Source organism: Mycobacterium sp. (assembly GCF_965229265.1).
In the GTDB taxonomy this organism is placed as follows: Bacteria; Actinomycetota; Actinomycetes; order Mycobacteriales; family Mycobacteriaceae; genus Mycobacterium.
In genome coordinates, this window is sequence record NZ_CBDDIY010000012.1 from 565,141 (window position 1) to 621,095 (window position 55,955).

The 55,955-nt window shown below is 69.3% G+C and carries 59 protein-coding genes (2 of these 59 only partly in view); 23 read left to right on the forward strand and 36 right to left on the reverse strand.

Annotated elements, in window-relative coordinates; translation table 11 throughout:
* Positions 1–17, reverse strand: the 5' portion of a protein-coding gene (locus tag ADBZ9K_RS20430; protein ID WP_526623660.1) for an Rv3575c family transcriptional regulator. Its footprint begins 1,084 nt before the window's first position; 17 of the gene's 1,101 nt are visible here — the first part of the coding sequence; it begins with the start codon at positions 15–17; its stop codon lies beyond the left edge, outside the window.
* Positions 18–94: 77 nt separating this feature from the next.
* Here ADBZ9K_RS20430 and ADBZ9K_RS20435 point away from each other — a divergent pair, with 77 nt between their 5' ends.
* The 6 genes from ADBZ9K_RS20435 to ADBZ9K_RS20460 are packed head-to-tail and all read left to right on the forward strand — an operon-like array spanning position 95 to position 5,742.
* Entirely contained in the window at positions 95–1,075 is a 981-nt protein-coding gene (locus tag ADBZ9K_RS20435) for a metal ABC transporter solute-binding protein, Zn/Mn family (protein WP_526623662.1), read from the forward strand.
* A gap of 9 nt (positions 1,076–1,084) precedes the next feature.
* Positions 1,085–1,897 carry a metal ABC transporter ATP-binding protein gene (locus tag ADBZ9K_RS20440; protein WP_526623664.1) on the forward strand — a complete coding sequence of 271 codons (813 nt, stop codon included), beginning with the start codon at positions 1,085–1,087 and terminating at the stop codon, positions 1,895–1,897.
* Positions 1,890–2,756, forward strand: a complete 867-nt coding sequence (locus ADBZ9K_RS20445; RefSeq protein ID WP_526623666.1) for a metal ABC transporter permease — start codon at positions 1,890–1,892, stop codon at positions 2,754–2,756. Before ADBZ9K_RS20440 ends, ADBZ9K_RS20445 begins: the two co-directional genes overlap by 8 nt.
* A 31-nt stretch (positions 2,757–2,787) precedes the next feature.
* A complete protein-coding gene (locus ADBZ9K_RS20450; protein ID WP_526623668.1) occupies positions 2,788–3,546 on the forward strand; it encodes a LamB/YcsF family protein in 759 nt (252 codons plus the stop codon).
* Entirely contained in the window at positions 3,546–4,475 is a 930-nt protein-coding gene (locus tag ADBZ9K_RS20455; RefSeq protein WP_526623670.1) for an MBL fold metallo-hydrolase, read from the forward strand. Before ADBZ9K_RS20450 ends, ADBZ9K_RS20455 begins: the two co-directional genes overlap by 1 nt.
* Positions 4,476–4,503: 28 nt before the next feature.
* Entirely contained in the window at positions 4,504–5,742 is a 1,239-nt protein-coding gene (locus tag ADBZ9K_RS20460; protein ID WP_526623672.1) for an SLC13 family permease, read from the forward strand.
* 1 nt (position 5,743) lies between these two features.
* Here the strand turns inward: ADBZ9K_RS20460 and rlmB are convergent, their stop codons facing one another.
* The 5 genes from rlmB to carD are packed head-to-tail and all read right to left on the reverse strand — an operon-like array spanning position 5,744 to position 9,776.
* Positions 5,744–6,685, reverse strand: coding sequence for a 23S rRNA (guanosine(2251)-2'-O)-methyltransferase RlmB (gene rlmB, locus ADBZ9K_RS20465; RefSeq protein ID WP_526623674.1), 942 nt, complete (start codon positions 6,683–6,685; stop codon positions 5,744–5,746).
* Positions 6,685–8,091 carry a cysteine--tRNA ligase gene (gene cysS / locus ADBZ9K_RS20470; protein ID WP_526623676.1) on the reverse strand — a complete coding sequence of 469 codons (1,407 nt, stop codon included), beginning with the start codon at positions 8,089–8,091 and terminating at the stop codon, positions 6,685–6,687. Before cysS ends, rlmB begins: the two co-directional genes overlap by 1 nt.
* A gap of 19 nt (positions 8,092–8,110) precedes the next feature.
* Positions 8,111–8,611 (reverse strand): 2-C-methyl-D-erythritol 2,4-cyclodiphosphate synthase, encoded by a 501-nt coding sequence (ispF, locus tag ADBZ9K_RS20475; protein WP_526623677.1) that lies wholly within the window; start codon positions 8,609–8,611, stop codon positions 8,111–8,113.
* Positions 8,608–9,270 carry a 2-C-methyl-D-erythritol 4-phosphate cytidylyltransferase gene (gene ispD / locus ADBZ9K_RS20480; RefSeq protein ID WP_526623679.1) on the reverse strand — a complete coding sequence of 221 codons (663 nt, stop codon included), beginning with the start codon at positions 9,268–9,270 and terminating at the stop codon, positions 8,608–8,610. Before ispD ends, ispF begins: the two co-directional genes overlap by 4 nt.
* Before the next feature lie 17 nt (positions 9,271–9,287).
* Positions 9,288–9,776: an RNA polymerase-binding transcription factor CarD gene (carD, locus tag ADBZ9K_RS20485; protein WP_108052422.1), complete on the reverse strand. Its 489-nt coding sequence runs from the start codon at positions 9,774–9,776 to the stop codon at positions 9,288–9,290.
* Positions 9,777–10,057: 281 nt separating this feature from the next.
* On the opposite strand from carD, the gene ADBZ9K_RS20490 reads away from it, so the two are divergent.
* Genes ADBZ9K_RS20490 through disA form a run of 3 tightly spaced genes read left to right on the forward strand, consistent with a single transcriptional unit; the run spans position 10,058 to position 13,219 of the window.
* Positions 10,058–10,612, forward strand: coding sequence for a copper chaperone PCu(A)C domain-containing protein (locus ADBZ9K_RS20490; protein ID WP_526623682.1), 555 nt, complete (start codon positions 10,058–10,060; stop codon positions 10,610–10,612).
* A gap of 55 nt (positions 10,613–10,667) precedes the next feature.
* Positions 10,668–12,113 carry a DNA repair protein RadA gene (gene radA, locus ADBZ9K_RS20495; protein ID WP_526623684.1) on the forward strand — a complete coding sequence of 482 codons (1,446 nt, stop codon included), beginning with the start codon at positions 10,668–10,670 and terminating at the stop codon, positions 12,111–12,113.
* 5 nt (positions 12,114–12,118) lie between these two features.
* On the forward strand, positions 12,119–13,219 hold the full coding sequence (gene disA / locus ADBZ9K_RS20500) for a DNA integrity scanning diadenylate cyclase DisA (RefSeq protein ID WP_526624269.1): 1,101 nt from the start codon (positions 12,119–12,121) through the stop codon (positions 13,217–13,219).
* A gap of 12 nt (positions 13,220–13,231) precedes the next feature.
* Here disA and ADBZ9K_RS20505 read toward each other — a convergent pair whose 3' ends face one another.
* Both ADBZ9K_RS20505 and ADBZ9K_RS20510 read right to left on the reverse strand, forming a co-directional pair.
* On the reverse strand, positions 13,232–14,002 hold the full coding sequence (locus ADBZ9K_RS20505) for a hypothetical protein (protein ID WP_526623686.1): 771 nt from the start codon (positions 14,000–14,002) through the stop codon (positions 13,232–13,234).
* 80 nt (positions 14,003–14,082) lie between these two features.
* Entirely contained in the window at positions 14,083–14,700 is a 618-nt protein-coding gene (locus ADBZ9K_RS20510) for a carbonic anhydrase (protein WP_526623688.1), read from the reverse strand.
* A 37-nt stretch (positions 14,701–14,737) separates the two neighbouring features.
* Here ADBZ9K_RS20510 and ADBZ9K_RS20515 point away from each other — a divergent pair, with 37 nt between their 5' ends.
* Positions 14,738–15,625 (forward strand): iron-sulfur binding domain-containing protein, encoded by an 888-nt coding sequence (locus ADBZ9K_RS20515; protein WP_526623690.1) that lies wholly within the window; start codon positions 14,738–14,740, stop codon positions 15,623–15,625.
* An 11-nt stretch (positions 15,626–15,636) separates the two neighbouring features.
* Here ADBZ9K_RS20515 and ADBZ9K_RS20520 read toward each other — a convergent pair whose 3' ends face one another.
* Positions 15,637–16,596, reverse strand: a complete 960-nt coding sequence (locus tag ADBZ9K_RS20520) for a GlxA family transcriptional regulator (RefSeq protein WP_526623692.1) — start codon at positions 16,594–16,596, stop codon at positions 15,637–15,639.
* A 71-nt stretch (positions 16,597–16,667) separates the two neighbouring features.
* Here ADBZ9K_RS20520 and ADBZ9K_RS20525 point away from each other — a divergent pair, with 71 nt between their 5' ends.
* On the forward strand, positions 16,668–16,946 hold the full coding sequence (locus ADBZ9K_RS20525) for a hypothetical protein (protein WP_526623694.1): 279 nt from the start codon (positions 16,668–16,670) through the stop codon (positions 16,944–16,946).
* Here ADBZ9K_RS20525 and ADBZ9K_RS20530 read toward each other — a convergent pair.
* Entirely contained in the window at positions 16,917–17,627 is a 711-nt protein-coding gene (locus ADBZ9K_RS20530) for an alpha/beta fold hydrolase (protein ID WP_526624270.1), read from the reverse strand. The two genes, ADBZ9K_RS20525 and ADBZ9K_RS20530, sit on opposite strands and share 30 nt — an antisense overlap.
* A 121-nt stretch (positions 17,628–17,748) precedes the next feature.
* On the opposite strand from ADBZ9K_RS20530, the gene mhuD reads away from it, so the two are divergent.
* Together mhuD and ADBZ9K_RS20540 are read left to right on the forward strand one after the other, a co-directional pair.
* Positions 17,749–18,066: a mycobilin-forming heme oxygenase MhuD gene (mhuD, locus tag ADBZ9K_RS20535; RefSeq protein WP_526623696.1), complete on the forward strand. Its 318-nt coding sequence runs from the start codon at positions 17,749–17,751 to the stop codon at positions 18,064–18,066.
* Positions 18,041–19,408: a serine hydrolase gene (locus ADBZ9K_RS20540; RefSeq protein WP_526623698.1), complete on the forward strand. Its 1,368-nt coding sequence runs from the start codon at positions 18,041–18,043 to the stop codon at positions 19,406–19,408. Before mhuD ends, ADBZ9K_RS20540 begins: the two co-directional genes overlap by 26 nt.
* Here the strand turns inward: ADBZ9K_RS20540 and ADBZ9K_RS20545 are convergent.
* Genes ADBZ9K_RS20545 through ADBZ9K_RS20555 form a run of 3 tightly spaced genes read right to left on the reverse strand, consistent with a single transcriptional unit; the run spans position 19,399 to position 20,900 of the window.
* The gene (locus ADBZ9K_RS20545; RefSeq protein WP_526623700.1) at positions 19,399–19,956 is read right to left on the reverse strand and encodes a histidine phosphatase family protein; all 558 of its coding nucleotides are present in this window, start codon (positions 19,954–19,956) and stop codon (positions 19,399–19,401) included. The genes ADBZ9K_RS20540 and ADBZ9K_RS20545 overlap by 10 nt on opposite strands.
* A complete protein-coding gene (locus ADBZ9K_RS20550) occupies positions 19,953–20,687 on the reverse strand; it encodes a CbtA family protein (protein ID WP_526623701.1) in 735 nt (244 codons plus the stop codon). Before ADBZ9K_RS20550 ends, ADBZ9K_RS20545 begins: the two co-directional genes overlap by 4 nt.
* Before the next feature lie 3 nt (positions 20,688–20,690).
* Positions 20,691–20,900: a CbtB domain-containing protein gene (locus ADBZ9K_RS20555; RefSeq protein WP_526623703.1), complete on the reverse strand. Its 210-nt coding sequence runs from the start codon at positions 20,898–20,900 to the stop codon at positions 20,691–20,693.
* A gap of 168 nt (positions 20,901–21,068) precedes the next feature.
* On the opposite strand from ADBZ9K_RS20555, the gene ADBZ9K_RS20560 reads away from it, so the two are divergent.
* Complete coding sequence (locus ADBZ9K_RS20560) at positions 21,069–21,449, forward strand: hypothetical protein (RefSeq protein ID WP_526623705.1); 381 nt, start codon at positions 21,069–21,071, stop codon at positions 21,447–21,449.
* Here the strand turns inward: ADBZ9K_RS20560 and ADBZ9K_RS20565 are convergent.
* The 4 genes from ADBZ9K_RS20565 to lysS all read right to left on the reverse strand — a co-directional run bounded on the left by ADBZ9K_RS20565 (position 21,434) and on the right by lysS (position 26,626).
* The gene (locus ADBZ9K_RS20565) at positions 21,434–21,802 is read right to left on the reverse strand and encodes a YbjQ family protein (protein ID WP_526623707.1); all 369 of its coding nucleotides are present in this window, start codon (positions 21,800–21,802) and stop codon (positions 21,434–21,436) included. The genes ADBZ9K_RS20560 and ADBZ9K_RS20565 overlap by 16 nt on opposite strands.
* Before the next feature lie 72 nt (positions 21,803–21,874).
* Positions 21,875–24,403 carry an ATP-dependent protease ATP-binding subunit ClpC gene (gene clpC1 / locus ADBZ9K_RS20570; RefSeq protein ID WP_526623708.1) on the reverse strand — a complete coding sequence of 843 codons (2,529 nt, stop codon included), beginning with the start codon at positions 24,401–24,403 and terminating at the stop codon, positions 21,875–21,877.
* Positions 24,404–24,636: 233 nt separating this feature from the next.
* Positions 24,637–24,978, reverse strand: a complete 342-nt coding sequence (gene lsr2, locus ADBZ9K_RS20575; protein WP_526623710.1) for a histone-like nucleoid-structuring protein Lsr2 — start codon at positions 24,976–24,978, stop codon at positions 24,637–24,639.
* Positions 24,979–25,093: 115 nt separating this feature from the next.
* Positions 25,094–26,626, reverse strand: a complete 1,533-nt coding sequence (gene lysS, locus ADBZ9K_RS20580) for a lysine--tRNA ligase (protein WP_526623712.1) — start codon at positions 26,624–26,626, stop codon at positions 25,094–25,096.
* A 23-nt stretch (positions 26,627–26,649) separates the two neighbouring features.
* Here lysS and ADBZ9K_RS20585 point away from each other — a divergent pair, with 23 nt between their 5' ends.
* Positions 26,650–27,939 (forward strand): alanine racemase, encoded by a 1,290-nt coding sequence (locus ADBZ9K_RS20585; protein WP_526623714.1) that lies wholly within the window; start codon positions 26,650–26,652, stop codon positions 27,937–27,939.
* Positions 27,940–28,025: 86 nt separating this feature from the next.
* Here the strand turns inward: ADBZ9K_RS20585 and ADBZ9K_RS20590 are convergent, their stop codons facing one another.
* From ADBZ9K_RS20590 to ftsH, 11 genes are all read right to left on the reverse strand, one after another.
* The gene (locus tag ADBZ9K_RS20590; protein WP_526623202.1) at positions 28,026–29,219 is read right to left on the reverse strand and encodes an IS481 family transposase; all 1,194 of its coding nucleotides are present in this window, start codon (positions 29,217–29,219) and stop codon (positions 28,026–28,028) included.
* A 119-nt stretch (positions 29,220–29,338) separates the two neighbouring features.
* A complete protein-coding gene (locus ADBZ9K_RS20595; RefSeq protein WP_526624272.1) occupies positions 29,339–30,151 on the reverse strand; it encodes a type III pantothenate kinase in 813 nt (270 codons plus the stop codon).
* 52 nt (positions 30,152–30,203) lie between these two features.
* Positions 30,204–31,133, reverse strand: a complete 930-nt coding sequence (gene panC / locus ADBZ9K_RS20600) for a pantoate--beta-alanine ligase (protein ID WP_526623715.1) — start codon at positions 31,131–31,133, stop codon at positions 30,204–30,206.
* Positions 31,130–32,068 (reverse strand): Rossmann-like and DUF2520 domain-containing protein, encoded by a 939-nt coding sequence (locus ADBZ9K_RS20605; protein WP_526623717.1) that lies wholly within the window; start codon positions 32,066–32,068, stop codon positions 31,130–31,132. Before ADBZ9K_RS20605 ends, panC begins: the two co-directional genes overlap by 4 nt.
* Positions 32,069–32,178: 110 nt before the next feature.
* Entirely contained in the window at positions 32,179–33,471 is a 1,293-nt protein-coding gene (locus ADBZ9K_RS20610; RefSeq protein ID WP_526623719.1) for a DUF6779 domain-containing protein, read from the reverse strand.
* A gap of 66 nt (positions 33,472–33,537) precedes the next feature.
* On the reverse strand, positions 33,538–34,014 hold the full coding sequence (locus ADBZ9K_RS20615) for a DUF3180 family protein (protein ID WP_526623721.1): 477 nt from the start codon (positions 34,012–34,014) through the stop codon (positions 33,538–33,540).
* A complete protein-coding gene (gene folK / locus ADBZ9K_RS20620) occupies positions 34,014–34,565 on the reverse strand; it encodes a 2-amino-4-hydroxy-6-hydroxymethyldihydropteridine diphosphokinase (RefSeq protein WP_526623722.1) in 552 nt (183 codons plus the stop codon). Before folK ends, ADBZ9K_RS20615 begins: the two co-directional genes overlap by 1 nt.
* A complete protein-coding gene (folB, locus tag ADBZ9K_RS20625) occupies positions 34,562–34,963 on the reverse strand; it encodes a dihydroneopterin aldolase (RefSeq protein WP_526623723.1) in 402 nt (133 codons plus the stop codon). The genes folK and folB overlap by 4 nt, the downstream gene beginning before the upstream one ends.
* Positions 34,956–35,798, reverse strand: coding sequence for a dihydropteroate synthase (folP, locus tag ADBZ9K_RS20630; protein WP_526623725.1), 843 nt, complete (start codon positions 35,796–35,798; stop codon positions 34,956–34,958). Before folP ends, folB begins: the two co-directional genes overlap by 8 nt.
* A complete protein-coding gene (gene folE, locus ADBZ9K_RS20635; protein ID WP_526623726.1) occupies positions 35,795–36,397 on the reverse strand; it encodes a GTP cyclohydrolase I FolE in 603 nt (200 codons plus the stop codon). Before folE ends, folP begins: the two co-directional genes overlap by 4 nt.
* An 18-nt stretch (positions 36,398–36,415) precedes the next feature.
* Complete coding sequence (gene ftsH, locus ADBZ9K_RS20640; protein WP_526623728.1) at positions 36,416–38,728, reverse strand: ATP-dependent zinc metalloprotease FtsH; 2,313 nt, start codon at positions 38,726–38,728, stop codon at positions 36,416–36,418.
* A 172-nt stretch (positions 38,729–38,900) separates the two neighbouring features.
* On the opposite strand from ftsH, the gene ADBZ9K_RS20645 reads away from it, so the two are divergent.
* Both ADBZ9K_RS20645 and ADBZ9K_RS20650 read left to right on the forward strand, forming a co-directional pair.
* On the forward strand, positions 38,901–39,866 hold the full coding sequence (locus ADBZ9K_RS20645) for an alpha/beta fold hydrolase (protein WP_526623730.1): 966 nt from the start codon (positions 38,901–38,903) through the stop codon (positions 39,864–39,866).
* A gap of 2 nt (positions 39,867–39,868) precedes the next feature.
* The gene (locus ADBZ9K_RS20650; RefSeq protein ID WP_526623732.1) at positions 39,869–41,044 is read left to right on the forward strand and encodes an LLM class flavin-dependent oxidoreductase; all 1,176 of its coding nucleotides are present in this window, start codon (positions 39,869–39,871) and stop codon (positions 41,042–41,044) included.
* Here the strand turns inward: ADBZ9K_RS20650 and ADBZ9K_RS20655 are convergent.
* Positions 41,041–41,823 carry an MBL fold metallo-hydrolase gene (locus ADBZ9K_RS20655; protein ID WP_526623734.1) on the reverse strand — a complete coding sequence of 261 codons (783 nt, stop codon included), beginning with the start codon at positions 41,821–41,823 and terminating at the stop codon, positions 41,041–41,043. The genes ADBZ9K_RS20650 and ADBZ9K_RS20655 overlap by 4 nt on opposite strands.
* Before the next feature lie 38 nt (positions 41,824–41,861).
* On the opposite strand from ADBZ9K_RS20655, the gene ADBZ9K_RS20660 reads away from it, so the two are divergent.
* A complete protein-coding gene (locus ADBZ9K_RS20660) occupies positions 41,862–42,587 on the forward strand; it encodes an SIMPL domain-containing protein (protein ID WP_526623735.1) in 726 nt (241 codons plus the stop codon).
* Between the two features lie 12 nt (positions 42,588–42,599).
* Here ADBZ9K_RS20660 and ADBZ9K_RS20665 read toward each other — a convergent pair whose 3' ends face one another.
* From ADBZ9K_RS20665 to dacB, 5 genes are all read right to left on the reverse strand, one after another.
* Positions 42,600–42,971: an MmpS family transport accessory protein gene (locus ADBZ9K_RS20665; protein WP_526623737.1), complete on the reverse strand. Its 372-nt coding sequence runs from the start codon at positions 42,969–42,971 to the stop codon at positions 42,600–42,602.
* Positions 42,972–43,104: 133 nt separating this feature from the next.
* Positions 43,105–43,710: a hypoxanthine phosphoribosyltransferase gene (gene hpt, locus ADBZ9K_RS20670; protein ID WP_526623739.1), complete on the reverse strand. Its 606-nt coding sequence runs from the start codon at positions 43,708–43,710 to the stop codon at positions 43,105–43,107.
* On the reverse strand, positions 43,711–44,673 hold the full coding sequence (gene tilS, locus ADBZ9K_RS20675) for a tRNA lysidine(34) synthetase TilS (protein WP_526623741.1): 963 nt from the start codon (positions 44,671–44,673) through the stop codon (positions 43,711–43,713).
* Positions 44,652–45,725: an Rv3626c family coenzyme F420 biosynthesis-associated protein gene (locus ADBZ9K_RS20680; RefSeq protein ID WP_526623742.1), complete on the reverse strand. Its 1,074-nt coding sequence runs from the start codon at positions 45,723–45,725 to the stop codon at positions 44,652–44,654. Before ADBZ9K_RS20680 ends, tilS begins: the two co-directional genes overlap by 22 nt.
* Positions 45,722–47,110: a D-alanyl-D-alanine carboxypeptidase/D-alanyl-D-alanine endopeptidase gene (dacB, locus tag ADBZ9K_RS20685; protein WP_526623744.1), complete on the reverse strand. Its 1,389-nt coding sequence runs from the start codon at positions 47,108–47,110 to the stop codon at positions 45,722–45,724. Before dacB ends, ADBZ9K_RS20680 begins: the two co-directional genes overlap by 4 nt.
* 120 nt (positions 47,111–47,230) lie before the next feature.
* On the opposite strand from dacB, the gene ADBZ9K_RS20690 reads away from it, so the two are divergent.
* From ADBZ9K_RS20690 to ADBZ9K_RS20705, 4 genes are read left to right on the forward strand one after another with little or no spacing between them, the layout of a single operon-like run.
* A complete protein-coding gene (locus ADBZ9K_RS20690) occupies positions 47,231–47,719 on the forward strand; it encodes an inorganic diphosphatase (RefSeq protein ID WP_526623746.1) in 489 nt (162 codons plus the stop codon).
* Positions 47,720–47,779: 60 nt separating this feature from the next.
* The gene (locus tag ADBZ9K_RS20695; RefSeq protein WP_526623748.1) at positions 47,780–48,358 is read left to right on the forward strand and encodes a 2-oxo-4-hydroxy-4-carboxy-5-ureidoimidazoline decarboxylase; all 579 of its coding nucleotides are present in this window, start codon (positions 47,780–47,782) and stop codon (positions 48,356–48,358) included.
* Positions 48,359–48,403: 45 nt separating this feature from the next.
* Entirely contained in the window at positions 48,404–49,441 is a 1,038-nt protein-coding gene (alc, locus tag ADBZ9K_RS20700) for an allantoicase (RefSeq protein WP_526623750.1), read from the forward strand.
* An 11-nt stretch (positions 49,442–49,452) separates the two neighbouring features.
* Positions 49,453–50,418 (forward strand): alpha/beta hydrolase, encoded by a 966-nt coding sequence (locus ADBZ9K_RS20705; RefSeq protein ID WP_526623752.1) that lies wholly within the window; start codon positions 49,453–49,455, stop codon positions 50,416–50,418.
* A 105-nt stretch (positions 50,419–50,523) separates the two neighbouring features.
* Here the strand turns inward: ADBZ9K_RS20705 and ADBZ9K_RS20710 are convergent, their stop codons facing one another.
* A complete protein-coding gene (locus ADBZ9K_RS20710; protein WP_526623754.1) occupies positions 50,524–50,949 on the reverse strand; it encodes a hypothetical protein in 426 nt (141 codons plus the stop codon).
* Between the two features lie 72 nt (positions 50,950–51,021).
* Positions 51,022–51,990: a TerC family protein gene (locus tag ADBZ9K_RS20715; protein WP_526623756.1), complete on the reverse strand. Its 969-nt coding sequence runs from the start codon at positions 51,988–51,990 to the stop codon at positions 51,022–51,024.
* 240 nt (positions 51,991–52,230) lie between these two features.
* Between ADBZ9K_RS20715 and ADBZ9K_RS20720 the strand changes: the two genes are divergently transcribed.
* Positions 52,231–55,955, forward strand: the 5' portion of a protein-coding gene (locus ADBZ9K_RS20720) for a Pls/PosA family non-ribosomal peptide synthetase (protein WP_526623757.1). Its footprint extends 181 nt past the window's final position; the window shows 3,725 of its 3,906 coding nt (coding positions 1–3,725); it begins with the start codon at positions 52,231–52,233; its stop codon lies off the right edge, out of view.

The following is a 55,955-nucleotide window of genomic DNA, read 5'->3' on the forward strand; positions in this document are numbered from 1 at the left end:
GCGGGACTTCTGGACATGCTCCGTGAGGCTAGCGCATCGACTTGCGTTCACCGGGGCCTGATGGCATAGATTCTATTGGAAACGGTTTTCATTTATGGGAATTGGTGAATCGAGAGGAGCGATCGTGCGCGTTGCCGCGATCCGAATTGCCGCCGCCGCCTCGACGCTGGCGCTGGCAGCCGGGCTGAGCGCGTGCAGCAGTGGCGACACCTCGCCTGCCAACACCTCGGCCGGTAACACCTCGCCCGGCACCGCGACAGGCGCGACGCCGACCGTCGTCGCCTCAACCGACGTGTGGGGCAGCGTCGCTCAGGCCGTCGCCGGCGATCACGCCACGGTGACGTCGATCATCACCAGCGCCTCCGCCGATCCGCACTCCTTCGAGGCCAGCCCCGCGAACGCGGCCGCCATCGCCGACGCCTCGCTGGTGGTCTACAACGGCGGCGGCTACGACCACTGGGTCGATGACGTGCTGTCCAGTCATCCCGGCGTGGCTTCGATCGACGCCTACTCGCTGCTGCAGGCTCCCCCGGGTGAACCCCAGCCGGCCAACGAACACGTCTTCTACGACCTGGACACGGCCAAGGCGGTAGCCGCCAAGATCGCCGACCGGCTCGCCCAGGACGATCCCACCCACGCCGCCGACTACCAGGCCAACGCCGCGGCCTTCGACCGCAGTGTGGACGGCATCGCCCAGACCGAGCGGGCCATCGGCACCGCCCACCCGGGTGCGGCGGTCGCCGCGACCGAACCCGGCGCGCACTACCTGCTGGTCGCCGCCGGGCTGACCGACAAGACACCCGAAGGCTTCACCGCCGCCGTCGAGCAGGACACCGACCCCGCACCCGTCGACGTGGCCGCCATGCTGGACCTGATCAGCCATCGCGAGGTCGCCGCCGTGGTGTTCAACGACCAGACCATCACCGAGGTGACCAAGCAGGTTCGGGCCGCGGCGCAGAGCGCGGGAGTGCCCGTCGTCACCGTGACCGAGACACTGCCCGCGGGCAGTGATTACCTCACCTGGCAGCGCGATACCGCCAACCGGTTGAGCACCGCATTGCAGCAGAACCGATAATCACTGCTTGTGGCTGACCAGATCGTCTGCTTGTCGGGTGCGCGGTTGGCCTTCGGCGACCGAGTGCTGTGGGATCACCTCGACCTGGAGGTGGCCGCCGGCGAGTTCATCGCCATCCTCGGACCCAACGGCACCGGGAAGACGTCACTGTTCCGGGTCCTGCTGGGGCAGCTGCCACTGAGCGCAGGCACGGCCACGATCCAGGGCCGCCCGATCGAGGCGGGCAGCGAGCGGATCGGCTACGTGCCGCAGCACCGGTCGGTCGACCGCGGTCTGAGCCTGCGCGGTCGCGACCTGGTCCGCCTCGGGGTGGACGGTCATCGCTGGGGCGTCGGGGCGCTCAACCCGCGCGAGCGAACCCACCGGCGCGAGGTCGTCGAGCGGGCGATGGCCCAGGTACACGCGCTCAAACTGGCGAAGGTTCCGGTCGGCGTGATGTCCGGCGGGGAGCTGCAGCGGGTGCGCATCGCCCAGGCCCTGGCCAGCGACCCGGTGCTGCTGCTGTGCGACGAGCCGCTACTGAACCTCGATCCGGCCAGCGCCCGGCTGGTCGCCAAGCTCATCGACCGCCGCCGCCGTTCGGGCACCGCCGTGATGTTCGTGACCCACGAGGTCAATCCGGTGCTGCCCTACGTCGACCGGGTGCTCTACCTGGTCGACGGCCGCTTCCGGATCGGCACCGTGGCCGAGGTGATGACCTCCGAGACGCTGTCCGAGCTCTACCAGGCCGACATTCAGGTGGTGCAGGTCGGCGACCGCTACGTCGTGGTCGGCGAACACTTCGACCACTCCGGCCACCCCCACGGGCACACCAATGAATGACCGATTCGCTCATCTGCTGAGCAACCTGTTCTCCTTCCACGTCACCGCGGACCTGCTCGGCCGGGACTTCGTACAGCAGGCCCTGATCGCGGCTGCGCTGCTGGCGCTGGTGGCCGGGCTGATCGGGCCGTTCATCGTGATGCGGCAGATGTCGTTCGCCGTGCACGGGTCCAGCGAGCTGTCCCTGACCGGCGCGGCCTTCGCGCTGCTGGCCGGCTTCAACGTCGGGCTTGGCGCACTGGTCGGCAGCGCACTGGCGGCCATCCTGTTCGGCATCCTGGGCCAGCGGGCCCGCGAACGCGACTCGGCGATCGGCGTGGTGCTGGCCTTCGGCCTCGGGATGGCGGTGCTGTTCATCCACCTCTACCCGGGCCGTGCCGGCACCAGCTTCGCACTGCTGACCGGGCAGATCGTCGGCGTCGGATACTCCGGGCTGGCGCTGCTAGTGGGGGTCACGGTGTTGGTGGTGGGTGTGCTGGCGGTGAGCTACCGCCCCCTGCTGTTCGCCACTGCCGACCCGGAAGTGGCTGCCGCGCGCGGTGTTCCGGTGCGGGCGCTGGGCATCGTGTTCGCCGCGCTGGTCGGCGTCGTGGCCGCCCAGGGCGTGCAGATCGTCGGCGCGCTGCTGGTGATGTCGCTGCTGATCACACCGGCGGCCGCGGCCGCCCGGGTATTCAGTTCACCGGCCGCGGTGATCGCGGCGTCGGTGGTGTTCGCCGAACTGTCCGCGGTGGCCGGCATCGTCTTGTCACTGGCCCCCGGCGTCCCGGTGTCGGTGTTCGTCACCACGATCTCGTTCGTCATCTACCTGGTGTGCTGGGCGGTCAGCCGCCGCCACCACGACCCCGCGGCGGCCTGATCCCACGGTCATCGACTACTACGCTGGCGTGGTGGCGTCGGTCGACCTGAACGCGGATCTGGGCGAGGGCTTCGGGGTATGGGAGCTCGGCGACGACGCCGCCATGCTCGACATCGTCACCAGCGCCAACCTGGCCTGCGGTTTCCACGCCGGAAACCCCTTCGGGCTGGCGCAAACCACCCGGGCGGCCGCCCAGCGCGGCGTGCGCATCGGAGCGCAGGTGAGCTACCTCGACCTCGCCGGGTTCGGGCGACGCTTCATCGACGTGGCGCCACCCGAGCTGACCGCCGAGGTGATCTACCAGATCGGCGCGCTCCAGGCGCTGGCCCGCGTCGCCGGATCCGATGTCGGCTACGTAAAACCCCACGGCGCGCTGTACAACGCCATCGCCACCCACCGCGAGCAAGCCCGCGCCGTCGCCGAGGCGGTGCACGCCGTCGACCCGGGCCTGCCCGTTCTGGGCCTGGCCGGGTCGGTGTTCTTCGAGGAAGCGCAGCGCCTGGGGCTGCGCACCGTGGCCGAGGCGTTCGCCGACCGCGCCTACCGTCCGGACGGCCAGCTGGTGTCCCGCCGCGACGAAGGCGCCGTCCTGCACGATCCCGGGCAGATCGCCGAGCGGGTGATCCGGATGGTGGAGTCCGGACGGGTGCTCGCCGTTGACGGATCGACGATCGATGTGCGCGTGGAATCGGTGTGCGTGCACGGTGATTCACCGGGTGCCGTTCAGATCGCAACGGCGGTTCGCGAGCGCCTGCTGGCCAATGGCGTGCACTTGGCGGCGTTCATCTGATGCGGCTCAAACTCGGCAGACCCGACATCGCCGACTACCGCGAGCGCTTCGACATGCCCGATGCCGACCCGGACGCCGCGCTGGCGGTCACCTGGCTCGGGGTGTCGACCCTGCTCGTCGACGACGGCACCACGGCGGTGCTGACCGACGGGTTCTTCTCCCGCCCGTCACTGCTCGACGTCGGCCTGCGCCGGCTGAGCCCCTCGGTGGCTCGAATCGACTATTGCCTGAACCGGGCCAACGTCAACCGGTTGGCCGCGGTGCTGCCCGTGCACAGCCACTACGACCATGCCATGGACGCCGCGGTCGTGGCCGCGCGCACCGGGGCGCGGCTGATCGGCGGCGAGTCGACCGCCAATATCGCTCGTGGACAAGGTCTTTCGTCCGACCGCATCGTGGTGGCGACTCCGGGTGAGGCGCTGGACCTCGGACCGTTCAGGGTGACGTTGATCGAATCGCACCACTGCCCGCCGGATCGCTTCCCCGGCCCGATCACCAAGCCCGTGGTCCCGCCGGCCAAAGCCTCGGCGTACCGCTGCGGCGAGACCTGGTCCACCCTGATCGAACACACCCCCAGCGCCCGGCACCTGCTGATCCAGGGCAGCGCGGGGTTCCTGCCCAACGCACTGACCGGGCGTCGCGCCGAGGTCACCTATCTGGGTGTTGGCCAACTCGGTCTGCAACCGGAGGACTACCTGGTGGACTACTGGGAGCACACCGTGCTTGCCGTCGGCGCCCGGCGGGTCACGCTGATCCACTGGGACGACTTCTTCCGCCCGCTCACCGAGCCGATACTGGCCATTCCGTACGCCGGCGACGACCTGCACACCACCATGCGGGTGCTCTCCCGACTGGCCCAGCGCGACGGTGTGGCGCTGCACCTGCCGACGGTGTGGCAGCGCACCGACCCGTGGGCCGACCCCGCGTGAACCTGCCCGCTGCAGCCGAGGCAACTCTATGTTGATCGTCGCCCTGCTGGCGCTGCTGGTGGTGCTTGTCTTCGCCATTGCACGACCGGCCGGCCTGTCGGAGGCGGTGGTGGCCGTCCCGGCCGCTGTCCTGGTCATCGTCATCGGTGCGGTGTCGACCGCCGATGCCGCCGCCGAGGTCGCCCGGATGCTGCCGGTGGTCGGATTCCTGGCCGCCGTGCTGGTGCTGGCCAGCTTGTGCGACGACGAGGGTTTGTTCCAGGCCGCCGGTGCGTGGATGGCGCGCACCAGCAACGGCCGGCCGCGCCGGCTGCTCGGGCAGGTGTTCCTGATCGCGGCCGCCACCACCGCGGTCCTGAGTCTGGACGCCACGGTGGTTCTGCTGACCCCGGTGGTGCTGGCCACCGTGCGGGCAATGCGGGTGCCGGCCCGCGCGCACCTCTACGCCACCGCGCACCTGTCCAACACCGCCTCGCTGCTGCTGCCGGTGTCCAACCTGACCAACCTGCTCGCGTTCAGCGCCGCCGGGCTGTCATTCACCCGGTTCAGCGTGCTGATGGCCGCGCCGTGGCTGGCGGCGGTGGCCGTCGAGTACGCGGTGCTGCGCTGGGTGTTTCGTCGCGACCTGTCCGACGGACAGCCCGAAACGCCCCCACCCCGCGCGGATAACCCGGTGTTCGTGCTCGTCGTTCTGGCCTTGACGCTGGCCGGTTTCGCGGTGACATCCTTGCTGGGTCTGTCACCGGCGTGGGCCGCGTTGGTCGGTGCTGTGGTGCTGGGTGTGCGGTCACTGGCCCAGCGGCGCAGCACCGTCGGTGGCATCGCGCGGTCGGCCAACGTGGGATTCCTGGTGTTCGTGCTCGCACTGGCCGTGGTGGTCAAGGCGGTGATGGTCAACGGGCTCGATACCGCGGCCCGTGACCTGCTGCCCGCGGGCAGCGGGCTGGTGGCACTGCTGGGCATCGCCGCCTTCGCCGCGGTGCTGGCAGGCGTCGTCAACAACCTGCCCGCCGTTCTGGTGTTGCTGCCGCTGGTGACCGGCAGCGGACCGGCCGCGGTGCTGGCGGTGTTGATCGGGGTGAACATCGGGCCGAACCTGACCTATGTCGGGTCGCTGGCCAACTTGCTGTGGCGCCGCGTGCTGCACCAGCAGGGTGAGCCGACCAGCGTGCGCGAGTTCACCTGGCTGGGCGCGCTGACCGTCCCGGCCTGCGTGGTGGTCGCCGTGGTTGCCTTGTGGGCCGGGGTGCGCCTGATCGGCGTGTGACTCAGTGGCGGCGCTGGCGAGCGATCTCGGCCAACACCACGCCGGCGGCAACCGAGGCGTTCAACGACTCGGTCGGCCCGGCCATCGGGATCGACACCACCGCATCGCAGTTCTGCCGAACCAGGCGTGACAGGCCCTTGCCCTCCGAGCCGACGACGATCACCAGCGGCCCGGACCCGTCGAACTCGTCAATGGTCGTGTCACCGTCCGCGTCGAGCCCGACCACCTGTACGCCGGCGTCGGCCCATTCCTTGAGGGTCCGGGTCAGGTTGGTCGCACGCGCGACCGGGACGCGCGCGGCCGCCCCGGCGCTGGTGCGCCACGCGACCGCCGAGACCGAGGCCGAGCGGCGTTGCGGGATGAGCACGCCGTCGCCGGCGAACGCGGCCACCGAGCGCACGATCGCACCGAGGTTGCGCGGATCGGAGATGTTGTCCAACGCCACCAGCAGCGCCGGTTCGGTGCCGGAGGTCGCCGAAGCCAGCAGGTCGTCGGGGTGGGCGTAGGCGTACGGCGGCACCTGCAGCGCAATGCCCTGGTGCAGCCCGTTGGCGCTCATCCGGTCGAGGTCGGTGCGGGGCACCTCGAGGATCGGGATGCCGCGGTCGGCGGCCAGGGTGACCGATTCGGTCAGCCGCTCGTCGGCCTCGGCACCGAGTGCGACGAACAACGCCGAGGCGGGGGCGTTCGCGCGCAGGCACTCCACGACCGGATTGCGGCCGAGCACCATCTCGGTCTCGTCGGTCGGCTTGGCCGGCCTGGACTGCGCTCTGGCGGGCTTGGCGGCACGTTTGGCTGCCGGGTGGCCGGTCCGCATATGGGCCGGCGGCGTGGCGCCCCGCCCTTCGAGGCCACGCCTGCGCTGACCGCCGGAGCCGACCGTCGGGCCCTTCTTCGTGCCTTCCTTGCGCACCGCACCGCGACGCCGTGAATTTCCCGCCATTATTTGCTGCCTTCGTCTCGAAGGGCCCATTGCGGACCGTCGGCGGTGTCGGTCACTTCGATACCGGCTTCCTTGAGCCGGTCGCGGATCTCGTCGGCCAGGGCCCAGTCCCTGGTCTGGCGAGCCTGGTCGCGGCGGATGAGCTCGGCGCGCACCAGCACGTCGACCGCCGCAAGGGCCGACGACGTCTCGTCGCGCGTCTCCCACCGCTCATCAAGCGGATCGCAGCCGAGAATGCCCATCATGGACCGGATTTCGCCGGCCTTGGCCAGCGCGGTCTCGTGATCACCGGACTCCAGTGCGCGGTTGCCGTCGGCGCGTGCGGCGTGCACCTCGGCCAGCGCCGCGGGCACCGCGAGGTCGTCGTCGAGTGCGGCACCGAATTTCTCGGTCCAGGTGCCCGGCACCACCACACCGACGCGGGTGCGCACCCGGTGCAGGAACTCTTCGATGCCGGTGTAGGCCTTCACCGCGTCCTGCAGTGCGGTCTCGGAGAACTCCAGCATCGAGCGGTAGTGCGCGCTGCCCAGGTAGTAGCGCAACTCGGCGGCCCGAACCCGTTGCAGCACAGCCGGTATCGCCAGGACATTGCCCAGCGACTTGCTCATCTTCTCCCCGCCCATGGTGACCCAGCCGTTGTGCAACCAGTACTGGGCGAACCCATCGCCGGCGGCACGCGCCTGGGCGATCTCGTTCTCGTGATGCGGGAAGACCAAATCCATTCCACCGCAATGGATATCGAACTCGGCACCGAGGTACTCGTGGGCCATGGCCACGCATTCGGAGTGCCAGCCCGGCCGACCCCGCCCCCACGGCGTGGGCCAGGACGGCTCACCGGGCTTGGCGCCCTTCCACAGCGTGAAGTCGCGCTGGTCACGCTTGCCGACACCGGCACCCTCGCCCTGGTGCACGTCGTCGACCTTGTGCCCGGAGAGGTTGCCGTACTCCGGGAAGCTCATGACGTCGAAGTAGACGTCACCGGAACCGGTGTAGGCGTGGCCGGTGTCGACCAGGCGCGCGATGAGGTCGACGATCTGGGTGATGTGCCCGGTTGCGCGGGGCTCGGCCGACGGCGGCAGGACGCCGAGGGCGTCGTAGGCCGCGGTGAACGCCCGCTCGTGGGTGGCCGCCCACTCCCACCACGGCCGGCCGGCGTCGGCGGCCTTGATGAGGATCTTGTCGTCGATATCGGTGACATTGCGGATGAAGGCGACGTCATAGCCCTTGGCCATCAACCAGCGCCGCAGCACGTCGAAGGCCACACCGGAGCGGACGTGGCCGATATGCGGCAGGCCCTGCACGGTGGCGCCGCACAGATAGATCGAGGCATGACCCGGACGCAGCGGCACAAAATCGCGCACGGCACCGGTGTAGGTGTCGTGGAGCCGCAGGCCGGTTGAGGTCACGACGCGCCAGCTTACCGGCCTATTCGGGGTTCTTTGGCACCGAGGCGGAACCTGGTACTACCAAAGCGGTGGCGACGGCCGCCATCCCCTCACCACGGCCGGTCAGACCGAGGCCGTCGGTCGTGGTCGCCGACACCGATACCGGGGCTCCCAGCAGATCGGACAGCACCTGCTGAGCCTCCAGCCGACGCGGCCCGACCCGCGGCCGGTTGGCGATCACCTGGACCACCGCGTTTCCGACGGTGAAACCTCCCGCGTCGAGCAGCGCACGAACGTGGGACAGCATCTGTGCGCCGGTGACTCCGCGCCACTGCGGCTGGTCGACCCCGAACACCGAACCAAGATCCCCCAAACCGGCGGCCGAGAGCAGCGCGTCGCACAGCGCATGGATCGCGACATCGCCATCGGAGTGGCCCGAGCAGCCGTCGGCGCTGTCGAACAACAGACCCAGCAGCCAGCATGGCCGGCCGGCCTCGATGGGATGAACGTCGGTGCCCAGCCCGACCCGGGGAAGCGTCACGGGCTCAGCAGGGCGCGGGCCAGCCGCAGATCCAGCGGCGTGGTGATCTTGAAGGCCATGGTGTCACCTTCGACGGTGTGCACCGGGGTGCCCAGGTACTCCACCAGGGAGGCGTCATCGGTGACGACCGCGCCGGCAGCCCGCTGGTAGGCGTGGCGCAGCAGCGCTGTCTCGAAGCCCTGCGGGGTCTGCACGGCCCGTAGCCCGGACCGCTCGGGGGTGCCCAGCACCACTCCATTGGCGTCGACGGCCTTGATGGTGTCGGTGACCGGCAGGACCGGGATGACGGCACGCAGTCCGTCCCGCAACGCGGTAACCACCCGCTTGATCTGCGCCACCGGCGTCAAGGGGCGGGCGGCGTCGTGGACCAGCACGAATTCGGGATATCCGATCGCGTCGAGGGCCCGGCGGACGGTTTCGGGACGTTCCGGTCCGCCCGCAACGACGGTGGCGCGACCGTCGAGCAGCGATGCGGCTTCGTCGACCCGCTCGGCCGGCGCTGCGACGATCACTCGATCGACAACGCCGGCGGCGAGCAGTCCGTCGACAGCACGTTCCAACATGGTTAGGCCGCCGAGGTCAACGAAGGCTTTCGGGATTCCCGCGCCCAACCGCTCACCGGAACCAGCGGCCGTGACGACGGCGACCGTTTCTGACACTTATCCCCTCAGGGCAGTCAGGAGGCGGCGGCCAGCACCTCGTCGAGAATGATCTCGGCCTTGGCGTCATCGGTGTTCTCGGCCAGAGCCAGCTCGCCGACCAGGATCTGGCGGGCCTTAGCCAGCATCCGCTTCTCGCCCGCGGAAAGACCGCGTTCCTGATCCCGGCGCCACAGGTCACGGACGACCTCGGCGACTTTGTTCACGTCACCGGAGGCCAGCTTCTCGAGATTGGCCTTGTAGCGGCGCGACCAGTTGGTGGGCTCCTCGGTGTGCGGAGCGCGCAGAACCTGGAAGACCTTGTCCAAGCCCTCCTGCCCGACAACGTCACGGACACCCACGTATTCGGCGTTCTCCGCCGGAACTCGAACGGTCAGGTCTCCCTGGGCGACCTTCAAGACGAGGTATTCCTTCTGTTCGCCTTTGATGGTCCGGGTTTCGATCGCTTCGATCAATGCAGCACCGTGGTGTGGATAGACAACGGTGTCTCCGACCTTAAAAATCATCAGTTTCGAGCCCCTTTCACAACCCAATACTAGCACGGTGGCCGATAGCGCGCGGAACAACAATGCAGGTCAGGGGCACCGTGGGTGAAGAGTGGGGGTTGACAGGGTGACGAAAGCGTGCAACGTGGGGCCCTCCGGACGCCGCCCGGAGGCCCCCATTCTGACCTCGGCCGCCCGGTCGGGCAACCCTCAGCTACCGCCCGGCCCGGCTACCTACTACTCTGCATAGTCGAACCGCGGCGGTGATCGCGCCGACCGCAAGGGCCAAGCAGGAGGCTGCTGTGAACCGCTTGACGAATCGCCTCGTGGCCGCATCCGCCGGCCTGGCCGCCTGTGGGCTGGTCCTGACCGGCTGCGGTTCGGGCCAGATCTCCCAGACCGCTGACCAGGAGTCGGCCGTCAACGGTTCCACGGCGAATATCCAGAACATCGCCCTGCGCAACGTGCACCTGCAGGCCGTGCAGACCGGCGATTACCTGCAGCCGGGGCGGACCGTCGAGCTGATCTTCGTGGCGGCCAACACCTCCGCCGACATCAACGACAAGCTGGTCAGCATCAGCTCCGACATCGGTTCGGTTGCGGTGACCGGCGATACCGCCATCCCGGCCGGTACCTCACTGATCGTCGGCAGCGCCGACGGGCAGGCCGATGCGACCCCGCTGGGCAGCGCGCAGCCGACCAAGGCCGAGGTGACCCTGAGCCAGCCGATCACCAACGGGCTGACTTACACCTTTACGTTCGACTTCGACAAGGCCGGTCAGGCCAGCGTCGCCGTGCCGATCTCGGCCGGCGGGGCGCCGCGGCAGGACGGCGATCCGGCCGGCGGCCATTCGTAGCACTGACACGGGGTCGATACCCGTAGCTGTCATACCCACCCGCTAGCGTCACGGGGTGGCCAAGGCACGCTCGCAGTACCGCTGTTCGGAGTGCCGTCACGTCGCCGCAAAGTGGGTTGGTCGCTGTCCTGAGTGCGGCACGTGGGGCACCCTCGACGAGGTGGCCGTGGCCGCCACCGGTGGCGGCTCGTCCCGCACCATCGTGCCGTCCACCCCCGCGGTGCCGATCAGTTCCATCGACCCGGCCCGAACCCGCCACTTCCCCACCGGGGTGAACGAACTCGACCGGGTGCTCGGCGGCGGTGTGGTGCCCGGCTCGGTCACCCTGCTCGCCGGCGATCCCGGCGTGGGCAAGTCGACCCTGCTGCTGGAGGTGGTGCATCGCTGGGCGCAAGCCGGCCGGCGGGCGTTGTACGTCTCCGGCGAGGAATCGGCCGGCCAGATCCGGATGCGCGCCGAACGCACCGGCTGCACCCACGACGAGGTGTTCCTGGCCGCCGAGTCCGACGTGCACACCGTGCTGGGCCACGTCGAGGCGGTGCAGCCCACTCTCGTGGTGGTCGACTCGGTGCAGACGATGACCGCCGGGGACACCGACGGAGTGGTGGGCGGGGTGACGCAGGTGCGGGCGGTGACCTCGGCACTCACCGCAGCCGCCAAGTCCACCGGTGTCGCGCTGGTACTGGTCGGCCACGTCACCAAGGACGGGGCGATCGCCGGACCACGCTCGTTGGAGCATCTGGTCGACGTGGTCCTGCACTTCGAAGGTGACCGCAATTCGGCGCTTCGCATGGTCCGCGGCGTCAAGAACCGGTTCGGCCCCGCCGACGAGGTGGGCTGTTTCCTGTTGCACGACAACGGAATCGAAGGGGTGGCGGATCCGTCCGGGTTGTTCCGCGACGAACGCCCGGCGCCGGTGCCCGGCACCGCGGTCACGGTGACGCTGGACGGCAAGCGGCCGCTGATCGGTGAGGTCCAGGCGCTGCTGTCGGCCGCGACCCACCAGGGATCGCCGCGGCGCGCGGTCAGCGGCGTCGATCATGCCCGTGCGGCGATGATCACCGCCGTGGTGGAGAAGCGGGCCGGGTTGCCGATCAGCGCAATGGACATCTACCTGTCCACCGTCGGCGGAATGCGCCTGACCGACCCGTCGTCGGATCTGGCGGTCGCGATGGCAATGGCCTCGGCGGCCGCGGATCGTCCGATGCCCAACACCACCGTCGTCATCGGGGAGGTCGGGCTGGCCGGCGATCTGCGGCGCGTCACCGGCATGGACCGCCGCCTCGCCGAGGCGGCGCGGCTCGGATTCACCACCGCCCTGGTGCCGGTAGGCAGCGGACCGGCGCCCAAAGGCCTGCGGGCCCTGGAATCCGCCACCATCAACGACGCCCTGCGCACCATGCTGTCGTTGACCGAAACCCGGTTCACCCGGCCCGTCGCGCGGTTCCGCCGGGACGGGTCGAGTAACGACCTGGACGCAATGGACAATAGGGGGCTGTGAGCATCGTGAACCGGACGAACGGCTCCGGCCCGCCGACGACCGCCACGCTGCGCGAAACCATCGGGCGGCTGGCGCCGGGCACCGCCCTGCGCGATGGCCTGGAACGCATCCTGCGCGGCCGCACCGGGGCACTCATCCTGCTGGGCTACGACGAGCGGGTCGAGACGATCTGTGACGGCGGGTTCTCGCTGGATGTGCGTTTCGCGCCGACCCGGCTGCGGGAGCTGTCGAAGATGGACGGCGCGGTCGTGCTGTCCACCGACGGCAGCCGGATCGTCCGCGCCAACGTCCAGCTGGTACCCGACCCGACGATCCCCACCGACGAATCCGGGACGCGGCACCGCTCGGCCGAGCGCACCGCGATCCAAACCGGATACCCGGTGATCTCGGTCAGTCACTCGATGAACATCGTCACCGTCTACGTCGCCGGCGAACGTCACGTCGTCGCCGATTCGGCCACCATCTTGTCGCGGGCCAATCAGGCGATCGCGACCCTGGAGCGCTACAAGGCTCGGCTCGACGAGGTCTCCCGGCAGCTGTCCACCGCCGAGATCGAGGACTTCGTCACGTTGCGCGACGTGATGACCGTGGTGCAACGGCTGGAGATGGTCCGGCGCATCGGCCTTGAAATCGACTACGACGCAGTCGAACTCGGCACCGACGGCCGGCAGTTGCGGCTCCAACTCGAGGAGCTGCTCGGCGGCAACGACACCGCCCGGGAGCTGATCGTGCGCGACTACCACGCCAACCCGGATCCGCCGGCCAAGTCCCAGGTCGCCGCGACGCTGGCCGAACTGGACTCCCTTTCCGACACCGAGCTGCTCGACTTCACCGCGTTGTCGCGGGTGTTTGGCTACCCCTCCACCTCCGAGGCGCAGGATTCGGCGCTCAGCGCCCGGGGCTACCGCGCGATGGCCGGTATTCCGCGCCTGCAGTTCGCCCATGTGGACCTGCTGGTTCGCCGTTTCGGTTCGCTACAGGGCCTGCTGGCGGCCAGCGCCACCGATCTGCAGTCCGTGGAGGGCATCGGCGCCATGTGGGCGCGACACGTGCGGGAAGGCTTGTCGCAGCTGGCCGAGTCGACGATCGCCGACCGGCTGGTCTAGACGGCCGGACGATTATCCGGCCGGGGCTGGGGCCGGCGCCTCGGCCGGTGCCACCGCGGGTGCCTGGTCGGCAGGCGGCACGGCCCCCGGCGGAGGTGCGTCGGCGAGGATGAACGGCACCGGTGCCGAGCGCAGGTTGCCCAGCTGGACGACCAGGTTGTAGGTGCCCGGGCCGATCGGTTGACGCGGCAGTGGGCACTGCGGCGCGGAACCCATGCCGGTCCAGGTCACCTCGGTGGTCACCTGCTCACCGGGGTTGAAGGTCTTCACCAGCGTCTCGTTGGACGGTGCGCAGTCAAGGTTGGACCACAGCCGCTTGTTGTCCAGCGAGTAGACGTAGGCGGCCAGTACCGCCGCCCCGACGTCGCGCTTGCAGGCGACCAAGCCGATGTTGGTGACGACCATGGTGAATTTGGGTTGGTCACCGATGGCGTACTGCGGCGCATTCGTAATGCCCTTGACCGCCAGATTCGAATCCGGGCAGTCGTCGCCCTCCTTGAGCACCGGCGGGGGGACGACGGCCTCGGTCGGAGTCGGCGTGGCCGCCGCCGGGGTGGACGCCGCGGGCGGTGCGACGACGGGTGCGCGGTTCTCCGGTTGGGGGTTCTGCGGCTGTGCGGCGGTGGTCTTGACGCTGCTCTTGGTGTCCGACCCGCCGCTGAAAACGATGAAGGCCACTCCGACGATGATGGCCAGAACGACCGCCGCGATACCTATCGCGAGTCCACGGCGTCGCCAATAGATTTGCGAGGGTAGCGGTCCACGCGGTTCCAGATCCAGCACGATTCAACGGTAAGGCCAGCTCACCAGTAGTTGTCCGACCTAGCTCGGCGTGTCGCCTTGTTCGCTGGCCGGAAAGGTGATTACTCGCCGATATCGCCGAGGTGTTCGCGCAGGGCGACCTTGCCGTCGGCGAGGTGATAGGTGAGCCCGACGATCGCCAGGCTGCCGTCCGCCACCCGCTCTGCGATGGCGGTCGACCTGGCGAGCAGCTGCGTTCCGGTCTCGATCACGTGGCGGGCTTCGAACTCGTCGATGCGGGTCAGGCCTTCCCGGCGGCCCACCAGGATCGAGGGCGTGACCCGCTCGACGACGTCACGGACGTAGCCACCGGGCAGCACCCCGTCGTCGAGGGCGGACAGCGTCGCCTTGACCGCACCACAGCTGTCGTGGCCGAGCACCGCGATCAACGGCACGTTGAGGACGCTGACGGCGTACTCGACCGAGCCGAGCACGGCGGAGTCGATGACGTGGCCCGCGGTGCGAACCACGAACATGTCACCCAGGCCCTGGTCGAAGATGATCTCGGCAGCCACCCGGCTGTCGGCGCACCCGAAGACGACGGCGGTCGGCCGTTGTTCGGCGGCCAGGCTGGCCCGGTATTCGATGCTCTGGCTGGGATGCTCGGGGCGGCCGGCGACGAATCGCTCGTTACCCTCTTTGAGTGCCTTCCAAGCTGTCACGGGGCTGGTGTTCGGCATGGCCCCTATTCTGCCCTGCCGTTCGCCCCGGCACGCAATGACCGTTAATTCCGGTGAGCTTGTCCAGTGGTATTCCCATGCCCGCCGGGACCTGCCGTGGCGCGCGCCGCAGGTGACGGCATGGCAGATCCTGGTCAGCGAATTCATGCTGCAGCAGACCCCGGTGGCCCGGGTGGCGCCCATCTGGCTGGACTGGGTGGATCGGTGGCCGACCCCGTCGGCCACCGCGGCGGCCGGCGCGGCCGACGTGCTTCGGGCCTGGGGCAAGCTGGGCTATCCGCGGCGGGCCAAGCGGTTACACGAGTGCGCGGTCGTGATCGCGACCGAGCACGGCGATATGGTGCCCGACGCGGTCGACACGCTGCTGACCCTGCCCGGCGTCGGCGCCTACACGGCCCGGGCGGTGGCCTGCTTCGCCTACCGGCAGCGGGTGCCGGTGGTCGACACCAATGTGCGCCGGGTGGTGGCCCGAGCCGCGCACGGCCAGGCCGACGCCGGCAACCCGTCGGCGGTTCGCGATCTGGCTGATGTCGCCGCACTGCTCCCCGACGACGAATCTGCGCCGGTGTTCAGCGCCGCGCTGATGGAGCTCGGTGCAACGGTGTGCACGGCGCGGTCGCCGAAATGTGGGAACTGCCCGTTGAGCGCGTGCGCCTGGCGAACGGCGGGGTTTCCCCCGGCGACCGCGGCGCCGCGGCCCGCGCAGCGCTACGCGGGCACCGATCGCCAAGTGCGCGGCCGGCTGCTCGACGTGCTTCGGGGCAGTTCGGCGCCGGTGCTGCGCGCGCAGCTGGACGTGGTGTGGCTGACCGACCCCGGGCAGCGGGACCGGGCGCTGGACTCGCTGTTGGTCGACGGGTTGGTGGAGCAGACCGCAGACGGCCGCTTCGCGCTGGCGGGCGAGGGCGGCGAGGCCCGGCCGTAGCGGCCGGGCTTTCAGGAGGCCTGGGCGAATCGGCGCCGGTAGTCCGAGGGTGTGACGCCAACGATCCGGCGAAAGTGGTGGCGCAGCAGAGTGGCATTGCCGAAGCCGGCCCGTTCGGCGATGCGGTCGACGTCCAGGTCGGTCTCCTCCAGCATCCGCCGCGCGTACAGCACGCGCTGATCGGTAACCCACTGCATGGGCGTGGTGCCGGCTTCGTCGACGAAGCGCCGGGCGAAGGTACGTGCCGACATGTTGGCGCGCCGGGCCAGGCTCGCCACGGTATGCGGCTTGTCCAGGTTCGACAGGATCCAATCTAGTTGCGGCGCAAACCCTTCCGAGCAGCGCGCCGGAATCGGCTGGTCGATGTACTGACGCTGACCGCCGTCACGCTGGGGCGGCACCACCATCCGGCGCGCGATGATGTTGGTCACCGCACTGCCCAGTTCGCGGCGCACCAGGTGCAGGCTGGCGTCGATACCCGCGGCGGTGCCGGCGCTGGTGACCAGGTCGCCGTCGTCGACGAAGAGCACGTTGCGATCAACGATGGCGGTCGGATACCGGTGGGCGAGTTCGGCGGCGTGCATCCAATGCGTCGTACATCGACGCCCGTCGAGCAGGCCCGCCTCACCGGCGACGAACGCTCCCGAACACACCGTCAGGATCGTCGACCCCGCCGCGTGGGCGGCCCGCAGGGCATCCAGCGCCTCGGGCGGGTACGCCTCGATCGGTCCGGTGACCGCGGGCACCGCCACCACGTCGGCGCCCACCAGGCCGTCGAGCCCGTGATCGGGCACGATCTGGGCGCCCACGCTGGCCCGCAGCGGGACACCGGCATCGGGGCCGCAGACCTTGAAATCGAAGTTGGGCACTCCGTCGGCGCTGCGGTCGATGCCGAACACCTCGCAGACGACCCCGAACTCGAACACCGCGACGCCATCGAGAACCAGGGCGGAGACGCTTCTGAGGGGCATGGCAGAATCTTATCCTAAGCGGTCATTACTGCCACTGTTGGCGGGATATGCATCGACAAACAATTACTGCCATGACTGCATTCCTTGTGTTCCTCGTGATCACGATTCTCCTGCTCGCACCGTTCGGCGTGGTCGCCGCGATCGCCTCGGTCGCCCACCGCGACGGCACGCTGCGACTGCACACCAGCCAGTTCCGGGTCAGAGCGCCGCTGGTGGGCCACCTGTTCACCGACGGGGCCGACCGCGACGCCGACGAACGCCGCGTCAACCACGATCTCGACGCGATCCGCACCCGGTTCGAAGAGCATCCGTCGTGGCCGTCACCCGGCGTCCTCGGGGAGCGTCGCTAGGAACGACTCCACCACCCCCCGGTAGGCCTGCGGCGCATCGTCGTGAACGAGATGGCCGGCGCCCGGGATCCGGACGTAGTCCGCCCGCGGCCCGGCCATCTCCCACATCCGGCGCATCTGCCCAGGCGGTGTCACCGAATCGCCGGCCTCGACCAGCAACACCGGCGCCCGGCCCGATTCCCATTGCCGCCAGTAGTCGCGGGTGCCCCACTCCGCCGCGATCTCGATCCACCGCCCCGGCGGGCCGTGCAGGCGCCAGCCCGTCGGGCTGTGGTCGAACGCCTCCAGGAAGTAGCGGCCGGCGATCGGGCCGAACTCGTCGAAAACCTGTTCCGCCGAGGTGAATTCAGCGGGCAGGGCGTGCAGCCAGGGCTCCCAGGCGCCGGTGGTACGGCCGACGAAGTCCGGCGCCATGTCCTCCACGACGAGCGCGCTGACCAGATCGGGGTACGCAGCGGCCAGACACCAGGAGTGCAGGCCCCCCATCGAATGCCCGATCAGCACCGTCGGCCGGCCCAGTTCAGCGACGGCGTCGCCGAGGTCGGCGACGAACCGCTCGGTGCTGATCGGCTCCGGGCCGATGACGTCGCTGCCGCGATGCCACGGCGCGTCGTAGGTGTAGACGGCACCGAAGCGGGCCAGCCACGGCGTCTGCCGCGACCAGGTGCTGCCGCGTCCCATCAGACCGTGCACCAGCACCAGCGGGCGGCCGCTACCGCCCCGATACGTCAGCAGTTCGGATCCCACCGGTTCATCTTGCGCGGCCGGCCACCATGTCCGGCGCGCGCGGTAGCCTTGCGCCATGTCCGTGGTGAAGATCAACGCAATCGAGATCCCGCCGGGTGCCGGCCCCGAACTGGAGAAGCGGTTCGCCAACCGCGCCCACGCCGTCGAGAACCAGCCGGGCTTCCTCGGATTCCAATTGCTGCGTCCGGTCAAGGGCGAGGACCGCTACTTCGTGGTCACCCAGTGGGAGTCCGAGGAGGCCTTCCAGGCCTGGGCCACCGGCCCCGCTATCCACGCCCACGCCGGTGAGCGCGCCAACCCGGTAGCCACCGGTGCCCACCTGCTCGAGTTCGAGGTTGTGTTGGACGTTGCCGGGACCGGCGCCGAGGCGTAGCGCGCGCCGGGTGCGCCGTAAGGCGGTGGCCCTGGCCACCGCGATCACATCCACGGCGGCCCTGGCGACCAGCTGCGCACCTGCCCCCGCTCCGCCGGCCAACGCCGGCGCGGGTGTCCGCATCGAGACCAACACCCCGCAGGGGGTGCGGGCCAAGCAGGTCATGGACATGCTGAATTCCGACTGGCCCATCGGCCCGGTCAGCGTGAAGACACTGGCCGCAGCCGACATGGTGGATCCGATCGCCACCGCGATGGACTCGTTGTGGTGGGACCGCCCCTACACCCTGGCCGGGGTGGACATCGGCGCCAACGTGGCCACCCTGCACCTGCTCACCTCCTATGGCGCGCGTCAGGACATCGAACTGCGTACCGGCAACGACACGTTCGTGCGCCGCTTCGAGGTGACCACGGAGAAGCCGGTGATCAACTCGTGGCGCGACGTCGACGAGGCGCTAAGCCGCACCGGCGCGCGGTATTCGTGGCAGGTGTCCAAGGTCGACGACGGCCGCTGCGAGAAGGTGGCCGGCACCAATACGGCTCAATCCCTGCCTCTCGCTTCGATTTTCAAGACCTATGTGCTGTTCGCGGTGGAGACCGCCGTGACGGCGGGCACCCTGAATTGGGACGACAAGCTGACGATCACCGCGGAGGCGAAGAAACTCGGATCCTCAGGGTTCGACAAGCTGCCGCCCGGCACGCAGATCACCGTGCGCGAGGCGGCCGGCAAGATGATCGCCACCAGCGACAACATGGCCACCGACCTGCTGATCGGCCGCCTCGGCACCCACGCCATCGAAGAGGCCCTGGCGGGCGCCGGACATCACGACCCGGCCAGCATGACGCCGTTCCCCACGATGCGGGAGATCTTCGCGGTCGGCTGGGGCAACCCCGATGTGCGGGAACAATGGAAAGACGCCACCCCGCAGCGCCGCGCTGTCCTGTTGCGGGAAGCCGATTCCCGCCCCTATGACCCGGACCCGCAGCGCACCCACGCCCCCGGCTCGGCATACGGCGCCGAGTGGTACGGCAGCGCCGAGGACATCTGCCGGGTGCATGCCGGCCTGCAGCACAACGCCGTCGGGCGGGCGGCGCCGGTCAAGGACGTCATGTCCGAGATCGCCGGCATCGATCTCGACCGCACCGAATGGCCCTACATCGGCGCCAAGGCCGGCAACCTGCCCGGCGATCTGACGTTCAGCTGGTATGCGGTGGACCGCACCGGGCAGGCCTGGGTGGCCAGCTTCCAGCTCAATTGGCCGCGCTACCACAGCCCGAACGCGGGCGGGTGGGTCATGACGATCATCAAGCAGGTCTTCGGCCTGCTGCCCCGCTACCGCTGATCGAAGCCCGACCGCAGCGTCCAACCGGAACCGCGGAAGTGCAGGGTGGTGCGGCTCGCCGGCGCAATGTCGATGCGCCAGAACGATTTCGGTGGGGCATCCAGTGCCGTCAGCTGGGCCGCGCGGATCACCGCGGGGTGGGTGACCGCCACCGTGCGGCCCGTGGTCGCACTGACACCGGCCAGCCAGTCACGCACCCGGGCGATCACCTCGACGATCGATTCACCACCGTGGGGGTGGCTGTCCGGCTCGCTCAACCACCGGGCCAGCTCGTCCGGCGGCAGCTCGTCGAGCCGGCGGCCACGCCAGCTCCCACAGTCCAGATCGGCCAGCCGCGCCTCGACCACGGGCGCCAGACCCAGCCCTTCGGCCGTCTGGCGGGCCCGGGTCTCCGGCGCGGTCAGCACGACGTCGGGAGTGTCGATGCCGACGGCGTCGATCTGCCTGCGGCCCAACGCGTTCAGGGGTTCGTCGGCGGGAAATCGCCCGGCTGCCACGGCATCGGTCATGGCGTGCGACACCAGGGTCAGCCGGACGACCTCGCTCACGCCGGGATGCTGAACCGTTGCGGCGTACCGATCAGCCGGTGCATCAGAGCGGCGAACACCGCCCCGATCGTCACCCACATGACGACCTGGGTGCCCAACGAGTACAGCCGGAACTCGTAGAGCACATCAGCCGGGAAACCCTCCGGTGTCTCGTCGATCGTCGGCAACACCAGCATGACGACGGCCACTGCCCCGATGTAGGCACCGGCCGCGACCAGCGTCGCGTTCCAACCGCCCAGGCGCGGAACGGACTTCCGGTACACCACGACCGCGCCGACGAACAGCGCCGCCGACACCACGGCCATCAGCAGATACAGCAGCGTGCGCTGCCGGATCGTCTCCTCCAGGCTGGCCGCCGGCGGGTTGGCCGGATACTTCAGCGCCGGAACGAGGTAGAGCGACACCAGCATCCCCGCGGCCAGCAATGCCGCCAGCGGGCGGGGCGCGATATCGCCGACGCGGCCGTAGGCCACGCAGAACACCACCGCCAGCAGTGCCCCCATCGCCACCGCGAAAGCGAGCACCCCGAACCCCATGCCGATGGTGCCCTGCACGCCCCGGCTGAACAGCTCGACACCGTGCTCGTGCTGCCCGTGCATGTGCGCCATCTCGTCCTCGAAACCGATCGCACGATCGATCACGGGCTCAAGGAAAATCCTGGCGAACACGAACGCGAGCACACCTGCAAGCGCGCCGGCCAACAGCCCGCGCGCGATGATTCGCGATTCCATGGATCAGTGGCAGGGGAAACCGAGAAGGTGGCGTGCGTCGTGCACGAATTCGTGCACGTGCATGTCGTCACCGAACACCGACACCGCACCCTGATCCACGCCGACGAAGTACAGAACGAGCAGAGCCAGGAACGCCGTGGCGGTCAGCCATACCACCGCCTTCGCGGCGGAGAGGTCGACGGCACCGACTTTGCGGGCCTCGGGAGCTGTCATGGTTGGTCCTTTCCGGGATGTCGCGTCCCGCTTCAGGGGTGACGAGCTTTGGGTCTGACTGTGGACAGTGGCGCGACCGTTCTGGACTCTCACCAGATTCCTCGGCTCGTCGGTTGCGTCATGAGCCTATGGCCGGCTGTGCAGGACCGTCAACGCTACGGTCGTGCAGTGAGCTCTCGAGGTGCCGCACAGGTGCAATTGACGCCGGCGGTGATCGCCTGGCGGACGGCCCACGGCCTGATCGGCGCCGGCATGTCGACGGCCATCGGGTACGTGTGGTGGTGCGCAGTTCGCGGGCGGCGCGGAAAACTGTTGCCGCTGGCGGTCACTGCGCTCGTCGTCGAGGGCGTGGTGGTGGCTGCCAACCACGGCGACTGCCCCTTGGGACCTATCGGTGCGCGCGTCGGGGACCCAGTCCCGTTGTTCGAACTGGTGCTGCCGCCCCGGGCCGCACGGCTGGCGGTGCCGGTACTCGGTGCGGTGACGCTGGCCGGATTCGCGCTGCTGGCGGCCAGGACGAAGTCGGCGCGAACTCAGCTGGCGCCGTAGCCCAACTGCTGGGCGGTGTACTTGGCTGCCTCGGTGACCGGGATCGCCTGCACGGCGGTTCCGTACGCACACAGTTCGGTCCACACGTCACCGATTTCGGTGGTGTCGAAACGCATCCCGATGATGGCGTTGCCCCCGCGGTTGCGGGCCTCGGCCATCAACCGGTTCATGGCTTCGTTGCGGCTCTCGGCGAGGTTCTTCGTCATGCCCTGCAGCTCGCCGCCGAACATGCTCTTCAACCCGGCACCCATCTGGGAGAACGCATTCCGCGACCGGACGGTCAGGCCGAACACCTCGCCGCACACCCGCTGGATCTCCCAGCCCGGAATGTCATTGGTGGTCACAACAAGCACGGCGAACCCTCCTGTGAACGCAAAACGGGCGACTACCCCGCTAGAGGGTAGCCGCCCGTGCGCTCATTGTCGTTACTCGCTGGCGGTGCCTGCGCTGGCCAGGTCCGGCTCGGCCGTCTCCTCGCGCTTCGGTCCACCGGCGAAGGTGAACTTCGCGTCCTCGCCGGCGCCTTCGCCGTCCCAGTTCTCCACGTCGACCGTCACCAGCTGACCGGGGCCGACCTCCTCGAAGAGGATTTTCTCCGAGAGCGCGTCCTCGATCTCACGCTGGATGGTGCGGCGCAACGGCCGGGCACCCAGGACCGGATCGAAGCCGCGCTTGGCCAACAGCGACTTGGCCTGGTCGGTCAGCTCCATCGTCATGTCCTTGGCCTTCAACTGCTTGGACACCCGGCCCACCATGAGATCGACCATCTGGATGATCTCGTCCTTGGTGAGCTGGTGGAACACGATGATGTCGTCGATGCGGTTGAGGAACTCCGGGCGGAAGTGTTTCTTCAGCTCGTCGTTGACCTTCTGCTTCATCCGCTCGTAGTTGTTCTCGCCGCCGCCCTGGGTGAAGCCCAGTCCGACCGCCTTGGAGATGTCGGAGGTGCCCAGGTTCGAGGTGAAGATCAGCACGGTGTTCTTGAAGTCGACCGTGCGACCCTGGCCGTCGGTGAGACGACCGTCCTCGAGGACCTGCAACAGGGTGTTGTAGATCTCCTGGTGCGCCTTCTCGATCTCGTCGAACAGCACGACCGAGAACGGCTTGCGCCGGACCTTCTCGGTGAGCTGGCCGCCCTCCTCGTAGCCGACGTATCCGGGCGGGGCACCGAAGAGCCGCGACGCGGTGAAGCGGTCGTGGAATTCGCCCATGTCGATCTGGATCAGCGCGTCGTCGTCGCCGAACAGGAACTCCGCCAGCGCCTTTGACAGCTCGGTCTTACCGACACCGGACGGGCCGGCGAAGATGAACGAACCGGACGGGCGCTTGGGATCCTTCAGACCCGCGCGGGTGCGGCGGATGGCCTTCGACACAGCACGGACGGCATCTTCTTGCCCGATGATCCGCTTGTGCAGCTCGTCCTCCATGCGCAGCAGCCGAGTGGTCTCCTCCTCGGTCAGCTTGAACACGGGGATACCGGTCCAGTTGCCCAGCACCTCGGCGATCTGCTCGTCGTCGACCTCGGCCACGACGTCCAGATCACCTGAGCGCCACTGCTTCTCGCGTTCGGCACGCTGGGCGACCAGCTGCTTCTCGCGATCCCGCAGGGATGCCGCCTTCTCGAAGTCCTGCGCATCGATCGCGCTCTCCTTCTCCCGGCGGGCGTCGGCGATCTTCTCGTCGAACTCGCGCAGATCTGGCGGAGCGGTCATCCGGCGGATCCGCATCCGGGCGCCGGCCTCGTCGATCAGGTCGATCGCCTTGTCCGGCAGGAACCGGTCGTTGATGTAACGGTCGGCCAGCGTGGCGGCGGCGACGACCGCGGCGTCGGTGATCGACACCCGATGATGAGCCTCGTAGCGGTCGCGCAGACCCTTGAGGATCTCGATGGTGTGCGCCACGGTCGGCTCGCCGACCTGGACCGGCTGGAACCGGCGCTCCAGAGCGGCGTCCTTCTCGATGTACTTGCGGTACTCATCGAGGGTGGTGGCACCGATCGTCTGCAGCTCACCGCGGGCCAGCTTCGGCTTCAGGATCGAGGCCGCGTCGATCGCGCCCTCGGCGGCACCCGCACCGACGAGCGTGTGCAGCTCGTCGATGAACAGAATGATGTCGCCGCGGGTGTTGATCTCCTTGAGCACCTTCTTCAGGCGCTCCTCGAAATCACCGCGGTAACGGCTGCCTGCCACCAGCGACCCGAGGTCAAGGGTGTAGAGCTGCTTGTCCTTCAGCGTCTCGGGAACCTCGCCGTGCACGATCGCCTGCGCCAGCCCCTCGACGACAGCGGTCTTGCCGACGCCGGGCTCGCCGATCAGCACCGGGTTGTTCTTGGTGCGCCGGCTCAGCACCTGCATGACCCGCTCGATTTCCTTCTCGCGGCCGATGACCGGGTCGAGCTTGCCTTCCATGGCAGCGGCGGTCAGGTTACGGCCGAACTGGTCGAGCACCAGCGAGGTGGACGGGTTACCGGACTCGCCGCCGCGGCCGCCGGTGCCGGCCTCCGCGGTCTCCTTGCCCTGGTAGCCGCTCAGCAACTGGATGACCTGCTGGCGAACCCGGGTCAGTTCGGCACCGAGCTTGACCAGCACCTGGGCCGCGACACCCTCGCCCTCCCGAATCAGCCCGAGCAGAATGTGCTCGGTCCCGATGTAGTTGTGGCCGAGTTGCAGCGCCTCACGCAGGCTCAGCTCGAGCACCTTCTTGGCGCGCGGGGTGAACGGGATGTGTCCGGACGGCGCCTGCTGGCCCTGGCCGATGATCTCCTCGACCTGGCTGCGGACACCTTCGAGGGAAATGCCCAGCGATTCCAGCGACTTGGCCGCTACGCCTTCGCCCTCATGGATGAGTCCCAAGAGGATGTGCTCGGTCCCGATGTAGTTGTGGTTGAGCATCCGGGCTTCTTCTTGCGCCAGGACGACGACCCTGCGGGCACGGTCGGTAAATCTCTCGAACATCGGTGGTTACCTGCTCTCCATCACGATTAGGTACAGCGGTAGTCACCACGTACCTGTCGTCCACTGTAATGGGCAGTGCGGAGAGGCGTCCTCCCTTGCCACCCATACCGCGGCAATAACGGCTGGACTTAGCTGACCAACGCGGGAGAACCGCGAATCGTTTCCGCCGATCACCAGCCACCGCTTCGCCGCGAGCGAACGCCGTGGACCCGCGACGACAGCGGCGCCGGCGATCAGGTGGCGGCGTGGAAAGCGTCGATGATGTCGGCGGGGATCCGGCCTCGGGTGGACACCTTGTGCCCGTTGCGGCGGGCCCAGTCCCGGATGGCCGCGCTCTGCTCGCGGTCGATGGCCGCACGGCCACGCCCGGGCGGACCCGAGCGGCCGCGGCGGCGCCCGCCAACGCGCCGGCTGGCCTCGACCCACGCCTTGAGATCGTTGCGAAGTTTCTGGGCATTTTTCGCCGAAAGATCGATCTCATAGCTCACGCCGTCAAGCGCGAATTCAACCGTTTCGTCTGCTGCGCCCGCACCGTCGAAATCGTCGACGAGAGTGACGGTCACCTTTTTAGCCATTACCTCACTGAATCCTTCTGCCTGCGCACAACAACGGATTGTCGGGCGTCTACCCCATGCGCACCAATGTGCCACATAAGCCTACGGCATTCAACAAGGATTGAAGCGCAGCTCGTCAGCCATGGCGTCGAACTATCGGGAACAAAACCGTTTCCCGAATTGACAAACCGGTGAGAGCCATCAACAGCCGATCGACTCCCATTCCGGTCCCGGTGGTCGGTGGCATCCCGTATTCCATCGCCGCCAGGAAATCCTCGTCGAGGGCCATCGCCTCGTCGTCCCCGGCCGCGGCGGCCCTGGCCTGCGCTTCGAAGCGCTCGCGCTGCACGATCGGGTCGACGAGTTCGGAGTATCCGGTGGCCAACTCGAACCCGCGCACGTACAGATCCCACTTCTCGGTGACGCCGGCAATGCTGCGGTGTTGGCGCGTCAGCGGTGTGGTCTCGACCGGAAAATCCTTGACGAATGCCGGGGACCACAATGTCGTGCCGACGGTGTGTTCCCACAGTTCTTCGACCAACTTGCCGTGACCATAGCCGCGATCAGGCGGGATCTCGACCTCGAGTCGCTCGGCAATAGCGAGTAGGTATTCCAACGACGTGTCCGGCGTGATCTCTTCACCAAGGGCTTCGGACAACGACGGGTACATTTGTATCGACGGCCATTCGCCGTCGAGATCATAGAGTGATCCATCCGGCAATGGCACCTGCCTGGTACCGATCGCCTCATCGGCCACTTCTTGAATAACTTCGCGGGTCATGACCGCCGAATCGTCATAGGTTCCCCACGCCTGATAAGTCTCCAGCATCGCGAATTCCGGTGAATGCGTGGAATCGGCGCCTTCGTTGCGGAAGTTCCGATTGAGCTCGAAAACCCTCTCCAGACCACCGACCACACACCGCTTGAGGAACAACTCCGGCGCAATTCGCAGATACAGATCGGCGTCGAGCGCATTGGAGTGCGTGATGAAGGGCCGCGCCGCGGCACCACCGGCCAGTGTCTGCAACATCGGCGTCTCGACCTCGAGGAACCCGCGGCGCTCCAGCGCGTTGCGGACGGCTCGCACCACGGCGATGCGCTGCCGCGCCACCGTGCGGGCCTGTGGGCGAACGATCAGGTCGACATAGCGCTGCCGGACCCGGGACTCCTCGCTCATCTCCTTGTGCGCGACGGGCAGCGGACGCAGCGCCTTGCTCGCCATCTGCCAGGAGTCGGCGAGCACCGAGAGTTCCCCGCGCCGCGAACTGATCACCTCGCCGTGCACGAAGACGATGTCGCCGAGGTCGACCTCGGACTTCCAGGCCTCCAGCGCCTCGTCCCCCACTCCGGCGAGGCTGATCATGGCCTGCAGGTGGGTACCGTCGCCGTCCTGCAGTGTGGCGAAGCACAACTTGCCCGAGTTACGGGCGAACACCACGCGGCCGGTGACGCCGACGATGTCGCCGGTGGTGGTGTCGGCGGGCAGGTCGGGGTACGCGGCGCGAACCTCGGCCAGCGAGTGGGTGCGCGGCACGGCCACCGGGTAGGGGTCCTTGCCCTCGGCCAGAAGGCGCTCACGCTTTCCCTGGCGGATCCGGAACTGCTCCGGGATGTCAGCTCCCGCTGCCTCGATGTTCGATTCGATGTCCGGCGTATCAGCAGAGCTCACGACGTGCCAGCTTAAATGAGTCCGTGACGTCCCTCATCAACGCCGCTGCGGTGGCGGTCCTGGCCGACGAGCCGGTGGACTGGCGGTTCAAGGGTTTACCAGCCGCATGGACCGGCCGGACCCCGGCCCAGATCTGCGCCGACGCGCCCGATCTGTTCGACGCCGGACCCCTGGGGCCGGTCTGCGTCCTGCATGCCGAGGCGCTGAGCCACAACCTCGCCACGATGGCCGGCTGGTGCGCGGGCCGCGCAGTGGAGCTGGCCCCACACGGCAAGACGCACATGGCTCCCCAGCTACTCGTCCGGCAGTTCGACGGTGGCGCCACCGCGGTGACGGCGGCCACGATCAGCCAGGTGCGAACCTTTCGCGCGTTCGGCGTGCGGGAAGTGCTGCTGGCCAACGAGCTGGTCGACCCCGCCGGCCTGGCCTGGCTGGCCACCGAGTTGGACCGCGACCCCGACTTCCGGCTGACCTGCTGGGTGGACTCGGTTCGCGGGGTGCAGCTGATGACCGCGGCCCTGGCGGCCGTGGGCGCCCGGCGGCCCGTCGACGTCTGCGTGGAGCTCGGCGCGGCGGGCACCCGCACCGGCTGCCGCGACGACACCGAAGCCGACGCGGTCGCCGCGGCGGCGGCGACCAGCCCGCGCCTTCGTCTGGTGGGCGTCGCCGGTTACGAGGCCGCGCTGGGCCACGACGTCGACCCGGCCGGGATCGGCCGGGTGCGCGACTACCTGGGCTGGTTGCGCGCCGTCGCGGCGCGGCTGGCGCCGCGCTGCGAGGTGTCCGACATCTCCGAGGTCATCGTCACCGCGGGCGGCAGCACGCACTTCGACCTGGTGGCCGAGACGCTGGCCGGGGATTGGCGCACCATCCTGCGCAGCGGTGTCTACCTGACCAACGACGATGGCCTGTACCTGCGGACCTCACCGCTGACCCGGCCCGGTGCGCAGCCCGGCGGTTTCCAGGCCGCCATGCAGGTGTGGGCCCAGGTGTGTTCTCGGCCCGAGCCGGGGTTGGCGCTGCTGACGATGGGCCGCCGCGACGTCTCGTTCGACCAGGATCTGCCGGTGCCGCGCCAGATCCGCCGCGGATCGCAGTGGGTACCTGACGGCCTGGCCGGCTGCGAGGTGACCAAACTCAATGACCAGCATGCCTTTCTGGCCCTGACGGCGGCCGCCCAGCAGCTTGTCGATGTCGGCACCTGGATCGCGTTCGGGGTGTCGCATCCGTGCACGGTGTTCGACAAATGGCAGCTGATCCCGGTGCTCGACCGGCGGGGCCGCGTCGTCGATCTGGTCCGCACCTTCTTCTGATGGATTTCGGCGCGCAAACCGTCGCTGAGCGAACTGTGGTGTCTCGGGACATCGCTGACACTTGTGTCTCGGGACATCGCTGACACTCATGGTGCCGGTTTGGGTTCGCGGGTGCGATAGGTCCGGGTGGTTTTGTCGCCGGGTTGGTAGCTGCGGGTGGGGTCGGCGGTGAAGGAGCGGACCAGGGTGGTGCCGCTGAGGATGGTGATGTGCTCACCGTCGCGGATGACGTCGCAGTCGTGGCCGGCCCACCGCAGGCCTACGTTGACTTTGTAGGGTGCGACGAAGATGTATCCCGAGGTTTCGCCAACGCTGTGATGGCTGATCACGATTGGTGCGGGCACGGGACGGTCAGCGGGCCGGGCTTTGGCGGTGGCGTCAAACACCTCGGCGGGGGTGGCCCCTCGGTGAGCGCGATGCGGCCGTTGATGGTTGTAGAAGTTGCGGAATTGCTCGAGGTGAGCGTTGAGCTCGTCGATAGTGGCGGCGGGTTCGTGGGCGGTGAGCCACTTTTTCAACGTCTGCCACAACCGCTCGATCTTGCCGCAGGTCTGGGGGTGAAACGGCGCCGAATTGATGGTCCGCACGCCCAGGGCCCACAGGTTGGTCTCGAACGCCGATTCATACGCGTGGAACCGTCCGGTATAGACCAGTCCGTTGTCCGACAACGACATCGACGGAATCCCGCATTCGTCGATACCCGCCAGCATCACCTCCCAGACGAGCGCGGCGTCGGCGTCACCGGTACAGGCACGCAACCCCACCAGGTAGCGGGAGTGGTCATCGAGGCTGCCCGCGATACCCACCGGGGTGCCGTCGGCCAGCGCCCATCCGGTCCAATCGGACTGCCAGCACTCGTTGGGCCGATCAAAGCAGAACCGTTTCGTCGCTGACTTCGGCCGCTTCTGCGGCTGCGGGGTGATCGCCCCGCGCCGGGTCAGGATGTGCCACACCGTCGATACCGAGGGCACCGCGATACCCTCGCGCTGCAACGCCCACACGATCGACTGGGCTCCGTGATCACGTCCCTGCTCGATCAACTGCTTGCGCCGCAACACGATCAGATCCTCGATCTCGACCGGGGTCTGCCTCGGCGAGGTCCGCGGGCGCCGCGAGAGCTCCTGCAGCCCCTCGATGCCGTCCTGACCGAATCGTCGGCGGTACTTGTAGAACGTCTCCCTACTGATACCGCTGTCGCGGCAAAACTGTGCCACGTTCTCGATCTGCCCGGCCAATGCTGCAGCCATGCGAATATCCATCGCTGTCACCTTCTGGGCCATGAACCATGCTGGTCCCAGCCCTACTCAGGTGTCAGCAATGTCCCGAGACATCCAACTGTCAGCGATGTCCCCGAACAGAACACGTCGCTGAGCGAACGAAAGCGCGCCGAAATCGCGAGTCAGCGGGCCGATTTGATCCGGCGCTGGTTGTCGCGGTTGCGCTCGTAGACCATGCGCAACCCGTCGAGGGTGAGGTGCTTGTCGTAGTGCTGCACGGTGTGCAGATCGGGCAGCATCAGCGGCGCGGTGTGGCCGGTGGCCACCACGGCGACATCGGACCCGGCGAAGCCGTCGACGTCCTCGCGGATCCGGTTCACCAATCCGTCGACCAGACCGGCGAACCCGAACAGCGCACCGGCCTGCATGCATTCGACGGTGTTCTTGCCGACCACCGAGCGCGGCCGGGTCAGCTCCACCCGGCGCAGCGCCGCCGATCGGGCGGCCGCGGCATCGGAGGACACCTGAACACCGGGAGCAATTGCGCCGCCGAGGAATTCACCCCTCGCCGAGACGACGTCCACACAGATCGACGACCCGAAGTCGACCACGATCGCCGCGGAGTTGAACTTGGCGTAGGCAGCCAGGCAGTTCACGATCCGGTCGGCACCGACCTCCTTGGGGTTGTCGACCAACAGCGGAATCCCGGTACGCACCCCGGGCTCGATGAGCACGTGCGCGGCCGCGGGCCAGTACTGGTCCAGCATGAGGCGAACCTCATGCATGACCGAGGGAACCGTGGACAGCCCAGTGGCACCGGTCAGGCGCTCGGAGTCATCACCGATCAGCCCCTCGATGGTGAGTGCCAGTTCGTCGGCGGTCACTTCCGGTTCGGTACGAATGCGCCAGTGCTGCACCACCTTCGCGTGGTCTCCCGAACCGGAGATCAATCCGACGACGGTGTGGGTGTTGCGGACGTCGAGAGCGAGCAGCACGATTACCGCACCGTCCGCGGGGTCAGCGGATCCGCGCACATCGTCGGTACCATCAATTTCTCCACGTGATTTCGTTCTGATCAGAGCTGCCCTCGCCCCGCGCGGCCATGCCGGTCCCGAGGTCGATCGCGATGTTGTCCAGCAGGCGGGTGGTCCCGAGTCGGGCGGCCACCAACATCCGGGCCGAGCCGTAGGCGGGTGCGCATTCCAGCTGCGGCCCACGAACCTCGATGTAGTCGACCACGAAGGCGGGGACCTCGTCGAGGACCGCGCGGGCGGCGTCGAGCGCCGGCTCCACACCGCCGGAGGCCGCGTACATCCCGGCCAGCAGCGCTGAGGACAACGCGCCGGCCTGCTCGCGTTCCTCGGGGTCGAGGTAGCGGTTACGCGAAGACATCGCCAGGCCGTCGGACTCCCGCACGATGGGAACGCCGACGATGCGCACGTCGACGTTGAGGTCGGCGACCATCTGGCGGATGAGCACCAGCTGCTGATAGTCCTTCTCGCCGAAGAACGCCCGGTCTGGTCGCACGATCTGAAGCAGCTTCAACACGACGGTCAACATGCCGGCGAAGTGGCCGGGGCGGGTCGCGCCTTCCAGTTCGGCACCCAGCGGTCCGGGGTGCACCGTGGTCCGCGGTCCGTCCGGGTACATGGCCGCAGCGCTGGGCGCGAACACCACCTCGACCCCCTCACCGCCGAGCAATTCCAGGTCGGAGTCGAGAGTGCGGGGGTAGGCGTCGAGGTCTTCGTTGGCCCCGAATTGCAGTGGGTTGACGAAGATCGACACCACGACCACCGCGCCGGGCACCCGTTTCGCGGCGCGAACCAGCGCCAGGTGACCGTCGTGCAGCGCGCCCATGGTGGGCACCAGCATGACGCGGCGTCCGGTGTGACGCAGTGCGCGCGTCACGTCGGCCACCGCCTTTGGCGTCGCATACATGTTGAGCTGTCCGGCGGCGAACTGCGGCCCCGCGCTCATTGTCGGCCGCCACGGTGAGCCGACCAGTCCGCCAACACCTCAAAAACCTCCTCGGGGGCGCGCGCACGCTGCGCGGTGCGCAGCGAGTTCGCGTAATAACCTTGTGCCAGTTCCGAATCCACGTCGTCGAGGGCAGCCAGATGGCCGGCTACGGCGGCTGCGTCACCGCGGGCCACCGGTCCGGTCAGCGCCGCCTGCCCGCGCTGCAAGGTGTTCTCCAGCGCAGCACGGGCCAGCGGGCCGACGATCCGCTCCGCCAGCCCGCCGGGTGCTGCGACGACGAGCTCCTGCCCGAGCAGTTCCTGCCCGGTCAGCGCGGCCCGCAATGCGTCGAGGGCGTCGGCGACGACGGTGACGAGGTGATTGCTGGCGTGCGCCAGGGCCGCATGGTAAAGCGTGCGCGCATCCTCGCGGACCCCGAACGGCTCGCCGCCGATCTCCAGGACCAGCGATTGCGCGATGGCGTAGCCGATCTCGTCGGCGGCGGTGATACCGAAGCAGGTGTCGGTCAGCCGGGCGACGTCCTCGTCGGCGCCGGTGAATGTCATCGCCGGATGGATGGCCAGCGGAATACAGCCCTGCTCGGCGAGCGGGGCCAGGATCGCGGCCCCGTTGGCGCCCGAGGTGTGCACGACGATGGTGCCGCGGCGCACCGCCCCGGTCGCGGCCAGCCCGCGGATCAGTCCGGGCAGTTCGGCGTCCGGCACGGTCAGCAGCAGCAGCTCGGCGCTGTCGGCAACGTCGGGCACCGGCAGGATCGGGGTGTCGGGAAGTCGCCGCTCGGCCAGTCGGCGTGACGACGTCGAGATGGCGCTGCACGCCACCACCACATGATCGGCGCGCTCCAGCGCCATCCCGAGTGCGGTGCCCACTCGGCCGGCCGAGATGATGCCCACCTTCAGCCGTGCCGGGCGCAAGCCGCTGGGGGTCCCCACGTCGACGACCTCGCTGACGTCAATGAATGTGTTCGTTCCGGTCCTTCGTCGGGTACCGGACGGTCGTGACAACTCTAACCCGGCGGTGCAGGGCCTCCGCCGGGCCGTGGCTAGTCTTCCCGGCGGCGACGGCGCCCGCCGCCGCTGCCGTTGGCCTGCAGCCGGGCCAGCAGGTCGGCCACCGACTGTCCATCGGCGTGTTGACCCGGCGTGCCCTCGGCCTCCTGCGGCTCCTCCGGTGGCGCCTCCTCGGCCCCGCGGTGCCGGGGGGCAGGGGGCGGGGCCGACATGGCCGGCGCCGGCGGCGCGTAGGCGGCGCCGTCGACGGCATGGCGGGCACGCGGGGCCGGCTCGGCGGGGGGGTGCATGACCGGTTCGGGTCGGGGCGCGGGCTCGGATTCTGCGGCAGCCGGTGGCGGCGTCCAATGCCTGCCGCGTGCCGCCTCGTCGGCGGCGGGGGCCGCGCCACTACTGTCGGCGGCCGGGACGACGGCACCAGCGTCGGCGGGCGCCACCCAGTTGCTGCCGGGTTGACCGGGCGGCAGCCACTGGCCCTCGACCTCGACCGGTCGCCACGTCGGCGCCTCGGCAACGGGTTCGGGCGTGGTCTCGGCTGGCGCCGGCGCGGCCGCGGCGGCCGGCTGCGGTTCGGGACGCGGCGGGGGCGGCGCGAACGGCCGGTCGGCGGACCGCCGATGGGAACCGCCGTACATCTCCTCGGGCCGGGGCTCGGGCTGGGCGCGGCGGCGTGGCGGCGGGGGGGCGTAGGGCTGCTGCGGCGGGGTCAGCGGCTCCTCGGGGACGTCGATGATCGGGTTCTCGGCGGTGCGGCTGCTGGTCTCCTCGGACCGCACCGGCGTGATGCGGCTGCTCTGCACCCGGCCCGGGGCCGGCGGCATCGTGGTGGTGTCGCGGGTCCAGTCGCCGCGGCCGGCGCCGGTGCGGTCGCCCTCCAGGGCGGGCCGATCGCCTAGGTCGGCGTCGAAGAGGATTTCCAGGTTGGCGCGCAGCGCGGCGAGCTCCGCGCGCAGCAGGGCCACCTCGTCGGCGGCCTGGGCACGCAGCTCGGAGGCCAGTTCCCGGCGCAGGTGCGACTCGACACCCAGTTCGTATTCGCGACGTGCGGAGATCTCGCGGTCGAGCTGCAGGTCGTAGACCAGTTTCAGGTCACGCGCCCGCGCTGCGTCGATATCGCTTTGCCTGCGGTAGATCACCGAGACGAAGGCCGCCACTACCGCCGCCCACAGCGACAGAATGACCGCAAGTTTGAGCAGCTCGACGCGGTTGGTGAAGACCAGCGCCGAACTGGCCGCGATGGCAAGCACCAGCATCACCGTCAAGAGCAGCCAACCCGGCCTGCGGCCGCCGCGCCGATTACGGCCGCCGCGGGACAGAACGGTCATGGGCTGACTGTACCTGTGCGATGTCGCTGGGCGTGTCGTCGAACTGCGGCGATTCGCCGGTCGGGACTATTCGGGGGCGGCGTCGGTGCTGTCGGTGGGATCCGCGGGGGATTTGCAGCAATGTTCCAGCCACAGCGCCGCCACGACCAGGGCCAGCGCGCTGATCGCGGCTACCACTACCCCGGGGGTGTCGGCCTCGGCCACCCGCAGCTCAGAACGCCGGGGCAACAGATAGAGCAGCACGCCGATCCACCAGCCCAGCACGAGCGCACCCACCCATGCTGAGGCCTTGGCGATCACCACGCTGCGGGCGACCGCCAACGGATGCAGCCGCCCGCCGCCGGCACCGATCTGGCCGTTCTTGATGCGGGTCCGCACCGACACCGCCCAGGCAGTCTCACCGGCGGCGACGGCCAGCAGGGACAGCCCGGTCCACAGCGTGATCGGCGGGAAGTTGCGGTAGAGCAGATGCACCAGCAGGTAGGCCAGGATCGCGACGCCGACGACCGCGGCGATGAGGTCGCGTCTACGGGTCGGGCCCATCAGGTCGCCGGCTCGTCGTCGGTGGCCACGTGCAGGACCAGGCCGGTGCGGCGCACCCCGTCGCGCTCGGCCGGTTCGAGCCCGGCCAGCAGCTCGTCGACCCGGCGGCGCTCACCGGCCACGGTCAGCTCCGCGTCCGGGTCGGTCGCCAGCCACGGGACCAGCACGAATGCCCGGAGGTGGGCCAGCGGATGCGGCAGGGTGAGGTGCTCGTCGCGGGCGATCACCTCGGTGTCGCCGGCCGGCGAGGTCGTATAGCAGCAGACCAGATCGACGTCGAGGGTGCGCGGCCCCCACTTCTGCTCCCGGACCCGCTCGTTGGCCTCCTCCAGCGCCTGCGCGCGGCGCAACCACCCGTGACCGTCCAGCTCCGGGTCGTCGGCGACGATGACGGCGTTGAGGAACGGCCCCTGCTCGACTCCACCCCAGGCGTCGGTCTCATAGACCGGTGAGATTGCGCGGACGGCACCGTCGAGTTCGTCGACCACGGCCTGCAGCCGCGCCACCCGGTCGCCCAGGTTGGACCCGATCGAGAGCACCACCCGGGTCATACACTCCCTCCGGCGGGCACGATCTGGCCCCGGCCACCGCGCCGGGAGCGCCGGGCCACGACAGCGACGTCGGTGAATGCCAACGGGATCGGTGCGTGCGGCTTGTGCACCACCACCTCCACCGCGTGCACCCGATGATCGGTCATGACGTCTTCGGCGATCTCACCGGCGACCGTCTCGATGAGGTTGCGCGCCGGCCCGCCGACGACGGCAGCCGCGCGCTGGGCAAGCACGCCGTAGTCGTAGGTGTCGGTGAGGTCGTCGCTGGTCGCGGCGTCCGCCAGGTCGATCCACACCGTGATGTCGACGACGAAGTCCTGTCCGTCGCGGCGTTCATGGTCGAAGACACCGTGGTTGCCGCGCACCGTCAGGCCGCGCAGTTCGATGCGGTCAGCCATCGCATGCTCCCCCCGCCCAGGCGTCGACCACCTTGAGCGCGTCGACACTGGCCTGGACATCGTGCACCCGGACACCCCAGGCGCCGTGCAGGCCGGCCAGCGCCGAGATCACCGCGGTGGCGGTCTCGCGCCCGTCGGGCGGGCGTACGGTGCCGTCGGCCTCGGCCAGAAGCGCACCGAGGAACCGTTTGCGGGATGCGCCGACCAGCACCGGGATACCGGTGGCGACGAACTCGGGCAGCGCGTGCAGCAGGGCCCAGTTGTGCCGGGCGGTCTTGGCGAAACCCAGCCCGGGGTCGATGATCAGGTTCTCCTGATCGACACCGGCTGCCACGGCGGCGTCGACGCCGGCGAGCAGCTCGGCGCGCACCTCGGCCACGACATCGCGGTAGGCCGGCACCTCGTGCGGCTGCGCGGCACGAACGGAACGCCAGTGCATCAGCACCCACGGGACCTTCGCCTCGGCCAGCAACGACGCCATGGCGGGATCAGCCCGTCCCCCCGAGACGTCGTTGACGATGCTGGCACCACTGTCGAGCGCGGCGGCAGCGACCGCCGCGTGCATGGTGTCGATGCTGACGGTAACCCCTTGGGCGGCAAGCTCTTTGACGACCGGCACCACGCGGGCTGCCTCTACTGCGGCGTCGATGCGGACCGCGCCGGGACGGGTCGACTCCCCGCCGACGTCGACGATGGACGCCCCCTGGGCCGCCAGCGCCAGCCCGTGCTCGACAGCGCGAGCCGGATCGCGGTAGCGGCCGCCGTCGGAGAATGAATCGTCGGTGACGTTGACGACACCCATCACCTGCGTGCGTGGTCCCCGTGGCGGCGTCATTTACGCAGGATGAGATCCAGCGCCTCGGAACGCGATGCCTTATCGGTCTTGAACTGTCCGCGCACCGCCGATGTCGTGGTGATGGCACCCGGCTTGCGCACCCCGCGCATCGCCATGCACAGGTGTTCGGCCTCGATGACGACGATGACCCCGCGCGGCTTGAGCTTGCGCATCACCGCATCGGCGATCTGCCCGGTGAGCCGCTCCTGCACCTGGGGTCGCTTGGCGTACAGGTCGACGACCCGGGCCAGTTTGGACAGGCCGGTGATCCGGCCGTCCGCGCCGGGGATGTAGCCGACGTGGGCCATGCCGTGGAAAGCCACCAGATGGTGCTCGCAGGTGGAGTACATCGGGATCTGCTTGACCAGTACCAACTCGTCATGCTGCTCGTCGAAAGTGGTCTCCAGCACCGTATCCGGGTCGGTGTAGAGCCCGGCGAACATCTCCCGGAAGGCCCGCGCGACACGGGCCGGGGTCTCCTTCAGGCCTTGCCGGTCGGGGTCTTCTCCGACTGCCAACAGCAACTCCCGAACGGCCGCCTCAGCACGGAGCTGGTCGAATTCGGGGGTTTCCAGCGTGATCGAGGTCGGCTGGGGCATCGATGCTCCGTTCGTCAATCAACCGTTGCCCGGCGGATGAGTCCGCCCGGCGTCGTCGCCCGCATCCTCTGGCTGCCCAGGACCGCCGTGACGCGGCGCCGGATACGGCTGATACGGCGCATGCGGTTGGCCCTGCGGGGGGGCGGGTTGTCCCCAACCCGGCGGGGGCGGGTACCAGTAGCCACCCTGCTGCGGCGCGTTGTGCTGCGGCCCGTTCTGCGGGGGCCAGCCGGGCGCATGCCAGCCGGCCGGGGCGCCGTAATCGGGCTGGCCCGGCCCGGGCTGGCCGGGTTGCGAGCCGGTGTGCGAGCCGTTGCCGTTTCCGGTGGCCGGCGCCGCGGCCGAAGCCGCAGCGGAGGCCTGGGCGATCGCCTTCTTGAACGCCGGCTCGGGCATCGGCTTCGGCCAGGGCTCACCGCGTTCGATGGCCAGCTCCCCAGGCGTCTTGATCGGCGGCTTGTCGGAGGGGATGCGCCCGCCGAAGTCGTCGAACACCGTCAGCCGCGGGCGCTTCTTCACGTCGGCGAAGATGGCCTCCAGCTCCTTGCGGTGCAGGGTTTCCTTCTCGAGGAGCTCGCCGGCGAGTATGTCGAGCACGTCGCGATACTCGGTAAGGATCGCCCACGCCTCGGTGTGGGCCGCCTCGATCAGCTTGCGGACCTCGTCGTCGATGATCTGGGCGACCTCGTGGCTGTAGTCGGCCTGCGTGCCCATGCTGCGGCCCAAGAACGGGTCGCCGTGCTCGGTGCCGTAGCGGACCGCGCCGAGCTTGGCGCTCATGCCGTACTCGGTGACCATCGCGCGGGCGATCTTGGTGGCCTGCTCGATATCGGAGGACGCACCCGTGGTGGGCTCGCGGAAGATGAGCTCCTCGGCGGCGCGCCCACCCATCGCGAAGACCAGTCGCGCGATCATCTCCGAGCGGGTCATCAGGCCCTTGTCGTCCTCGGGCACCGACACCGCGTGGCCGCCGGTGCGGCCGCGAGCCAGGATCGTCACCTTGTAGATGGGCTCGATGTCGGGCATCGCCCACGCCGCCAGGGTGTGTCCACCCTCGTGGTAGGCGGTGATCTTCTTCTCCAGCTCGCTGATCACGCGGCCCTTGCGGCGCGGCCCGCCGATCACCCGGTCGACGGCCTCTTCCATGGCGGCGCCGGTGATGACGGTGCCGTTCTCCCGGGCAGTCAGCAGGGCGGCCTCGTTGATGACATTGGCCAGGTCGGCGCCGGACATGCCGACCGTGCGCTTGGCCAGCCCGTCCAGGTCGGCGTCGGGGGCCATCGGCTTGCCCTGCGAGTGCACCCGCAGCACGGCCTTGCGGCCGGCCAGGTCGGGGTTGGACACCGGGATCTGGCGGTCGAACCGGCCGGGCCTCAGCAGGGCGGGATCGAGGATGTCGGGCCGGTTGGTGGCCGCGATCAGGATGACGCCCTGCCGCTCACCGAAGCCGTCCATCTCCACCAGCAGCTGGTTGAGAGTCTGCTCCCGCTCATCGTGACCGCCGCCCAGCCCGGCGCCACGCTGGCGGCCGACAGCGTCGATCTCGTCGACGAAAATGATGCACGGGCTGTTCTGCTTGGCCTGCTCGAACAGGTCACGGACCCGGGAGGCGCCGACGCCGACGAACATCTCGACGAAGTCCGAACCCGAGATGGTGAAGAACGGCACCCCGGCCTCGCCGGCGACGGCGCGGGCCAGCAGGGTCTTACCGGTGCCGGGCGGACCGTAGAGCAGCACGCCCTTGGGGATCTTGGCGCCGAGTGCCTGGTAGCGCGACGGGTTCTGCAGGAAGTCCTTGATCTCGTAGAGCTCCTCGACCGCCTCGTCGACGCCGGCGACGTCGGCGAAGGTGGTCTTGGGCATGTCCTTGGAGAGCTGTTTGGCCTTCGATTTGCCGAAGCCGAAACCCATCCGGCCGCCGGTTTGCATGCGGGAGAACAGCACGAACAAGCCGACCAGCAGCAGCAGCGGCAGCATGTAGACCAGCAGCGATCCCAGGATGCTGCCCTGGTTGACGGTGGTGTTGGTCTTGATGTTCTTGGCGCTCAGCGCGTTGAACAGGTCGACCGCGTACCCGGTCGGGTACTTCGCGATGACCTTGTTGGAGTTCTCGGTGTCGCTGTTGCCGTTCTTGAGCTCGAGACGCAACTGCTGTTCGCGGTCGTCGATCTGCGCGCTCTTGACGTTGTCACCATTGATCTGCGACATCGCCACCGAGGTGTCGACGGGTTTGAAGCCCCTGGTGTCGTCACTGAAATAGAAGAACGACCAGCCGAGCAGCAGCACGACGGCGATCACCGTCAGTGTGCGGATCACGTTTTTCCGGTTCATCAAGCATCGGCCTTACGGCCTGGTCCTTCCGATATGCGCAGCTGGGATAGTTCAGGCTACCGCTACACCAACGCCGGGAAGCGCCCCGCTGGTTTCCGTCAGCATTTGGTAGCCGTTCGCTGATAGACGAATCGGCCCTTGCGGCGCGCCTCGGCTGTGCTTGGCTGGCACCGTGATCGCTCCGAGGAAACGGTTAGTCGACGTCAACGGGGTGCGGTTGCGGGTGGTCGAAGCCGGTGAGCGCGGCGCCCCGGTGGTGGTCCTGACCCACGGTTTCCCCGAGCTGGCCTACTCGTGGCGGCACCAGATCCCGGTCCTGGCCGAGGCCGGATATCACGTGCTGGCACCCGACCAGCGCGGCTACGGCGGCTCGTCGCGGCCCGAGTCGGTCGACGCCTACGACCTGACCGCGTTGACGGGCGACGTGGTGGGGCTGCTCGACGACGTCGGCGCGCAGCGGGCGGCGGTGATCGGGCACGACTTCGGTGCCGTCGTGGCCTGGAACATGCCGCTGCTGCACCCACAGCGGGTGGCGGCGGTGGCGGGACTGTCGGTGCCGCCGGTGCCGCGCCCGCTGACCCCGCCCACCGAGGCGTTCCGGCGGATCTTCGGGGACAACTTCTTCTACATCCTCTACTTCCAGCAGCCCGGGGTGGCCGACACCGAGCTGGGCGCCGACCCGCACCGCACGATGTCGCTGCTGTTGGGCGGTATGCGGACACCGGCCGACGAGACCGCTGCGCAGCGGATGCTGGCCGCTGGGCCGGCCGGCTTCCTCGACCGCCTCGCCGAGCCAGAGCGCATGCCGGACTGGTTGTCCGGCGACGAACTCGACCACTACGTCGGCGAGTTCGGTCGCACCGGTTTCACCGGCGCGTTGAACTGGTACCGCAATTTCGACCGCAACTGGCACATCATGGCTAACCCACCGGCCGAAACCATCTCTGCGCCAGCACTTTTCGTTGGCGGCACCGCCGATCCAACGCTGGGCTTCACCCGGGTCGACCGGGCCGGGGAAGTGGTCAAGGGACCCTACCGGCAGGTGCTGCTCGACGGTGCGGGGCATTGGATTCAGCAGGAACGACCCGACGACGTCAACCGGGAGCTGTGCGGCTTCCTGTCCGGATTGGAGTGGTGACAATGCGACCCATCAACTTCGGCGTCTTCCTCACGCCCTTTCACCCGGTCGGCCAATCTCCCACCGTGGCATTGGAATACGACCTGGAGCGCACGGTGGCGCTGGACCGGCTCGGCTTCGACGAGGCCTGGTTCGGCGAACACCACTCCGGCGGTTATGAGCTCATCGCCTGCCCGGAGGTGTTCATCGCCGCGGCCGCCGAACGCACCAAGCACATCCGGCTGGGCACCGGCGTGGTCTCGCTGCCCTACCACCACCCGCTGATGGTGGCCGATCGCTGGGTGCTGCTCGATCATCTGACGCGCGGCCGGGTGATGTTCGGGGCCGGTCCCGGCGCCTTGCCGTCCGACGCCTACATGATGGGTATCGACCCGGTCGAGCAGCGGCGGATGATGCACGAGTCACTGGAGGCCATCCTGGCGCTGTTCCGCGCCGCCCCCGACGAACGCATCGACCGGCATTCGGACTGGTTCACCCTGCGCGACGCGCAGCTTCACATCCGGCCCTACACCTGGCCGTATCCCGAAATATCCACCGCGGCAATGATTTCGCCGTCCGGTCCGCGACTGGCCGGGGCCCTGGGCACCTCGCTGCTGTCGCTGTCGATGTCGGTGCCCGGCGGCTACGCCGCGCTGGAGAACGCCTGGGAGATCGTCATCGAGCAGGCCGCCAAGGCCGGCCGACCCGATCCGGATCGCGCCGACTGGCGAGTGCTGGGCATCGTGCACCTTGCCGACAGCCGCGAGCAGGCGATCGACGACTGCACCTACGGGCTGGCCGACTTCGCCAGCTACTTCGGCGCGGCCGGTTTCGTCCCGCTGTCCAACGAGGTGGAGGACGCCGAGCAGACCCCGCGGGAGTTCGTCGCCGACTATGCGGCCCAAGGCAACTGCTGCATCGGCACCCCCGACGACGCGATCGCCTACATCAGCGATCTGCTGGAGCGCTCCGGCGGGTTCGGCACCTTCCTGATGCTGGGTCACGACTGGGCCAGCCCGCAGGCCACCTATCACTCCTACGAGCTGTTCGCCCGAAAGGTCATGCCACACTTCAAGGGCCAGCTGACCGCACCGCACGCGTCACACGAGTGGGCAAAGACCAGGCGTGGGGACCTGCTGGGCCGGGCCAGCGAAGCGATCGTGAAAGCCATCGGCGAGCACGACGCCGAACGGTCCTAGACCTCGGTGGGCACACCCGGGGTGAGCCAGCGGACCCTGTCTCTGACATCGGAGTTCGAGAGTGTCTGGCGCGCAACGGCTTGCTGCTCACGGAAATGGGTCCAGCCCTCGTAGTGCACGGGGACGGCAAGCCTGGGCCGGATCAACCGGATCAACTCGACGCCTTCGGCGGCGCTCATGGTGAAGCGGACCGGCCCGGTGAACCCGAACCGCACCCCGCCCAGGTGTAGCAGGGCAACGTCAACCGGCATCCGGTCGGCGACCTCGCGCACTCCGTCGTAGAGCACGGTGTCGCCCGACATCCACAGCGCGGCGGTGTCCTCGCCCTCGCGCCGCAGGCCGAAGCCGTTGACCTTACCCGCGATCGGCCTGCTGAACTTCGGTCCGTGCCGGCCCGGTGTGGCGGTGATGACCAGCGGCGGACGCCCCGGCGTGGTCACCGTCGTCGACGCCCAGTCGGCCAGACCGCGGACGTTCGGCGCGGACAGCCGCCGCGCACCGGGCACCGTGGTGATCACGGTGGATGCCCGGGCGAGCAACCCGCGGCCGGTGTCGTCGAGGTTGTCGGCATGGTGGTCGTGGCTGAGCAGCACCAGGTCGACCGGAAAGACCGTGTCGGCAGCCAGGGCGGGCCCGGCGACCTTGCGGGAGGAGGTGCCCCACCCAAACGTGTAGCGCCGGCCGGGCGGATCGAAGGTCGGATCGGTCAGAATGCGCCACCCGTCCAGTTCGATGAGCGTGGTGGGACCGCCGAGGTGAGTCAACCGGGGCTGGGACATGCCAGGTAAATCTAGTGCTGCGCGCTACGGTGGCAGGCATGCCGATCCCGGGACGTCGCCGTCTTGTCGTTGCGTTGACCGCCGCCGGCCTGCTCACCGCGGCGCTGTCCGGGTGCGACGCGACCGCGGGCCCGGTCGGGGCCAACCCGCGTCAGGTCACCGTCGTCGGGGCCGGCGAGGTGCAGGGCGTGCCGGATACCCTGACCGCCGATGTCAGCATCGAGGCCGTCGCCCCGGATGTCACCACGGCGATGAACCAGACCAATGACCGGCAGAAGTCGGTACTCAACGCGCTCAACGCCAGCGGCGTCGACGCCAAGGACATCAGCACGACCCAGGTGAGCCTGCAACCGCAGTACACCGACAACTCGGTGATCAACGGCTACCGGGCCAGCAATTCCGTCCAGATCAAGATCCGCAAGCTCGACACCGCATCCCAGGTGCTGGCCAACGTCATCAACGCCGGCGGCGACGCCACCAGGATCAACTCGGTGAGCTACTCCATCGAGGACGACTCCAAGCTGGTCAGCGATGCCAGGGCGCGGGCCTTCAATGACGCCAAGCAGCGCGCCCAGCAGTACGCCGAACTGTCCGGGCTGTCGCTGGGCAAGGTCATCTCGATCTCCGAGGCACCCGGGGGCATAACGCCGCCGCCCCCGGTTCCGATGCCGGCGCCGCGCGGGGCGATGGCCAGCGAGGTTCCGCTGCAGCCCGGCCAGCAGACCGTCAGCTTCTCGGTGACGGCCAGTTGGGAATTGAGCTAGCCGCCGACCGGATCAGTCGTCGTAGTCCTCGTGGCAATCGACGTCGGCCGTACCGTCATTGTCCGAATCCCGGTCGACGATCTGCCCGTTCACCGTGATCGTGCACGTCACCTCGGTGCCGGTGGATCGGGCCGTCACGGCAACCGGGGGGCGTGCCTGCGCGCTGGTGATCGTCGTCGACCACGGGGCCGTGACATTGGTCAGCACCTGGCGGTTGTTGTTCGCGTCCAGGTAGGAGATGCTGGCCAGCGGTGCGTTGCTGGTCACCGAGTAGACGACGACGGCGCCGTCGGCGAGGGCATGCGGCGCCAGGACCAACGCGAGAACCGGGACGACCGCCGACAGTCCCACCCGGTACGACCGGATGCCTACAGTGCGATTCACAGAGCTCTCTTCCGCCGGTCGATCGTGGTCGCCGAGGACGCTACCTCGCACCAACCCGGGGAGCAGGACTTGTCACCGACTCTTCGCCTGCCCGTCGCGTGCGCGATGATCCGCGCCGGCGTCGCCGAACCGGCTAGTGCTGATACACCCGGGGGTCGAGCGTGCCGATGAACGGCAGATCGCGATACCGCTCGGCGTAGTCCAGGCCGTAGCCCACGACGAACTCGTTGGGGATGTCGAAACCGACGTAGGCGATGTCCACATCGGCGCGCACGGCGTCGGGTTTGCGCAGCAGCGTGCATACCCGCAGCGAGCGGGGATGGCGGGTGGCCAGATTGCGCAGCAGCCAGGACAGCGTCAACCCGGAGTCGACGATGTCCTCCACGATCAGCACGTCGCGGTCGTGGATATCGCGGTCGAGGTCCTTGAGGATGCGGACCACACCCGAGGACGACGTCGACGAGCCGTAGGAGCTGACCGCCATGAACTCGAGTTGGGTGGGAACCGGCAGCGCGCGGGCCAAGTCGGTGACGAACATCACCGCCCCCTTGAGGACGGTCACCAGCAGCAGGTCCTGGCCGCCCAGCGCGTCGCCGTAGTCGCGGCCGACCAACGCCGCTAGCTCTCCGGTACGGGCCTGAATCTGCTCTTCGGACAACAGGACCGATTTGATGTCCCCGGGGTACAGCTCGTGCGCCGACACGAGCACACTGTGCCACGACCAGGGCTCAACAACCAATCACACGGGCTGCGAGTACATCACCAGCCTGCCGTCGCGGCGACCGGCGAACAGCCGCCGGTGCCGCAGGCCGGAGCCCACCGCCACCCCGCCCTGCCCCCGCCACGCCGTCACCAGCGCGTCCACCGCGCGGATCTGCTTGTCGGTCAGATTCGCCGCCCCGCCGGCCAGCAGCCAGCGCCGGATCACCCGCCGGCGCAGCGCGGCGGGCAGCACGATCAGGGCGGCCACGGCCAGCGCATCGCCGTCCTCGGCGTCGTCGAGCGCCCGGCCGGCCAGCATGTCCAGGGTGTCGGTGTCCTCGCGCAGGGCGGCGGCGGTCCGGGCCAGCGCTTCGGCGACGCCGCCGCCGAGCACCTCCTCGAGCAGCGGCAACACCTCGGTGCGCAGCCGCACCCGGGTGAACCGTGCGTCGCGGTTGTGCGGGTCGTCCCAGGGGGCGAGACCGAGCTCGGCACAGGCGGTGTGCGTGACGGTGCGGCGCACCCCCAGCAGCGGGCGGCACCAGGGCGGGTCGTGGGCCCGCATCCCGGCGATCGACCGCGCACCCGAGCCGCGGCCGAGCCCCAGCAGCACGGTCTCGGCCTGGTCGTCCAGGGTGTGGCCGAGCAGAACCGGGGCACCGGCGCGGGCGGCGGCCAGCGCCGCGTACCGCGCGCTGCGCGCGGCGGCCTCCGGACCGCCCTCGGCGCTCACCTGAACGCGCAGCACCCGGGCCTGCACGCAGCCGAGTTCCCCGGCCTGCCGGCAGGCGGTCTCGGCGACGTCGGCCGAGCCCGGCTGCAGGCCGTGGTCGACGACCAGGGCGGTGGTCGGCAGAACGGCGGCCGCAGCCGCCGTCAGCGCCAGCGAGTCGGGACCGCCGGAGAGCGCCACACACCACGACGTGGCCTCCGGCAGCCAGTCCGCCGCGAAGCGGGCCACGGTGGCCCGCAGGGTGGCTACAGCACCCGGTCGATCCACCGCTGCGGCTCTTCGACCTCGTCGGGCAACGGCAGTGTCTGGGGGCTCGTCCACACCACGTTGAACCGGTCCATGCCGACCCGGTCCACCACGTGGTCGACGAAGGCCTTGCCCCGGGTGTACTGGCTGAGTTTGGCGTCCACGCCCAGCAGCGCACGCAGCAGTCGTTGCAGCGGCGGCTGCTTGCGTTGGCGCCGCCGGTCGAAGCGATTGCGGATCGTCTGCACCGACGGCACGACGGCGGGGCCGACGGCGTCCATCACGTGATCGGCGTGGCCTTCCAGCAGGGTGCCCAGGACCAGCAGCTGGTCCAGCGCCGCGCGCTGCGGTTCGGACTGCACCGCCCGCATGAAGCCGAGGATGCCTGCCTCGTTGGGGCCCTGCTCCCCGCGGCGGCGAGCTTTGACGAAGTCGGCCAGCCGGGACACCACCTGGGCCACGTCGTCGCCGCCGTCGGCGGTCAGCACGCCCAACGCCTGCGACATGTGTTGTGCCAGCCAAGGATTGGCAGTGAATTGCACCCGGTGGGTCACCTCGTGCAGGCACACCCACAACCGGAAGTCGGCCGGGGAGACCCGCAGCTGGCGTTCGACGGCGATGACGTTGGGATAGACCAGCAGCAGGTGGCCGCCGTCGGCCACCTCGGCACCGGCGAACGGGTCGTACTGGCCGAGGATGCCCGAGGAGATGAACGCCAGCACGGCGCCGGTCTGGGCACCGGTGACCCGTCCGGTGATCGGATTGCTCGGTGTGTTCGTGCCCCCGGTCATCGCCCGCATGGAGTCGGAGGCGGCGCGGACCCACTCCTGCCGGTCGACGATGCGCGCATCGGGCACCGGGGCGTCGACCGCCATCCGGGTGACCTCGCGCACCGGGGCTTCGGCGGCCCGGGCGGCCGCGGCGAGCTCGTCGATGGCCTGCCTACGGGTGTAGTCGGTGGCCGGCGGGCCGGACCGGACCAGCCACGCCCCGACGTTGCCGGCGAACACCCAGTCGACGGCTCGCCCGACGGTCACCGCGGACGCCGATCCGCCCGTACCGTTCCCGCTCACGCGCCACAACCGCAGGTACGCAGCGTGCCGGCCAGAGTGTCGAGGGCGACGCGGCCCATCGGGCCGGCGTCGTTGGAGATGAACGCGAAGGTCAGGACCCGGCCGCTGGCATCGGTGACGATCCCGGCCAGCGAGTTGATGGCGGTCAACGACCCGGTTTTGGCGCGTAGCCAGCCCGCCGAGGACGTGTTCGGATCGTCGCTGCCGAGGAACCGGTCCGACAGGGTGCCGCTGCCGCCGGCGATGGGCAGCAGATCCAGCAGCGGGCGCATGGCCGGATGATCGGGTCCCGCCGCCGCACCGATGACCTCGTCGAGGGTCTTGGCAGTCAGCCGGTCCAGCACCGACAATCCGCTGGAGTCGACCAGCGTGGCCCCGGTCATGTCGACCCCAGCGCCGGACAGTGTGCTGGTCACCGCATCGACGGCCCCGACGAAGCTCTGCGGACGGCCGGTTGCTTTGGCCACTTCCCGGGCGATGGATTCGGCCATCACGTTGTCGGAGGCGTTCATCATCTGCCGCAGGCGTTCGATCAGCGGCGCGGACTGCACCGAGGCCAGCTGCCGCCCCGAAGGCGGCCCCTGGGCGAAGGTGACGCGTGCCGGATCGACACCCAGCGCCACGGCCAGGGCGCGGCCGGCGTCGAGCGCGGGTGTCGTGGAGCGCGCCGAGTCGACCGTCGTCGGCTGGGTGCGGCCGGCGTCGAGCATCACCGACTGCAGGGGCGCGATATCGCCACCGTCGATGTCGGCCGGATCCCAGCCCGGCGCGAAATCGGGCCCGCTGAACAGGGAGTTGTCCACCTGCACGGCGGTGACGGCGATCCCGCTCTGGCGGACCTGGTCGGCGAGGTCACTGATCCGCGCCGCGCCGCGATACCAGGTGTCCTGGCCGGCCGGGGCGGCCGACACGATCGGGTCGCCGCCGCCGACGAGCACCACGACCCCGGGCTGGCGGGTCTGATCCGCGGCGACGACGGTGGTGGTGACCCGCTCGTCGCGGTCCAGGACGAGCAGCGCAGCACCGGTGGTGAGCACCTTGTTGGTCGACGCCGGCAGCATCGGCATCCCGGAGCGCTGCTCCCAGAGCTGGTCCCCGGTTTCGGCGTCGGTGACCCGACCCGTGACGTTGCCGAGGTTGGGGTCGGCGACGGGTGCGGCCAGCGCGGCGGCCAGACCCGCGGCGGTGGGCGCCTTGGCGGAGTCCGACACGGGCAACACGGCCGGGCTGGCGGTGGCCGGCGGCCGGGCCGCGGGTACCTGCGCACTGCTGGTGTCACCACCCGATGTCAGGACGGCCGCCACCGCTACGACGGCGGCGACCAGCGCGATCACCGCCACGGCGAGCACCACATGGGTGGAGCGCCGCCACCGTGTGGGCTTCATGACTCTCCTGACGTCTTTTCCCATTGTGCCCAACCACCCTGAAGCGCAGGGTATCGCTGGCGTTAGGGTTATGCCCCGTCGCCACCGGGCGATCGATATTCAGCGGGAAGGAGTCGCGCGGTGCAGTTCGACGTCACCATCGAGATCCCGAGGGGTCAGCGGAACAAGTACGAGGTCGACCACGAGAGCGGACGGATCCGGCTGGACCGCTACCTCTACACCCCGATGGCCTACCCCGCCGACTACGGCTTCATCGAGGACACCCTGGGCGAGGACGGCGACCCGCTGGATGCCATGGTGCTGCTCCCCCAGCCGGTGTTTCCCGGCGTCATCATCGAGGCCCGGCCGGTGGCCATGTTCAAAATGGTCGACGAGGCGGGCGGTGACGACAAGGTGCTGTGCGTGCCGGCCGGAGACCCCCGCTGGGACCATGTCAGCGACCTCGCCGACGTGCCCGCCCTCGAGCTGGAGGGCATCAAGCACTTCTTCATGCACTACAAGGACCTCGAACCCGGCAAGTTCGTGAAGGCCGCCGACTGGGTGGGCCGCGCCGAAGCCGAGGCCGAGGTGGAGCGCTCGCGGGCGCGGTTCGCGGCCGAAGGCCACTGACCAAAACCCGATGGTGACGCGGCTCACGCTGCGCAGGCCAGGATTTTCCTGCCCGTAACAATGGGTAACGCGGTTGTGGTCTGGCTTTCCGATGATGGTGGTGTGTTGTTGCACCAAGGCATCGGGCTCGAGGCCTTCAACGAACTGCCGGACCGCAAGGCCGTGCATGCGCTCTATGAATGCTGCAACAGCGTCACGCTGGCCCGCGATCTCGCGAGCGGTCGTCCCTACGCCGACCACAGCGGCCTGTTCCGCCGCGCTGACGCGCTGCTGTTCTCGCTGTCGGAAACCTCGATCGATGACATCCTGCAGGCCTACCCGCACGTCGGGCGCCGCCCGCGTAGCACCAAGTCGCAGGCCGAGCAGTGCTCGGTGTGGGACGACTCGCCCGAGGTGATGGCCGAACTCAACGCGGTCGTCAAGGAGTACACCGAACGGTTCGGCTTCGACTTCGTCATGCACGTGGGCGGCCTGGCCCCCGGCACCTGCGCCAAGTCGGTCATCGCGGCGGTGCACGACCGGATGCATCACGACCCGGAGACCGAACGCAAGGTCGTTCGCAACGAGCTGGCCCGGATCAACCGCAGCCGCCTCGAGCGCATGCTCGGGCCGGAGGGCGGCTACGACAACTGGGGCTGACCCCCTGGCCCAGCCGAAACCCACGCGGCCACTTAGGCTCGTGACGTGATCGGCGGCGCGCAGAATCCCTCGCAGACGCAACCCCACTTCCTGTCACTGCCCGATCTGGCGGCCCGGCCGGCCGGCGGCGCGGTGGTGTGGGCCAACGACGACCTGTTCGCCGAGCGGGAGAACCTGATCGCGCCCCGGCCGGCGGAATTCCGTCCGGCCACCTTCGGCCACAAGGGCCAGATCTACGACGGCTGGGAGACCCGGCGCCGGCGCGGTGTCGGGCCCGACGACTGCGACACCGCGATCGTGCGGCTGGCCGTGCCGGGCATCGTCGGCGGCGTCGTGGTCGACACCGCCTGGTTCACCGGCAACTATCCGCCGCAGATCTCCGTCGAGGCGGCCTACGTCGAGGGATATCCGAGCGCCGACGACCTGGCCCGCACCACGGAGTGGACCACCATCGTCGACCGCAGTGACGTCAACGGTGATACCCGAAACCCGTTCAAGGTCAACTCCTCTCGCCGCTGGACGCATGTGCGGCTGTCGATCTACCCCGACGGCGGTGTGGCCCGGCTTCGGGTGCACGGCGAAGGCCTGCTCAACCCCCGGTTCGCCACCGGTATGCCGCTGGACCTGGCGGCACTGGAGAACGGCGCCCGGGTCAACGCCTGCTCCAACATGTTCTACAGCTCCCCCAACAACCTGCTGCTGCCCGGCACCGCCCGCACCATGGGCGACGGGTGGGAGACCTCGCGGCGCCGCGACGACGGCAACGACTGGGTTCAGGTCCGGCTGGCCGGCCACGGGGTGCTGACCGCCGCCGAACTGGACACGTCCTACTTCATCGGCAACGCCCCCGGCGCGGCCCGGCTGATGGGCCGGGACGGATCCGGTGACTGGTTCGAGCTGCTGCCCACCACCGCGCTGCAACCCGACACCCGGCACCGGTTCCTGCTCTCCGAGCAACGCCCGGTCACCGATGCCCGGCTCGACATCTATCCCGACGGCGGCATGGCGCGGCTGCGCTTGTTCGGCCGGCTGACCGACGACGGGCTGCGCGCGGTCCGCCAGCGATGGGACGCCAGCGCCTAGGGTGGACAAGCGTGGCCCTGCCGATAGATCCCGAAGTCCACGCCCTGCTGCAACCGCTGATGACCGCGGCCGCCGACCTCGAGCCGCCCGCGGTCGGTGACGTCGCCACCCGCCGCGAACGCGCGATACCGTTGTTCCGGTTGCTGGCCGAGCTCCGCGGCCCGGTCAGCGGTGTCGAGGTGGCTAGGCACACCCTGACCGTCGCCGATGGCACCGACCTGGACCTGGCGTGGTACTTCCCGTCCGCCTCGGAGCTGCCCGGCAGCGCCGCACTCTACCTGCACGGCGGCGGCATGATCCACAGTCTCACCGAGACCGGACCGACCTACGACGCGCTGGTGCGCAGCTACGTCGCCGCCTCCGGGGTGCCGATGCTGACCGTGGATTACCGTGTGGCGCCGGAACATCCACACCCCACGCCGGTCGAGGACTGCTACGCCGCCCTGAGCTGGCTGGCCGAGAACGCCGCTGTCCTGGGCGCCGACCCGGCCCGGCTCGCCGTCGCCGGTGACAGCGCCGGGGGTGGTCTGGCGGCGGGGGTAAGCCTGCTGGCGCGCGACCGCGGCGGCCCCGCACTGGCGGCCCAGCTGCTGATCTACCCGATGCTCGACGACCGCACGACGACCCCGGATCCGCATCTGGCGCCGGAGTTGCTGACGTGGAACTACGAGGACAACGTCACCGGCTGGGGTGCACTGCTCGGCGATCGGGCCGGCGGTGCCGACGTGCCGGTGTACGCCGCGCCGGCGCGCGCCGAGAACCTGGCCAACCTGCCGCCCACCTACATCGACACCGGCGATCTGGACATCTTCCGCGAAGAGGACATCGCTTATGCGCGAAGGCTTTCCGCCGCCGGGGTGCCCACCGAGCTGCACGTGCATCCCGGCTGCCCGCACGCCTTCGAAGGATTGGCGCCCACCGCCGAGGTGTCCGTGCGGGCGATCGCCGACCGGGTGCGCCGATTGCGCTCGATCTAGCCGGCGGCCCAGTGCCCGCCGCCGACAGTAACCATGCGGCGGTCATCGGGACGATGATCCGCCCTCAGGTTACTGTCGCGGAAATTTCCCGCCGGCGCGGCCGGGTCAGGCCGCCGAGATCCGCAATCTTTCCTGGATGCGACGCAGCGCCGCGTGCGCCCGTGGTCCCAGATCCTCGCCGGGAGCCACCGGGATGAGCGTGACCCCGTCGGCAACCCCGGCGACGTACAGGTCAGCGACCAGTCCGGCCAGGCCGTCCACGGTGCCCGCGTAGTGCACCCCGGCGTCGGCGTCCTGATCGGGGATGGCCGCCAGCGCGGTGCGCGCATCGTCGGCCACCGAGACGGCCAGGTCGAGGACGACCGCAACGTCGGCGGGCAGCCGGCGCCGCCGGCGACGGGCCTCCTGTAGGTCCGGGGCGCTCAGCCGCACCACCGGGTTGCCACCGCCGGTGAGCTCGGTTACCGCGCCCCCGGCCTCGGTGATGAACACCCGCAGCGCCCGGCGTCCCAGAGCCCGTGATTCCGGCATGCCTGCCACGCTAGCGGCGCCATCGGGCACCGCCAACGGTTGCGCTCAGCCCGACGCGAACCGTCGCGACCCTCACTTCTTGTCGATCACGCGGGTCTTGACCAGGCTGGCCACCATGGTCAGGAACAGCGTCAGCACGATGACGGCCAGGCTGAGCAGGGTCGGAATCTCCGGGACGTTGACGTGTTCACCGCCGTTGATGAACGGCAGTTCGTTCTCGTGCAGTGCATGCAGCACCAGCTTGACGCCGATGAAGAACAGGATGAACGCCAGCCCCTGCGACAGGTACACCAGCCGGTTCAGCAGATCGCCGAGCAGGAAGTACAGCTGGCGCAGCCCCATCAGCGCGAACAAGTTGGCGGTGAACACGATGTAGGGCTCGCGGGTCAGCCCGTAGATGGCCGGGATGGAGTCCAGCGCGAAGAGCAGGTCGGTGGTGCCCAGCGCCACGATGACCAGGAACATCGGCGTCATCAGCCGGGTGTTGCCGTCTTTGAGGTAGAGCTTGAGACCGTCCCACTTGTCGGTGGTCTTGAAGTACTTCCTGGCCAGCCGTACCACCGGGTTCTCGGCGTCGTCGTCGTGCTCGGTGTCGCGGGCCAGCTTGACGGCGGTGTACACCAGGAACGCGCCGAAGATGTAGAAGATCCACGAGAACTGCTGGATCGCAACGGCTCCCAGCGCGATGAAGATGCCGCGGAAGATCAGCGCCAGCACGATGCCGACCAGCAGTGCCTGCTGCTGGTAGACCTTGGGCACCTTGAAGCTGGCCATGATGATGATGAAGATGAACAGGTTGTCCACCGACAGGCTGTATTCGGTGAGCCAGCCGGCGTAGAACTCCAGCCCCAACTGGCTACCGTGGAAGTTCCACACCCAGACGCCGAAGGCGATCGCCAGGCCCACATAGAACGACAGGTAGAGGCCGCACTCGCGCATGGTCGGTTCGTGCGGGCGCCGGGCGATGACGATGACGTCGAAGAGCAGGACCGCCGCAGTCACTCCGATGGTGATGAACCACTCGAGCGGTGACACGTTCAACTGATGACCTCCGGGCGCCACAAAACGTCCGAGGTCTCTTCCGCCGGTGTGGACGGCCCGCGGCACCGGACGGCCGATGACGACCGACGTGGTGACGACACCGCGGCGAAGGAATACTCCCCTCTGGAGGCAGTCTGTCAGGTCTGCGCGCGGTCCGCCAAACCGAAGCGCAGCGATCGTACGGTCCCACCGTCGCGTCCGACGCCCCCATGTCAACGACGCCGCCTAGGATCCACAGTCGTGACGACGCCGGAAATTCCCCCGCAATACCTGCTCTCCGAGCAGGCTCCGCCGCCGCGCACCCTCATCGACATCCTGTACGACACCGCCAACCGCTTCCCGGACGCCGCGGCCATCGACGACGGCGCGGTGCAGTTGACCTATGCCGAGCTGATCGCCGACATCGAGGAGAGCGTCAACTGGCTGGCGGCGCGCGGAATCGGGCGCGGCGACCGCATCGGCATCAGGATGCCGTCGGGCAGCTACGCCCTCTACGTCGCGATCCTGTCGACGCTGGCGGCCGGCGCGGCCTATGTCCCCGTCGACGCCGACGACCCCGACGAGCGCGCCGAGTTGGTGTTCGGCGAAGCCCAGGTGGTCGGGATCATCACCGACGCGGGGCTGGTCCGTGGGCCCGGCTCGTCGCGCGGGTGGCGCGCCACCGCGCCGCTGGGCCGCGACGACGCGTGGATCATCTTCACCTCCGGATCTACCGGCACCCCCAAGGGGGTGGCGGTCACCCACCGCAACGCCGCGGCATTCGTCGATGCCGAGGCGCGGATGTTTCTGCAGGACAATCCGATCGGTCCGGGCGATCGGGTGCTGGCCGGACTGTCGGTGGCCTTCGACGCCTCCTGCGAAGAGATGTGGCTGGCGTGGCGTTACGGCGCCTGCCTGGTGCCGGCCCCCCGCGCGCTGGTGCGTAGCGGCATGGATCTGGGCCCGTGGCTGGTATCGCGCGACATCACGGTGGTCTCCACCGTGCCGACGCTGGCCTCGTTGTGGCCCGCCGAGGCACTCGAGGCGGTGCGGCTGCTGATCTTCGGCGGTGAGGCGTGCCCGCCCGAGCTGGCCGAGCGGCTGGCCGTCGAAGGCCGCGAGGTGTGGAACACCTACGGGCCCACCGAGGCCACGGTGGTGTCCAGCGCGGCCCGACTCGACGGGCGCACCGCGGTCAGCATCGGTCGGCCGCTGCCCGGCTGGGACCTGGCGGTCGTCGACAAAGAGGGCACGCCGGTGGGCCTGGGTGCCGTCGGCGAACTGGTGATCGGCGGGATCGGCCTGGCCCGCTACCTGGACCCCGAGAAGGACGCCGAGAAGTACGCCCCGATGCCGTCGCTGGGCTGGAGCCGCGCCTACCGCAGCGGCGACCTGGTGCGGCTGGAGGCCGACGGGCTGTACTTCCAGGGCCGCGCCGACGACCAGGTCAAGGTCGGCGGCCGGCGCATCGAACTCGGCGAGGTCGACTCGGCGCTGGTACACCTGCCCGGCGTGAGCGGCGGGGCCGCCGCGGTCCGGCGCACCGCCAGCGGCACGCCGATGCTGGTCGGCTACATCGCCAGCGCGAATCCCGATTTCGACCTCGCGGCCGCCCGCGCCCATCTGACCGAGAGCCTGCCCGCGGCGCTGGTGCCGCGCCTGGTGCTGGTCGACGAGCTGCCCACCCGCACCTCGGGCAAGGTGGACCGCGACGCGCTGCCGTGGCCGCCACCCGGTTTCCAGGAGTCCGAACCCGACCTCGGCGGCACCATGGGCTGGCTGGCCGGGCTGTGGCGCGACGTCCTCGGCGCCGTGGTCGACGGCCCCGAAGCCGACTTCTTCGCCCTCGGTGGCGGCTCGCTGTCGGCCGCGCAGCTGGTGGCCGCGCTGCGCGGGCGTTATCCCCAGCTGACCGTGGCCCAGCTCTACGACCACCCCCGGCTGGGATCGCTGACGGAGTTCCTCGACGAGATGGCCCCGGCGGTGGCGGTCAGCCCGCGCACGGTCAAACCCACCCCGGTGTCCACCCAGGTTGCGCAGGTCCTGCTGTCGATTCCGCTGGCCACACTGACCGGCCTGCAGTGGGTCACCTGGCTGGCGTTGATCAACAACGTCGCCGCCGCGGTGCACCCGCTGCCGTGGCTGATCCCGGTGAACTGGTGGCTGCTGGCGCTGGCCTTCATCGTCTTCATCACCCCGATCGGGCGGATGGGCATCGCGGTGCTGGGCGCGCGGACACTGCTGTCCGGGTTGCAGCCGGGCAGCTACCGACGCGGCGGCTCCGAGCACCTGCGGGTGTGGCTGGCCGAACGGCTGGCCGATGCCAGCGGCGCGGAGAATCTCGCCGGCGCGCCGTGGCTGGTGTACTACGCGCGGGCCCTGGGTAACAGGGTCGGCAAGGGCGTGGACCTACACTCGGCGCCCCCGGTGACCGGGATGCTGCAACTCGGCCACCGGGTTTCCATCGAGCCGGAGGTCGACCTGACCGGGCACTGGATCGACGGCGATCTGTTCCATGTGGGCCCGATCACCGTCGGCAACGACGCCACCGTCGGCGCGCGCACCACCCTGTTCCCCGGCGCCGTGATCGGCAAGAACGCCGATGTGGCACCCGGGTCCGGAGTGGTCGGCAAGGTGAAGAACGGGCAGTACTGGAAGGGCTCGCCGGCGGTGAAGTCCGGTAAGGCCCGCCACCCGTGGCCCGAATACCGGCCGCCGCGCGCGGCCCACTGGGTGGCCATCTACGGCATCACCTCGGTGCTGCTCGGCGCGGTGCCGCTGGCGGCGCTCGGGTTCGGACTGGCGGTGGTGATCTGGCCCGCGCGGCATAGCGCCACGCTGTCGTCGGCGATCGGTGCTGCCGCGCCGTGGATCCCGGTGGCCGCGCTGGCCGCCTTCGGCGTCTACGCCGTGCTGACCGTCATCATGGTGCGTCTGCTCTCGATCGGCCTGCGGGAGGGCTACCACCCGGTGCGCAGCCGGATCGGGTGGCAGTTGTGGGCCACCGAACGACTGATGGACGCCGCGCGCGACTACCTGTTCCCCATCTACGCCAGCCTGCTCACGCCGTGGTGGTTGCGGTTGCTCGGGGCCAAGGTCGGCCGCGACACCGAGATCTCCACCGCACTGCTGACGCCGAAGTTCACCGTCGTCGAGGATGGCGCGTTCCTGGCCGACGACACCATGGTCGCCTCCTACGAACTGGGCGGCGGCTGGATCCACGTGGCCAAGGCCACCGTCGGAAAGCGGGCGTTCCTGGGCAATTCCGGCATCACCCAACCGGGCCGGCGAGTCCCCGACGACGGACTGGTCGCGGTGCTGTCGGCCGCCCCGTACAAGGCCAAGGCCGGTTCGTCCTGGCTGGGCAGCCCGCCGATCCGGCTGCGCCGCCACGCCGATTCCGCCGACGCGGCGCTGACCTACAGCCCGCCGATGCGGCTCAAGGCGATGCGCGCCGCCGTCGAGACCTGCCGGTTGTTCCCGGTGATCGTCACGTTCGCGATCGGGATCGCGGTGCTGGGTGTGCTGCAGACACTGGCCAGCGAGTTCGGGTTCGGTGGGGCGGCGCTGGCCGGTGGGGTGCTGCTGCTGGCGGCCGGCGCGGTCGCCGGTGGCATCGCGGTTGCCGCCAAATGGCTTGTGGTGGGCCGGATCCGGGTCGGCGAGCATCCTCTGTGGTCCTCGTTCGTGTGGCGCAATGAGGTGTCGGACACGTTCGTCGAGACGGTGGCCGCGCCCTGGTTCGCCCGCGCCGCCAGCGGCACCCCGGTGATGAACCTGTGGCTGCGCGCGCTCGGGGCCAAGATCGGCCGCGGCGTGTGGTGCGAGACGTACTGGCTGCCCGAGGCCGACCTGGTGACCCTGCAGCGCGGCAGCACCGTCAACCGGGGCTGCGTGGTGCAGACGCACCTGTTCCACGACCGGATCATGCGGATGGACACCGTCGTGATCGAGGAGGGCGCCACCCTGGGCCCGCACTGCGTGGC

Bases quoted from the DNA above. Each gene is read 5' to 3' on its own strand.
- ADBZ9K_RS20455 (WP_526623670.1), top strand. From the start codon at position 3,546: ATGCGGCTCAAACTCGGCAGACCCGACATCGCCGACTACCGCGAGCGC.
- ADBZ9K_RS20695 (WP_526623748.1), top strand. From the start codon at position 47,780: ATGGGTAACGCGGTTGTGGTCTGGCTTTCCGATGATGGTGGTGTGTTG.
- ADBZ9K_RS20530 (WP_526624270.1), bottom strand. From the start codon at position 17,627: ATGGGACGCGGCAGCACCTGGTCGCGGCAGACGCCGTGGCTGGCCCGC.
- folP (WP_526623725.1), bottom strand. From the start codon at position 35,798: ATGACGCCGCCACGGGGACCACGCACGCAGGTGATGGGTGTCGTCAAC.
- folE (WP_526623726.1), bottom strand. From the start codon at position 36,397: ATGCCCCAGCCGACCTCGATCACGCTGGAAACCCCCGAATTCGACCAG.
- lsr2 (WP_526623710.1), bottom strand. From the start codon at position 24,978: ATGGCTAAAAAGGTGACCGTCACTCTCGTCGACGATTTCGACGGTGCG.
- ADBZ9K_RS20710 (WP_526623754.1), bottom strand. From the start codon at position 50,949: ATGCCGGAATCACGGGCTCTGGGACGCCGGGCGCTGCGGGTGTTCATC.
- ADBZ9K_RS20515 (WP_526623690.1), top strand. From the start codon at position 14,738: ATGACCGTTAATTCCGGTGAGCTTGTCCAGTGGTATTCCCATGCCCGC.
- ADBZ9K_RS20610 (WP_526623719.1), bottom strand. From the start codon at position 33,471: ATGACCGTTCTGTCCCGCGGCGGCCGTAATCGGCGCGGCGGCCGCAGG.
- ADBZ9K_RS20655 (WP_526623734.1), bottom strand. From the start codon at position 41,823: ATGTCCCAGCCCCGGTTGACTCACCTCGGCGGTCCCACCACGCTCATC.
- ADBZ9K_RS20445 (WP_526623666.1), top strand. From the start codon at position 1,890: ATGAATGACCGATTCGCTCATCTGCTGAGCAACCTGTTCTCCTTCCAC.
- ADBZ9K_RS20660 (WP_526623735.1), top strand. From the start codon at position 41,862: ATGCCGATCCCGGGACGTCGCCGTCTTGTCGTTGCGTTGACCGCCGCC.
- carD (WP_108052422.1), bottom strand. From the start codon at position 9,776: ATGATTTTTAAGGTCGGAGACACCGTTGTCTATCCACACCACGGTGCT.
- ftsH (WP_526623728.1), bottom strand. From the start codon at position 38,728: ATGAACCGGAAAAACGTGATCCGCACACTGACGGTGATCGCCGTCGTG.
- ADBZ9K_RS20460 (WP_526623672.1), top strand. From the start codon at position 4,504: ATGTTGATCGTCGCCCTGCTGGCGCTGCTGGTGGTGCTTGTCTTCGCC.
- ADBZ9K_RS20590 (WP_526623202.1), bottom strand. From the start codon at position 29,219: ATGGCCCAGAAGGTGACAGCGATGGATATTCGCATGGCTGCAGCATTG.
- rlmB (WP_526623674.1), bottom strand. From the start codon at position 6,685: ATGGCGGGAAATTCACGGCGTCGCGGTGCGGTGCGCAAGGAAGGCACG.
- dacB (WP_526623744.1), bottom strand. From the start codon at position 47,110: ATGAAGCCCACACGGTGGCGGCGCTCCACCCATGTGGTGCTCGCCGTG.
- ADBZ9K_RS20615 (WP_526623721.1), bottom strand. From the start codon at position 34,014: ATGGGCCCGACCCGTAGACGCGACCTCATCGCCGCGGTCGTCGGCGTC.
- ADBZ9K_RS20555 (WP_526623703.1), bottom strand. From the start codon at position 20,900: ATGACAGCTCCCGAGGCCCGCAAAGTCGGTGCCGTCGACCTCTCCGCC.
- ADBZ9K_RS20525 (WP_526623694.1), top strand. From the start codon at position 16,668: ATGACTGCATTCCTTGTGTTCCTCGTGATCACGATTCTCCTGCTCGCA.
- ADBZ9K_RS20550 (WP_526623701.1), bottom strand. From the start codon at position 20,687: ATGGAATCGCGAATCATCGCGCGCGGGCTGTTGGCCGGCGCGCTTGCA.
- folK (WP_526623722.1), bottom strand. From the start codon at position 34,565: ATGACCCGGGTGGTGCTCTCGATCGGGTCCAACCTGGGCGACCGGGTG.
- folB (WP_526623723.1), bottom strand. From the start codon at position 34,963: ATGGCTGACCGCATCGAACTGCGCGGCCTGACGGTGCGCGGCAACCAC.
- clpC1 (WP_526623708.1), bottom strand. From the start codon at position 24,403: ATGTTCGAGAGATTTACCGACCGTGCCCGCAGGGTCGTCGTCCTGGCG.
- mhuD (WP_526623696.1), top strand. From the start codon at position 17,749: ATGTCCGTGGTGAAGATCAACGCAATCGAGATCCCGCCGGGTGCCGGC.
- ADBZ9K_RS20435 (WP_526623662.1), top strand. From the start codon at position 95: ATGGGAATTGGTGAATCGAGAGGAGCGATCGTGCGCGTTGCCGCGATC.
- ADBZ9K_RS20520 (WP_526623692.1), bottom strand. From the start codon at position 16,596: ATGCCCCTCAGAAGCGTCTCCGCCCTGGTTCTCGATGGCGTCGCGGTG.
- ADBZ9K_RS20650 (WP_526623732.1), top strand. From the start codon at position 39,869: ATGCGACCCATCAACTTCGGCGTCTTCCTCACGCCCTTTCACCCGGTC.
- panC (WP_526623715.1), bottom strand. From the start codon at position 31,133: ATGAGCGCGGGGCCGCAGTTCGCCGCCGGACAGCTCAACATGTATGCG.
- ADBZ9K_RS20510 (WP_526623688.1), bottom strand. From the start codon at position 14,700: ATGCCGAACACCAGCCCCGTGACAGCTTGGAAGGCACTCAAAGAGGGT.